The sequence below is a fragment of the Streptomyces sp. NPDC007095 genome (assembly GCF_040634475.1).
Lineage (GTDB): Bacteria > Actinomycetota > Actinomycetes > Streptomycetales > Streptomycetaceae > Streptomyces.
The window spans coordinates 51,339-109,009 of the sequence record NZ_JBEYFS010000003.1 but is presented as its reverse complement, the minus strand read 5'-3'; the positions used below and the strand labels follow the sequence as shown (position 1 = coordinate 109,009).

Below are 57,671 nucleotides of genomic sequence, written 5' to 3'. Positions count from 1 at the left end.
CGCCATGCGCCTCGGTATCGCCACCATCTACCAGGAACTGGACCTGGTGGAGGGCCTGTCGGTGGCCGAGAACGTCCACCTCGGCCATGAACCCACCGCCGCCGGTTTCGTCGTACGGGGAAAGGCGGCCAAGGCGTCAACGACGCAGCTGCTACGCCGACTCGGCCATCCGGAGATCGACCCGGCGCGCCTCGTCGGTGAGCTGTCGGCCGCCCAGCAGCAGATCGTCTCCATGGCGCGGGCACTCTCCCACGACGTACGCCTCATCGTCATGGACGAGCCGTCCGCAGCCCTCGACCCCGACGAGGTCGACAACCTCTTCCGTATCGTCGGCGACCTCACCGCGGACGGTGTCGCCGTCGTCTACATCTCGCACCGGCTGGAGGAGATCCGCCGCATCGGCGACCGGGTGACCGTACTGAAGGACGGCCGCGCGGTCGCGGGCGGACTGCCCGCGAAGTCCACCCCGACCCGCGAGGTGGTGGCGCTGATGACGGGCCGCAACGTCGAGTACGTCTTCCCGCAACGGCCCACGAGACCGCCTACGTCCGAGCCGGCACTCAGAGTCCAAGGACTCGCACGGTCAGGCGAGTTCGAGCCCCTCGACCTCGAACTGCGCCCCGGTGAGATCGTCGGCCTGGCCGGGCTCGTCGGCTCCGGGCGCTCCGAGATCCTGGAGACGATCTACGGGGCCCGCAAGTCGACGGCCGGTCAAGTCACCGTCGGCGGGCGAGTGTTGCGGCCAGGAAGCGTACGTGCCGCCGTCCGCGCCGGGCTCGGACTCGCCCCCGAGGAGCGTAAGGCGCAGGGCCTGCTGATGCTGGAATCCGTCACCCGCAATGTGTCCGTGTCCTCCATGTCCCGCTTCTCGCGCGGGGGTTGGATCGACCGGAGCGCCGAGCGAGGCGCCGCCCGCGCCGCGACACGTGAGCTGTCGCTGCGCCCCGACAACCCGTCCGTCCCGATCCGGACGCTGTCCGGCGGCAACCAGCAGAAGGCCGTCCTGGCCCGCTGGCTGCTGCGCGGCTGCCGCGTCCTGCTCCTCGACGAACCCACTCGCGGTGTCGACGTCGGTGCCCGCGCCGAGCTGTACGCGGTCATCCGCCGCCTCGCCGACGAGGGCCTCGCCGTGCTGCTCGTGTCGAGCGAGGTGCCCGAGGTGCTGGGACTCGCCGACCGCGTGCTGGTGCTCAGGGAGGGCCGCGTCGTGTACACGGCGCCCGCCCAGGAGCTCGACGAACACCGCGTACTCGACCTCGTCATGGAAGGAAGCCCGGCGTCATGACGCAGCCCGTGTCCCCGCCCCGGGGCAGCACCGACAAGGTGCCGCCGATGGGCGAACTCCCCGCGTGGCGGACCCTCGCCGCCCGCGCCGACGTCCGCACCCTCTCGCTCCTCGGAGTGCTCGTCGCCCTGGTCGTCATCGGCGGCATCACCAAGCCCGACGAGTTCCTCGACACCCGCAACCTCCAGCTCGTCCTCACCCAGGCCTCGGTGATCGGCGTCGTCACCGTCGGCATGACCTTCGTCATCACCTCCGGCGGCATCGACCTGTCGGTCGGCGCGATCGTCGCGCTGTCCTCGGTGTGGGCCACGACGGTCGCCACCCAGGAGTACGGCTTCGCGGGCATCCTCTTCACCGCGGTGCTCGTCGGCGTGGGCTGCGGCCTGGTCAACGGCCTGCTCATCGCGTACGGCGGGATGGTCCCGTTCATCGCGACGCTCGCCATGCTCGCCTCGGCCCGCGGTCTCGCCCTCCAGATCACCGACGGCAAGACCCAGATCGTCACCATCGACGGGATCCTGAAGCTCGGCGAACGCGACTCGTACATCCTCGGCATCCCGCCGCTGGTACTGGTCTTCGCCGTCGTCACGATCATCGGCTGGCTGATTCTCAACCGGACCACCTTCGGCCGCCGAACGGTCGCCGTCGGCGGCAACGCGGAGGCGGCCCGGCTCGCCGGCATCGACGTACGGCGCCAGCGGCTGTACCTCTACCTGCTCTCCGGACTGTGCTGCGGCATCGCCGCCTTCCTGCTGATCATCCTGTCCGGCTCCGGCCAGAACACCAACGGCAACCTGTACGAACTCGACGCCATCGCCGCCGCGATCATCGGCGGGACCCTGCTCAGCGGGGGCCGCGGCACCATCACCGGCTCGGTGCTCGGTGTCCTGATCTTCACCACGATCACCAACATCTTCGCGCTGAACAACCTGCAGAGCGACGTCCAGCAGATCGCCAAGGGCGCGATCATCGTCGCCGCGGTCCTGGTCCAGCGGCGTACGGCAGCAGCCAGCACCTGACACGGGAAGGGCCCACCGCCATGCCAGAATCCACGCGCTCCACCAGCTTCACGAGCCGCAGAGGACTCCTCTTCGGGACCGCCGCCGCCTCGGCCGGCGCCCTCCTGGTCGGGTGCACCAGCAACGACACCAAGGACGAGAATACGGCCGCGGACACCCGGCCGGCCGCCGACGACAAGCCCGGCAAGCACATCACCATCGGGTTCGCGGGCCCGCAGGCCGACCACGGCTGGCTCAACGCGATCAACGACAACGCCAAGAGCCGCGCCAAGAAGTACTCGGACGTGACGCTGGAGATCACCGAGGGCTCCAACGACACGGCCGCGCAGATCGGCCAGATCGAGACACTGATCAACAAGAAGGTAGACGTCCTCGTGGTACTGCCCGCCGACGGCAAGGCGCTCACCCAGGTCGGCCTGAAGGCGATGCGCGCGGGCATTCCGGTCGTCAACCTCGACCGGATCTTCAACACCCCGCAGGCGTACCGCTGTTGGATCGGCGGCGACAACTACGGGATGGGCCTCAGCGCCGGCCACTACATAGGCGAGAAGCTGAAGGACAAGCAGGACGCCAAGGTGATCGAGCTCGCCGGGCTCGACAACCTGGAACTCACCAAGCAGCGCACCCAGGGCTTCGACGCGGCCCTGAAGAACTACCCCAACATCAAGAAGGCCGCCCGTCAGGCCGCCGACTTCACCGTCGAGTCCGGTCAGGCCAAGATGGCCCAACTCCTGCAGGCCCAGCCGAAGTTCGATGCCCTGTGGAACCACGACGACGACCAGGGCGTGGGCGCCCTGCGCGCCATCGAGCAGGCCGGGCGCGAGGACTTCCTGATGGTCGGCGGCGCGGGCGCGCTCTCCGCCTTCCAGGCCATCCAGGCCGACAACAGCGTCCTGAAGGCCACCGTCCTCTACCCGCCGACCATGGCGGCCTCCGCGATCGACCTCGCTCGCGCGCTCGGCCAGGGCAAGGGGATCGGAGGGCTCGCCGAGTTCGAGATCCCGGTCTCGCTCACGCTCTACTCGGCCGTCGTCGACAAGGACAACGTCGGCCAGTACATGGCCACCGGCTTCAGGTGATCCGCCCCGCTCACACCCCCCACAGCGTCACGACGACGAGGAGGACATCCGTATGGGACAGCCGCACCAGGGCGAGGCAGCCGGGGTGGAGGCGGGGTTCGTTGCCGGGCCCGGGGCCGAAGCGGGGCTCGCTTCCGGGCCCGGGGCAGAGGCGGCCGGGGTGAACGCGGGCAAGCCGACGCTCGGCGTGGGCATGGTCGGTTACGCCTTCATGGGCGCCGCCCACTCCCAGGGCTGGCGCACCGTGGGCCGCGTCTTCGACCTGCCGCGCAGCCCGGTCCTCGCCGCCGTCTGCGGCCGGGACGCGAGCGCGGTGCGGGCCATGGCCGACCGGCACGGCTGGGCGGCGTCCGAGACCGACTGGCGGGCCCTGATCGCCCGGGACGACGTCGACCTCGTCGACATCTGCACCCCCGGCGACAGCCATGCCGAGATCGCCCTCGCCGCCCTGGCCGCCGGCAAACACGTACTGTGCGAGAAGCCCCTCGCGAACACGGTCGAGGAGGCGGAGGCGATGACGGAGGCCGCCGAGGCAGCCTTCGCCCGCGGTCAGGTGTCCATGGTCGGCTTCAACTACCGCCGGGTGCCCGCGACTTCACTCGCCCGGAGGATGGTCGCCGAGGGGCGGCTCGGAGCCCTGCGACATGTGCGGGTGACGTACCTTCAGGACTGGTTGGTGGACCCGGAGTTCCCGCTCACCTGGCGACTGCGCAAGGAGCTCGCGGGATCGGGGGCGCTCGGCGACCTCGGGGCCCACATCGTCGACCTCGCCCAGTACCTGGCGGGCGAGCCGGTCGTCGGGGTCTCCGCGCTCACCGAGACGTTCGTACGGGAGCGCCCGCTGCCCGGCGGAGTGTCGAGCGGACTGTCCGCCGTATCGGAGGCGAGCCCGCGGGCGGGGGGCGTCGGCACGGTCACCGTCGACGACGCCGCCCTGTTCACCGGCCGCTTCGCCTCCGGCGCCCTCGCCTCTTTCGAGGCATCCCGCTTCGCGACCGGGCGCAAGAACTCCCTGCGCATCGAACTCAACGGCGAGCGCGGCTCGCTCGCCTTCGACCTGGAACGGCTCAACGAACTCTCGTACCACGACCACACCGAGCCCGGCACGCACGCGGGCTTCCGCCGGATCCTCGTCACCGAGCCCGACCACCCCTACCTGGACGCCTGGTGGCCGCCGGGCCACGGCCTCGGCTATGAGCACACCTTCACCCACCAGGCCCGCGACCTGGTGCGGGCCATCGCCGCGGGCAGACGCCCCGAACCGTCCTTCGCCGACGGGCTGCGCGTACAGCGCGTACTCGCGGCGGTGGAGGAGAGCGCCGAGAAGAACTCCGTCTACACACCCATCGCGGTCTGAGGAGGCCCCGGACATGCCGCGCACCTTCACACTCTTCACCGGCCAGTGGGCCGACCTGCCCCTCGAAGAGGTCTGCCGTCTCGCCCGGGACTTCGGCTACGACGGCCTCGAACTCGCCTGCTGGGGCGACCACTTCGAGGTCGACAAGGCGCTCGCGGACCCCTCGTACATCGACTCCCGACACGCGCTTCTCGACAAGTACGGCCTCAAGTGCTGGGCCATCTCCAACCACCTGGTCGGCCAGGCCGTCTGCGACGCCATCATCGACGAGCGGCACCAGGCGATCCTGCCCGCCCGGATCTGGGGTGACGGCGAACCCGAGGGCGTACGGCAGCGGGCCGCCGCCGAGATCGCCGACACCGCGCGCGCCGCGGCGGCCTTCGGCGTCGACACCGTCGTCGGCTTCACCGGCTCGGCGATCTGGCACCTGGTCGCGATGTTCCCGCCCGCCCCCGAGTCGATGATCGCGCGCGGCTACGAGGACTTCGCGACGCGCTGGAACCCCATCCTGGACGTCTTCGACGCGCAGGGCGTGCGGTTCGCGCACGAGGTGCACCCGAGCGAGATCGCCTACGACTACTGGACAACACAGCTCGCGCTCAAGGCAGTCGACCACCGGCCGGCGTTCGGGCTGAACTTCGACCCCTCGCACTTCGTCTGGCAGGACCTGGACCCGGTCGGCTTCCTCTACGACTTCCGCGACCGCATCTACCACGTCGACTGCAAGGAAGCCCGCAAGCGGCTCGACGGCCGCAATGGCCGTCTCGGCTCGCACCTGCCCTGGGGCGATCCCCGGCGCGGCTGGGACTTCGTGTCGGCCGGGCACGGCGACGTTCCCTGGGAGGACGTCTTCCGGATGCTCCGCTCCATCGACTACACGGGCCCCATCTCGGTCGAGTGGGAGGACGCCGGCATGGACCGGCTCCAGGGCGCACCCGAGGCCCTGACCCGTCTCAAGGCGTACGACTTCGAACCGCCGTCGGCATCCTTCGACGCGGCGTTCGGCGGCAACGACTGACTTCTCCTGTGTCTCCGGGGTGACGGCGCACCCCGGCGCAAGCACCCGCTCGTACAACCAGCCCCTTTCTGGAGGCATTCGTGCACGGGAAAGACCGCGCCACCCGCACCGACAGAACCGAGACCCACAGACGACGCCCCGCACTCCGCCGAGCGCTCGCCCTGCTGAGCGGCGCGCTGCTCGCGGCCGCCTCGCTCACCCTCACCGCACCTCCGGCCGGCGCAGCCGTCGCCGACCCGGGGAACACGGCAGCGGCCGAGGACTTCCAGCAGGTCACCCTCGCCAAGGGCGAGCCCGAGGTCGGCGAGCCCATGTCGCTCGCCGTGCTCCCCGACCGCTCGGTCCTGCACACCTCGCGCGACGGCGAACTCCGCCTCACCGACGCGGCCGGAAACACCAGGCTCGCGGGCAAACTCGACGTCTACACGCACGACGAGGAAGGCCTGCAGGGCGTCGGCATAGACCCGGGCTTCGCCGACAACCGCTTCATCTACCTCTACTACGCGCCGCCCCTGAACACCCCGGCGGGCGACGCCCCCGAGACGGGCACGGCGGCCGACTTCGCACCCTTCGACGGCGTCAACCGTCTCTCCCGCTTCGTCCTCAAGACGGACGGCACCCTCGACACCGCCAGCGAGAAGAAGATCCTCGACGTCCAGGCCACCCGCGGCATCTGCTGCCACGTCGGCGGCGACATCGACTTCGACGCGGCGGGGAACCTGTACCTGTCGACCGGGGACGACTCCAACCCCTTCCAGTCCGACGGCTTCACGCCCATCGACGAGCGCCCCGACCGCAACCCGGTCTTCGACGCCCAGCGCTCGGCCGGCAACACCAACGACCTGCGCGGCAAGATCCTGCGCATCAAGGTCAACGCCGACGGCTCGTACTCCATCCCCGACGGCAACCTCTTCCCGCCCGGCACGGACAAGACGCGCCCCGAGATCTACGCGATGGGCTTCCGCAACCCGTTCCGCTTCAGCGTCGACAAGGCGACGGGCATCGTCTACGTCGGTGACTACGGCCCCGACGCGGGCGCGGCCGACCCGGCGCGCGGCCCCGGCGGCCAGGTCGAGTTCGCCCGCGTCACCGGCCCCGGCAACTTCGGCTGGCCGTACTGCACGGGCAAGAACGACGCCTACGTGGACTACGACTTCGCGACGAAGACCTCCGGCGCCGCCTTCGACTGCGACGCCCCGAAGAACACCTCCCCGCACAACACGGGACTGACGGACCTGCCCCCGGCCCAGCCCGCCTGGATCCCCTACGACGGCGCTTCCGTCCCGGAGTTCGGCAGCGGCTCGGAGTCCCCGATGGGCGGCCCGGTCTACCACTACGACGCCTCGCTCGACTCGCCCGTGAAGTTCCCGCAGGCGTACGACGGGAACTTCTTCGCCGGAGAGTTCGGCCGCCGCTGGATCAAGCGCATCGCGAGCGACTCCGCGGGCACGGTGCAGTCCATCAACTCCGTGCCATGGACCGGCACGCAGGTGATGGACATGGCGTTCGGACCGGACGGCGCCCTGTACGTCCTCGACTACGGCACCGCCTGGTTCGGCGGCGACGAGAACTCGGGCCTCTACCGCATCGAGAACGCCACCGACGGCCACTCGCCCGTCGCGCAGGCCGCGGCCGACCGCACCTCGGGGCAGGCATCGCTCAAGGTTCAGTTCTCCTCGGCCGGTTCGTCCGACGCGGACGGCGACGCCCTCACCTACAGCTGGGACTTCGGCGACGGCGGCACGTCGACGGCCGCGAACCCGTCCCACGCGTACAGGACGAACGGCACCTACACGGCGACGGTGACCGCCAAGGACGCGACCGGCCGCACCGGCAGCGCGAGCGTGCAGATCGTGGTCGGCAACACCGCACCCAAGGTCGTGATCGAACAACCGCGTGACGGCCAGCTGTTCAGCTTCGGTGACCCCGTGCCGTTCAAGGTGAAGGTCACCGACCCCGAGGACGGCCGCGCGATCGACTGCGCCAAGGTGAAGGTCACCTTCATCCTCGGCCACGACAGTCACGGACACCCGCTCACCTCGGCGAACGGCTGCTCCGGCACCCTCCAGACCAGTGCCGACGGCGGCCACGACCAGGACGCCAACATCTTCGGAGTCCTCGACGCCGAGTACACCGACGGCGGAGGCGGCGGCCAGGCCCCGCTGACCACCCACGACCAGAACGTGCTCCAGCCCAAGCACCGCCAGGCCGAGCACTACGGCAAGGCCTCCGGCATCACCGTCCAGTCGAAGACCACCGCGCACGGCGGCAAGACCGTCGGCGACATCGACAACGGCGACTGGATATCCTTCACGCCCTACTCCCTGAGCGACGCCAAGAAGATCACGGCACGCGTGTCCTCCGCCGGCGCGGGCGGCACCCTCGAGATCCGCGCGGGCTCTCCGACCGGCCGCACGCTGGGCCGGGCGACCGTACCGGTGACGGGCGGCTGGGACACCTTCCAGGACGTGAGCGCCGATCTCGCGCACGCCCCGCGCGGCACCACCACGCTCTACCTCGTCTTCAAGGGAAGCGGCACCGGAGCGCTCTACGACGTGGACGACTTCACCTTCACGACGAGCTGACGGGGGTGACGGCCATGCGCACATCGGTACGCATGCTGACGGTGGGTGCCGCTGCCGGCCTGCTCCTCGGCTGCGTGTCGGGACCGGCGGCGTCGAAGGGCGCGGACGGTGCCGACAGGAGTCGGGTCCTGGTCTTCTCGAAGACCGCGGGCTTCCGGCACGACTCGATCCCCGAGGGGATCGCGGCCGTACGGGAGCTCGGGGCCACGGGCGGCTTCGCGGTCGACGCCACGGAGGACGCAGGCGCCTTCACCGCACGCAACCTGGCGCGGTACGACGCCGTCGTGTTCCTCTCGACGACCGGTGACGTCCTCGACACCACCCAACAGTCCGCCTTCGAGCGGTACATCAAGCGGGGCGGCGGCTATGTGGGCATCCACGCGGCCGCCGACACCGAGTACGACTGGGCCTTCTACGGCGGCCTCGCGGGCGCGTACTTCCAGTCGCACCCCGCGATCCAGCCCGCGACGGTCACCGTCGAGGACCGCTCCCACCCGGCGACCTCGGGGCTCCCGAGATCCTGGGAGCGCACGGACGAGTGGTACAACTACCGCTCCGATCCGCGCGACCGGGCCCACGTCCTCGCCTCGCTCGACGAGTCCTCGTACACCGGCGGCACGATGAACGGCGACCATCCGATCGCCTGGTGCCAGGAGTACCGGGGCGGCCGCGCCTTCTACACCGGGGGCGGCCACACCAAGGAGTCGTACGCCGAACCCGCCTTCCGGCAGCACCTGCTGGGCGGCATCCGGTACGCCATCGGCGCCGCCCAGGCCGACTGCCGCCCGGAGAACGGCTACCGGCCGCTCTTCGACGGCACGACCGAGTCGCTGTCGGCGTGGAAACAGGCGGGTCCGGGTTCGTTCTCGCTGAGCGACGACGGCACGCTGACGTCGCACGGCGGCCTGGGGATGCTCTGGTACGCCGGTTCAGAGTTCGGCTCGTACTCGCTGAAGCTGGACTGGCGGGTGGCCGGGGACGACAACTCCGGAGTTTTCGTCGGGTTTCCGGAGTCCGAGGACCCCTGGTCGGCCGTCGACAACGGCTACGAGATCCAGATCGACGCGACCGACGTCCCCGATCGCACCACCGGGGCCGTGTACAGCTTCCAGTCCGCCGACCTGAAGAAGCGCGACCGTGCGCTGAACCCGCCGGGGGAGTGGAACACGTACGAGATCCGCGTGGAGGGCGAGCGCCTCCGCGTCTGGCTCAACGGCGTGAAGATCAACGATTTCACCAACACCGATCCGGTACGAAGCCTGCGCGACGGACACATCGGACTCCAGAACCACGGAGCCGACGACCAGGTGTCCTTCCGCGACGTCCGGATCAAGGAACTGCCCACGAAGGGCGACTGACCGGCGGCGGGCGGGGGACGCCGGACCCCCGCCCGCCGTCTCGCCCACCGCGCTGCTCTCTCCTCTCTCCTCATCTCCTGTGTGGCTGACATACGACAAGGAGGCTGCCCATGTCCCCCATGCCCGCGTCCCTTTCCGAACCTCGGGTGGGGGTGTGGCTGATCGGAGCCCGCGGCTCCGTCGCCACCACCGTCATCGCGGGCTGCGCGGCCCTCACCGCCGGCCTGCACCCCCCGACGGGCATGGTCACCGAGACATCCCTCTTCGCCGAGTGCGGCCTGCCCACCCTTTCCTCCCTCGTCTTCGGCGGCCACGACACCGTGGACTGCCCACTGCCGAAACGGGCCGAGGCCCTGGCCGCCGCCGGTGTACTGCCACCCGGCCTCCCCTCGGCGATCGCGGCCGAGCTGGAGGCCGCCGACGCGGAGATCCGCCCCGGCGGCCCCGCCCCCGGCGACACACGGGACGACTCCGAACTCGTCGACGCCTTCGCGGCCGACCTGCGCGACTTCGTACGACGACGGGGCCTGACCCGTGCGGTCGTGCTGAACGTGGCCTCCACCGAACCCGCACCCGTGGGCTCCGCCCTGCCTCCGAGCTCGCTGTACGCGGCGGCAGCGCTGGCGGCCGGCTGCCCCTACGTGAACTTCACCCCGTCCACCGGCCTGCACCACCCGGCGCTGGCCTCGACGGCACGCGCCGGCGGCCTCCCGTACGCCGGCCGCGACGGCAAGACGGGCCAGACCCTGCTGCGGTCGGTGCTCGGCCCGATGTTCGCGCAGCGCGCGCTGGCGGTCCGCGCCTGGTCCGGCACCAACCTGCTCGGCGGCGGCGACGGCGCCGCCCTCGCCGACCCGGCCGCCGCCGCGGCCAAGAACGCCGGCAAGGAACGGGTCCTCGCGGACACCCTGGGCGGGGCCCCGCAGGGCGAGGTGCACATCGACGACGTACCGGCCCTCGGCGACTGGAAGACCGCCTGGGACCACATCGCCTTCGACGGCTTCCTCGGCACCCGGATGATCCTCCAGACCACCTGGCAGGGCTGCGACTCCGCACTGGCGGCGCCCCTGGTCCTCGACCTCGCCCGCCTGGTGTCCCGCGCGCACGAGGCCGGACTCTCCGGCCCCCTGAGCGAACTCGGCTTCTACTTCAAGGACCCGGTGGGTGATGGGCCCGCGGCGCTGGGCGAGCAGTACGCGGCCCTGGCGGGGTTCGCGGGGCGGCTCCGCGCACTCCCCGGGGAGACCCGATGACGCCGCGCTCGCCCAGGCCGCACCGACCGACCACGACCAGCCCGCCGCAGAGCCCACGAGTGAGTAGGACGGCAGGGGCAGGGGCAGGGGCCAGTGCTTGGGCTTGGGCCGAACTCCTCCGCCTGCCCGCCCTGTTCACCGTCCCGGGCGACGCCCTCGCCGGCGCCGCCACCACCCGCACCCGCCCCAACCCCCGCACCCTGCTCGCCATCGCCTCCTCGCTCTGCCTGTACGAGGCGGGCATGGCCCTCAACGACTGGGCCGACCAGACCGAGGACGCCCTCGAACGCCCACATCGCCCGCTGCCCTCCGGACGCGTCCGACCGTCCGCGGCCCTAGCCGCCGCAGGCGCCCTCACGGCGACGGGCCTTGCCCTGGCAGCACGCGCCGGACGCCCCGCCCTCGCCGTCGCGGCCCCCCTCGCGGCCACCGTCTGGGCGTACGACCTCGCGCTCAAGCGAACCCCCGCCGGGCCGGCGGCGATGGCCACCGCGCGCGGCCTGGACCTGCTCCTCGGTGCGACGGCCACCGGCGGCAGCGCCCGCCCCGCCCTGCCCGCCGCCCTGACCCTGGCCACCCACACCCTCGCGGTGACCACGGTGTCCCGCGGTGAGACCCGGGGTGGTTCGCCGCTCGCGCCGCTGGCCGCGCTCGCCACGACGGGCACGCTCGCCTGGACATTGACGAGGACCCCGCAGGCCCCGGGCACGGTCCTCTCCCGGCATCCCGCCGCGGCCCCTTCCCGGCACCCCGCCGCGGACGCCTTGCGCACCGTCCTCGCCGCCGCCTTCGTCACCACCTCGGGCCGCCCCCTCCTCCACGCCACCCTCAACCCCTCACCCCCGCTCACCCAGCGAGCGGTCGGCGGCGGAATCCGCGCCATGATCCCCCTCCAGGCCGCCCTCGCGGCCCGCTCCGGCGCCCTCGCCTCCGCCCTTCTCACGGCCGCCCTCGCCCCGGCGGCCCGCAGATTCGCGAGGAAGGTGAGCGTCACATGACCCCGACACCGCACCGCACGAACCCCCGGCCCCACGCCGTGAACGCCCACCCCCTTCGCTTCGGCTACGGCACCAACGGTCTCGCCGACCTCCGTCTCGACGACGCCCTCGCCCTCCTCGCGGACCTCGGCTACGACGGCGTCGGCCTGACCCTCGACCACATGCACTTGGACCCCCTGGCCCCGGACGTCGCCGCTCGCACCCGGAAGGTGGCCCGCAGGCTGGACACCCTCGGACTCGGCGTCACCGTCGAAACCGGCGCCCGCTATGTCCTCGACCCGCGCCGCAAGCACGGCCCCTCGCTCCTTGACCCCGACCCGGCCGACCGGGCCCGCCGCGTCGACCTGCTCATCCGCGCCGTCCGGATCGCCGCCGACCTCGGCGCCCACGCCGTCCACTGCTTCAGCGGCGCACTCCGGGCCAACCCGGCCGGCTCGGCCAACCCAGCCGACACGGCCACCCCGGCTGCCACGGCCACCCCGGCTGCCACGGCCAACCCGGCTGCCACGGCCAACCCGGCTGCCACGGCCAACCCGGCTGCCACGGCCAACCCGGCTGCCACGGCCGGCACAGCCGAGGACACCGCCTGGAAGCGCCTCGCCGAGGCACTCACCCCCGTACTGGACGCGGCCACCCACGCCGGGATCCCGCTCGCCGTCGAACCCGAACCCGGCCATCTGCTCGCCACCCTCGCCGACTTCCACCACCTGCGCCGCATCCTCGGCGACCCGCCCGCCCTCGGCCTCACCCTCGACATCGGCCACTGCCAGTGCCTGGAACCCCTGTCTCCCGTCGACTGCGTCCGCGCCGCCGCCCCCTGGCTGCGGCACGTCCAGATCGAGGACATGCGCCGCGGCCACCACGAACACCTCCCGTTCGGGGACGGGGAGATCGACTTCCCGCCCGTACTCGAAGCCCTGGCCGCCACCGGCTACCAGGCGCTGACTGTCGTCGAACTGCCCCGCCACTCCCATGCGGGACCCCACTTCGCGGCACAGTCCCTCCCGTTCCTCCACCGCGCGGCCCGGGCGATCCCCGCAGGCGCCGAAGGGAGCACCCCGTGAACCACCACCCGCACGCACCCCACGGAAGCACGGCCAGCCACCCGGCCGAACCCGCCCTCGCCGCCCTGCACGCCCGCCTGAACGCCTCCCTCGCCCCGGCCGCCCGCGCCTGGCTGGACCAGGCCCTCGACGAGGCCGCCGACCATCCCGGCACCCACGGACCCATCTCCGTCTGGGAATTGCGCATCGCCGAGGCGGGCCGCCGCTGCGGCCCCGAGCACGCCGACGCCGCCCGCGTGCTTCTCCTGCACGCCGCCCGCGCCGACCCGGACGCACTCGCCCGCGTCTACCGGCAGGGCACGGCCGTCGAACGCCGGGCCGTCCTGCGCGCCCTGCCCCACCTCGTGCCCGGCCCCGACGCGCTGCCCCTCGTCGAGGACGCCCTGCGCACCAACGACACCCGGCTCGTCGCCGCCGCCCTCGGCCCGTACGCCGCCCGCCACCTGGACGCCCACACCTGGCGGCACGCCGTCCTCAAGTGCCTGTTCACCGGCGTGCCCGTGGACGTCGTGGCCGACCTGGCGCCGCGCGCCCACGCGGACGCCGAACTCGCCCGGATGCTCGGCGACTACGCGCGCGAACGCACCGCCGCGGACCGTCCCGTCCCCGAGGACCTGCACCGCGTGCTGGCCCTGACCGAGCCCACCGCCGCCCCAGCAGGCCCGTGCGGCGCCTCCCGCACATCCGGCAAGGAGTCCTGATGCGCATCTTCGACCCCCACATCCACATGACGTCACGGACCACCGACGACTACGAGGCCATGCACACCGCCGGAATCCGCGCCCTCGTCGAGCCCTCCTTCTGGCTCGGCCAGCCCCGCACCTCGGTCGCCTCCTTCCTCGACTACTTCGACTCCCTCCTCGGCTGGGAACCCTTCCGCGCCGCCCAGTACGGCATCGCCCACCACTGCGCGCTCGCCCTCAACCCCAAGGAGGCGAACGACCCCCGCTGCTTCCCCGTCCTCGACGAGCTGCCCCGCTATCTCGTCAAGGACCAGGTCGTGGCCGTGGGCGAGATCGGCTACGACTCGATGACCCCTACCGAGGACACCGCCCTAGCCGCCCAGCTGCAGCTCGCCGCCGACCACGGGCTCCCCGCGCTCGTCCACACTCCGCACCGCGACAAGCAGGCCGGCTTGCGCCGCACCCTCGACGTCGTCCGGGAGTCCGCGCTGACCGCGGACCGCGTCCTGGTCGACCACCTCAACGAGAACACCGTCAAGGAGGCCAAGGACAGCGGCTGCTGGCTGGGCTTCTCCGTCTATCCCGACACCAAGATGGACGAGGAACGCATGGTCGCCGTCCTGACGGAGTACGGCCCGGAGCGGGTGCTGGTCAACTCGGCCGCGGACTGGGGAAGAAGCGATCCCCTCAAGACCCGCCGCGTCGCCGACGCCCTGCTGGCCGCCGGTTTCACCGACGACGACGTCGACCGGGTGCTGTGGCGCAACCCCGTCGCCTTCTACGGCCTCAGCGGACGGTTGAACCTCGACGTCACCACCCCCGACGTCACCCACGAAGGCAACTCCATCCTGCGCGGCGGGGAGTGAGCGATGCGCTTCCGCCACCCCGACGGCTCCACCGTCCACCTCGCCTACTGCACCAACGTCCACCCGGCCGAAACCCTCGACGGCGTCCTCGCCCAACTCCGCGACCACTGCGAACCCGTCCGCCGCCGTCTCGGCCGCGACCGCCTCGGCATAGGCCTGTGGCTGGCCAGGGACGCCGCCCACACCCTCGTCACCGACCCCTCCGCGCTGCGCGGCCTGCGCACCGAACTCGAACGCCGCGGCCTCGAAGTCGTCACCCTCAACGGCTTCCCCTATGAAGGCTTCGGCGCCGAAGAGGTCAAGTACCGCGTCTACCAGCCGGACTGGGCCGACCCCGAACGCCTCGCCCACACCACCGACCTGGCCAGAGTCCTCGCCCAGCTCCTGCCCGACGACGTCACCGAAGGCAGCATCTCCACCCTGCCCCTCGCCTGGCGCACCGCATACGACCAGGAGCGGGCGACGGCGGCGCACACCGCGCTGACCACGCTGGCCGAACGCCTCGACGCTCTTCATGAACTCACCGGCCGCTCCCTGCGCATCGGCCTGGAACCGGAACCCGGCTGCACCGTCGAGACCATCAGCGACGCCCGCGCCCCACTCACCGCGATCGGTCACGACCGCATCGGCATCTGCGTCGACACCTGCCATCTCGCCACCTCCTTCGAAGACCCGCACACCGCCCTGGACGCGCTCACACAGGCCCGCGTCCCGATCGTCAAATCCCAGCTCTCAGCCGCCCTGCACGCCGAACACCCCCATCTCCCCGAAGTCCGCGCGGCCCTCGCCGCCTTCGACGAACCCCGCTTCCTGCACCAGACCCGCACCCTCACCGCCGCAGGCCTGCGCGGCACCGACGACCTCGGCGAGGCCCTCGCCGGTGACGCCCTGCCCGACGCCTCCCCGTGGCGCGCCCACTTCCACGTCCCGCTGCACGCGGCCCCCGCCGCACCCCTCACCTCCACACTCCCCGTCCTGCGGGCCGCACTGACCCACCTCGTCGGCGGCCCGCACCCCCTCACCCACCACCTGGAGGTCGAGACCTACACCTGGCAGGCCCTCCCGCCGGAGCTGCGCCCCCGTGCCCGCGCCCAGCTCGCCGACGGCATCGCCGCCGAACTCACCCTCGCCCGAGACCTGTTGACGGACCTCGGACTCAAGGAGCTGCCGTGACCCCACCACCACAGGAGCCGGCCGGCCCCACTCCTCTCCTCGTCCTTGACGTCGTCGGACTCACCCCCCGTCTCCTCGACCACATGCCCCACCTCAAGGCCCTCGGCCAGTCCGGCTTCCGCGCCCCGCTCGGCACCGTCCTGCCCGCCGTCACCTGCGCCGCCCAGTCGACCTTCCTCACCGGCACCCATCCGTCCGAGCACGGCATCGTCGGCAACGGCTGGTACTTCCGCGAGCTGGGCGACGTACTGCTGTGGCGGCAGCACAACGGCCTGGTGTCCGGCGACAAGCTGTGGGACGCCGCGCGGCGCGCGCATCCCGGCTACACGGTCGCCAATATCTGCTGGTGGTACGCCATGGGCGCCGACACCGACATCACCATCACTCCCCGTCCCGTCTACTACGCCGACGGCCGCAAGGAACCCGACTGCTACACCAGGCCCCCGGCCCTGCATGACGAACTCACCCAGAAATTCGGCACGTTCCCCCTGTTTCACTTCTGGGGTCCGGGCGCCGACCTCGTCTCCAGCCGCTGGATCATCGACGCGACCCGCCACATCAACCGCACCCGCCGGCCGGACCTGACCCTCTGCTACCTCCCTCACCTCGACTACGACCTGCAGCGCTTCGGCCCCGACGACCCTCGGTCCCTCCAGGCGGCCGCGGACCTCGACGCGGCCATGGCCCCCCTCCTCGACGACGCGAAGGCGGAAGGCCGCACCGTCGTCGCGCTCTCCGAGTACGGCATCACCCGTGCGGACCGCCCCGTCGACATCAACCGCGCCCTGCGCCGCGCCGGACTCCTCGAAGTGCACACGCAGGACGGCATGGAGTACCTCGACCCGATGGCCTCCCGGGCCTTCGCGGTCGCCGACCACCAGATCGCCCATGTCTACGTGCGTCGCCCCGAGGACCTGGAGGCCACCAGGGCAGCCCTCGCCGACCTGCCCGGCATCGAGCGGCTCCTCGACGACGAAGGCAAGAAGGCCCATCACCTCGACCATCCGCGCTCCGGCGAACTCGTCGCCGTCGCAGAGCCGGACGCCTGGTTCACGTACTACTACTGGCTCGACGACGCCCGCGCGCCCGACTTCGCGCAGCTCGTCGAGATCCACCGCAAACCCGGCTACGACCCGGTCGAACTCTTCATGGATCCCCTCGACCCCTACGTCAAGGTGAAGGCGGCCACGGCACTGGCACGCAAGAAGCTCGGCCTGCGCTACCGCATGGCGGTGGTGCCGCTGGACCCCTCACCTATTCGTGGCAGCCACGGCCGCCTTCCCACGAGCGACGACGAAGGTCCGCTCCTCATCTGCTCCACCCCCCACACCGCTCCCGGCCGCATCGCGGCCACCGAAGTGAAATCCCTGCTGCTCGATCTGGCCGGCCTCGCATGACGAGGCCGTAGGAGCCACGACCACCAGTCACGACCCGTCACGAGCAACTACGGAAAGTGAAGCACGCGCCACTGACAACGCGTCCGGCGAGCGCTTCGCACGCCTCTGACCTGCGCACGAGCAGCAGACCACCCGGCACCCGACACCGCCGCACACCGATCCGAAAGAGAGAAACCGTGACCGCGTTCAACGACGAATCCGCCGCCGGCGACGCCCTGCGCCGCACTCTCGGCATCAACCGCCGCCGCTTCCTCAGCACCTGCACCGCCGTCGCGACCGCGGCGATCGCCGCACCCGTCCTCGGTGCCTCACCAGCCCTCGCCCAGGACCGGGGCAGAGGCCGCGGCCACGACCACGGCGGTGACGTCCTCGTCCCCGCGAACAAGCGCGGCATCATCCTCTACACCGTCCGGGACGCCACGGGCCGCGACCCGCTGACCACCGACCTGCCCTCCGGTTTCCGCGAGGTCTTCAAGCAGCTCTCGCGCTTCGGCTACCGCCAGGTGGAGTTCGCCGGATACGGCCAGCACGCCAACGCTCCCGGCGGCGCGAGCCTGGAGTCCGTACAGGGCGCCAAGCTGCTGCGTTCCTGGCTCGACGCGTACGGGCTGCGGGCGCAGGGCAACCACGGCTTCATACCCCCGTCCTGGCCCCTCACCGCGGCCGACCTGGACACCTTCAAGAAGCACCTGGAGATCGCCAACATCCTCGGCACGGCGCACATGGGCACCGGTGGCGACCCCACCGGCAGTGCCTACCGCGCCGACTGGGACGTGGCCGCCGACAAGTGGAACGCACTCGGGGAGATCGCCCGCCGCGCGGGCATCAAGCTGTACACCCACAACCACGACGCGGCGTACGGCTTCCTGCTCGACGGGGGCCCGCTGGACGCCCAGGGCAACCCGACCCGCAGCTCCGGCATCCGCAAGCTGGAGTACTTCCTGAAGATCACCGACCCGAAGGTGGTCTGGCTGGAGATGGACATCTTCTGGGCACACGTGGCCCAGTACAAGTTCCACACGTACACGGCCCACGACGGCTCCACCCGGGAGAAGGTGTTCGATCCCGCCGGGCTCGTCGCCCGCAACAACAAGCGCTACCCGCTCTTCCACGCCAAGGACGGCGTCGTCAACACGACGAACGGCATGGGCTACGACATGGTGCCGTTCGGCACCGGCGTCATCGACTACACCACGTTCTTCTCGCGCGTCGGCGACCGGAACTACCACAACCCGATGGTCGAGCAGGACAACGCCCCGAGCGCCACGGACCCCGGGCAGTCACTCACGCACGCGAAGATCGGCTACGACAACCTCGCGGCCCTCCGCACGCGGCGTCACTAGCTTCGCGGCAGCGCACCGGGCGGCCCTCCCCACAACGCGCCACGTGGGGAGGGCCGCCCGGTGCGTGCTCCGTGCTCCGTGCTCTGTGCCGGGAGGAAACCTTTCGATCCGTTGACCAGGAGACCTCTCAGCTCGCGGGCTGCGGCTGAGGAGTGCGTACCTCGCTGTGGCGCCCCGGCTGCTTCAGCAGCAACGCGATCGCCGCCGCCAGCATCGAGATACCGCCGGCCAGCGCGTAGGCGCCGTTGTAGCCCCAGGCCGCGACCACCATCGAGCCGAGACCGCCGCCGAACAGACCGCTGACCAGCTTGCCGCTGTACACCAGGCCGTAGTTGGTGGCGTTGTAGTTCTCGCCGAAGTAGTCCGGGGTCAGAGCCGCGAACATCGGGTAGAACGCGCCTCCGCCGAACCCGGAGAGGAAGGCGAAGAACAAGAACAGCCACTCGCTCTTGACGTCACCGGCCCAGATCACGCCGAACTGTGCGAGCCCCAGCACGACGATGACGAACACCAGGGTCAGCTTGCGGCCCCAGGTGTCGGACAGCCAGCCCACCACCGCCCGGCCGATCCCGTTGATGACGGCCATGATGCCCATCGAGGACGCCGCCACCAGCGGGCCGAAGCCCACCTCCTTGGCGAAGTCGACCTGGAAGGAGATCCCGAAGATCGACACGCCCGCGGTCATGACCAGCGTGATCCACATCAGGGGCAGCACACCCGTCCTGATGGCCTCCTTGGGCGTGTACTGCTTCACCGCGGGAGGGTTCTTCGCGAGGGCGGCGGAGGTCTTGCTGTTGCCGCCGTACGTAAGCGGGTCGATGTCCGCGGGCCACCAGTTCTTCGGCGGGTCCTTGAAGAAGAACGCGCAGGACAGCACGACGATCATCACGTAGCAGCCGATGAGGTCCAGGACGCGGTGGTAGTTCCCGGTGTCGAACGCGTAGTTGAAGATGAAGATGAACGGCAGGGAGCCGTACGCGAATCCGCCGTTGACGAATCCGGTCCGCGCGCCCCGGCGCTCGGGGAACCACTTGCCGACCATGTTGATGCAGGTCGCGTAGACCAGGCCGGAGCCGAGGCCGCCGATGACGCCGAAGCCCAGGATGGCCAGCAGTACGTTGCTCACATGCGAGAGGGCCAGGAAGCCGATCACACACATGCCCGCGCCGACGTACATGGCCCTGCGGGCGGTGAGGATGCCCCGCTCCCGCAGCCAGCCCGCCGGGAAGGCTATGCCGGCCTGGAAGAAGACCCAGACGCTCAATATCCAGAAGGTGTTGCTCTGCGTCCAGCCATGGGCGTGGGACAGGGTGTCCTCGGCCGAGCCGTACGCGTATTCGAAGACGCTGATGGCCATCATGGCGATCCACGGCAGGTACACCATGAACTTGCGGGAGTGGCCCAGGATGTCGCGGTCCGTCTCACCGATCCGGTAGACGCGGCCCCGGGCGTCGGTGACTTCGCGGTACGAGCGGTTCGAGGCGCCGGGGGTGGCCGACGCGCCCTGGGTGGCGATGGGTTCTGTCGTCATGTCACGCCATCTCCTCGCCGAGCGGTTGCGGGTTGGGGACGATGCTCCGGGCCTTCGGCCGGCCCGGTGATTTGAGGAACAGCGCCAGCGCGGCGGAGGCGAGGCCGATGGAGCCCGCGAGCACGAAGGCCCCGTGGTAGTCCCACGCGCCGACGACGACCGCGCCCATGCCCGAGCCCACGAGGCCCGAGATCAGCTTCGAGCTGTAGACCATTCCGTAGTTGGACGCGTTGTTGTTCTCGCCGAAGTAGTCAGCCGTCATGGCCGCGAACAGCGGGAAGATCGCCCCGCCGCCGAATCCGGAGACCATGGAGCAGAACAGGAAGAACGGCATGCTGCCCATCTGGCCGGAGACCAGCACCCCGAACTGGGCGGAGCCCAGCACCAGACAGACGATGATCAGTGTGTTGCGGCGTCCGAAGCGGTCGGAGATCCAGCCGATCACGCCGCGTCCTGTGCCGTTGACGATCGCCTTCAGGGACATCGCGGTGGCCACGATCCCGCCCGCGAATCCCATGTCCTTGCCGAACGGCACCTGGAAGGCGATACCGAAGATGTTGATCCCGGCGGTGCACAGCAGACAGAACCACATCATCCAGAGAACGGGTGTACGGGCGGCCTCCTTGGGGGTGTACTGCTTCACGGCGGGCGGGTTCTTCTCCAGCGCGCGGCGGATCCTCGGGTCGTCGGACACCTTCAGCGGGTCCACGTGAGGGGGCCACCAGCCCTTGGGCGGGTCCTTGAAGAACCAGCCCCCGAAGGCGACCACGGCGCAGCAGACCAGGCCCACCGTCACCAGGACGCCCTGGTAGTTCCCGAGGTCCATGTACGAGGTGAACAGGAAGACGAAGGGCACCGAGCCGTAGGCGAAACCGCCGTTGACCAGGCCCGTCTTGCCGCCCTTGCGCTCCGGATACCACTTGCCGACCATGTTCACGCAGGTCGCGTACACCAGGCCGGCGCCGATGCCGCTGAACATGCCGAAGCCGATGTACGCGACGGTCACATGCGGCGCGAACGCCAGGGAGAGGTACCCCAGGACCGCGCCCAGCGCGCCGAGCATCATGGCGTACCGCGCGGGCAGCCGTCCGCTCTCACGCAGCTGCCCGGCCGGGAAGGCGACGGCGGCCTGGAAGAATATCCAGACGCCCATCAGCCAGAAGACGTGCCCACTGCCCCAGAGGTGGGCGTCGTGCAGGGTGTCCTCGGCGGAGGTGAACGCGTACTCCGAGGAGCTGATGCCCATCATCCCCATCCAGGGGAAGAGCACCATGGTCCAGCGTGGTCGCCCCATGATGTCCCGGTCGGTCTCACCGATGCGGTACAGGCGGCCGTTGCGATCCGTCACCTCCCTGTAGGGGACGGATGTCGATAGGTCGGTGGTTGTCATGTCGGTTCAGCACCCCTTGCGTCGAAAGCTCTGGCCAGCGCCCCCTGTCCAAATGCTTTTCGTGTGCGCACGGGTCCTGGGGGCGGCCGACGCGCACCGTCGGCCGCCCCCGCCCTGGTTCACCTCATGAACCGCCCCCCAACAGGCCCGCCGCCCGCGCCCAGCGATACTTCGCACCGAGCACGGCCACCGGCTTCTCCGTCGTGTACGGGTACGCCACGACCCCCCGCTCGTACAGGTACTGACAGGCCTCCTCGACCTCGACATCACCCGCGAGCGACGCCACCACGGGCTTCTCGATGCCGCGCTCACGGAATTCGGCCACCACGCGCGCGGTGAGCTCGGCGAAGACCATGGGCGGGGTCACGATGGTGTGCCAGTAGCCGAGGACGAGAGCGTGGATGCGTGGGTCCTCCAGGCCCAGCCGGATCGTCGCCTCGTACGTCGACGGAGGCTCGCCCCCGGTGATGTCCACCGGGTTGCCCGCGGCCCCGAAGGGCGGGATGAAGGCCCTGAAGGACGCGTCCAGGTCCGGCGGGATCTCCATCAGGGACAGGCCGTTGTCCGTCACCGCGTCGGACAGGAGCACACCACTGCCGCCCGCGCCCGTGATGATGACGACGTTGTCGCCCTTGGGGGTGGGCAGCACCGGCAACGCGCGCGCGTACTCCAGCATTTCGTTCAGCCCGGGAGCCCGGATGACGCCGGCCTGCTTCAGGATGTCCTCGTACACGGCGTCGTCGCCCGCGAGCGCGCCCGTGTGCGAGCCGGCGGCCTTCGCCCCGGCTGCCGTACGCCCCGCCTTCAGGACGACGACCGGCTTCTTCGGGACCGTCGCGCGCGCGGCCGCCACGAAGGCGCGGCCGTCCTTCAGGTCCTCCAGGTGCATCGCGATGCACTCGGTGTGAGGGTCCTCGCCGAACCAGGTGAGCAGGTCGTCCTCGTCGAGGTCCGACTTGTTGCCGAGCCCGACGATCGCGGAAACACCCGTCTTCGTAGTGCGCGCGAAGCCCAGGATGGCCATTCCTATGCCACCGGACTGCGAGGTGAGCGCGACGCCGCCCTTCACGTCGTACGGTGTGCAGAACGTGGCACACAGGTCCTGCCACGTCGAGTAGTAGCCGTAGATGTTGGGCCCGAGCAGCCGGATGCCGTGCCGCTCGGCGATGGCCACGATCTCGTCCTGGAGTTCGTGCTCTCCGGTCTCCGCGAATCCGGAGGGGATCAGTACGGCGTTGGGGATCCCCTTGCGTCCCACCTCCTCCAGGGCCGAGGCCACGAACTTGGCGGGGATCGCGAAGACCGCCACATCCACCTCACCGGGAACGTCGGTGACACTCTTGTACGCCTTGCGGCCCTGAATGTCATCGGCCTTGGGGTTCACCGGGTGGATCTCGCCGGAGAAGCCCCCGTCGACGAGGTTGCGCATGACCGAATTGCCGATCTTGCCCTGCTCGTTGGAGGCACCGATCACGGCCACGGACGAGGGCTCCATCAGCCGCCGCATCGACGTGAGGATCTCCTCGCGCGTGTACTTGCGCCGCTCCTTGGGGACCGAGTCCGCGAGGATCACACGGATGTCCGCGGCGACCGCGCCCTCCGGAGTGGCGATCACCGGGTTGAGGTCCACCTCGGCGATCTCGGGGAAGTCCGCGACGAGTTCGGAGACCCGGCGGATCTGCTCGGCGATCGCCCACCGGTCCACCGGCGGCGCGCCGCGCACCCCGCGCAGGATCTCGGCCGCCCTGATCGAGTCCAGCATCGACAGCGCCTCGTCGGCGTCCACGGGGGCGAGCCGGAAGGTGACGTCCTTCAGGACCTCCACCAGCACCCCGCCGAGCCCGAAGGCGACGACCTTCCCGAACGTCGGGTCGGTCACCGCGCCGACGATGACCTCCTGTCCCTGGGGAAGCAGTTCCTGGACCTGGATGCCTTCGATGCGGGCCCGCGGGTCGTGGGCCCGCGCGTTATCGACGATCTTGTGGAAGGCGGCGCGTACGTCCGCCGCGCCCTCCACTCCCACGATCACACCGCCGGCGTCGGTCTTGTGCAGGATGTCCGGCGAGACGATCTTCATCACGACGGGCCCGCCGAAGCGCGCCGCGTACGCCACCGCCTCGTCGACGTCCGTCGCCAGTTCCTCGCCCGGTACGGCGATCGCGTACGCGTCGGCGATCACCTTTCCCTCGGGCGCGGTGAGCGCGGTCCGCCCCTCGACCCGCACGGCGTCGAGGAGTGCGCGCACCCTCAGCACCCGGTCTTCGGCCATCACTCAGATCACTCCGTTCGACTTGAGCAGGCGCAGCTCTTCGTCGCCGAGGCCGAGCTCGCCGATGTAGACCTCTTCGTTGTGCTCGCCGAGCAGCGGCGAACTGGTCACGTCCACGGGGGAGTCGGATAGCTTCAGCGGGCTGCCCACGGTCACGAACTCGCCCCGCTCGGGATGCGGCACCGTCACGACCATCTCGTTGGCGACCAGCGACTCGTCCTCGATGATCTCCTTGGTGGACAGGATCGGGCCGCACGGGATGTTGTGCGCGTTGAGCTTCTCCAGCACCTCCCACTTGGGGAGCGTCGCCGACCATTCCTCGATGAGCTGGAACATCTTGGTGAGCTGTGGCAGCCGGGCCTCCGGGGTCGCCCACTCGGAGTCGTCCGCCAGCTCCGGCCGGCCGATGAGCTCGGTGATCGGCTTCCAGCCGACGGGCTGCACGATGACGTACACGTAGTCGTTGGGGCCGCCCGGTGCGCACTTGACCGCCCAGCCCGGCTGGCCGCCGCCGGACGCGTTGCCGGAGCGGGGAACCTCGACGCCGAAGTCGTCGTTGGGATATTCAGCGAGCGGGCCATGTGTCAGTCGCTGCTGATCGCGCAACTTCACCCGGCAGAGGTTGAGCACGGCATGCTGCATGGCCACGTTGACCCGCTGCCCGCGCCCGGTGTTCTCCCGCTGGTACAGCGCCGCGAGAATCCCCGCCACGGCGTGCACGCCCGTGCCCGAGTCGCCGATCTGGGCTCCCGTCGCCAGCGGCGGCCCGTCCTCGAAACCGGTGGTCGACATCGACCCGCCCATGGCCTGCGCGACGACCTCGTACGCCTTGAAGTTGGTGTACGGGCCGTCCCCGAACCCCTTGATGGAGGCATAGACGATCCGCGGATTGATCTCCTGGATGCGGTCCCAGGTGAAGCCCATGCGGTCGACCGCACCCGGTCCGAAGTTCTCGACCATGACGTCGGAGCGCCGGATCAGCTCGGTGAGGATCTCCTTGCCGCGCTCGGTCTTGGTGTTGAGGGTGATGCTCCGCTTGTTGCAGTTGAGCATCGTGAAGTAGAGGGAGTCGACGTCGGGGAGGTCGCGCAGTTGCTTGCGGGTGATGTCACCGGTCGGCGCCTCCAGCTTGACGACGTCAGCGCCCAGCCAGGCCAGCAGCTGCGTGGCGGACGGACCTGACTGGACATGCGTCATGTCGAGGACACGGACACCTTCGAGAGCCTTGGTCGACGTTCCTGCGATCGGGGTCATCGGGGGCACCTCACTTGTACATCGTCTGGTTCATGGTTCCGGGGGCGTACGCGTCCGGGTCGACCCAGACGTTGATCAGCGACGGCTTGCCCGACTCCCGGGCGCGCTGGAGCGCCGGGCCGATGTCGGCGGGGTCGCGAACCTCCTCGCCGTGACCGCCCAGCATCTGCGCGAACTTGTCGTAGTGGACGTCGCCGAGGGTGTTGCCGACCCGCTCGCGCTCCAGGCCGTACTTCTGGGCCTGGCCGTAACGGATCTGGTTCATGGAGGAGTTGTTGCCGACGATGCCGACGAAGGGGAGGTTGTAGCGGACGAGGGTCTCGAAGTCCCAGCCGGTGAGGGAGAAGGCGCCGTCCCCGAAGAGGGCGACGACCTCCTTGTCGGGCCGTGCCTGCTTGGCCGCGAGCACGAACGGGACGCCGACGCCGAGCGTGCCGAGCGGGCCCGGGTCCATCCAGTGCCCGGGGGACTTGGGCTGGACGACCTGCCCGGAGAAGGTGACGATGTCGCCGCCGTCCCCGATGTAGATCGAGTCCTCGGTGAGGAAGTCGTTGATCTCGCTGACCAGGCGGTACGGGTGGATCGGCGAGGCGTCCGACTTCAGGCTGGGCAGTCGCTTGTCGATGGCCGTCTGCTCGGCCGCCCGCAGTTCGTCCAGCCACTCCTTGCGCTTGGACGCGCCGCCGTTGAGACGTCCTGAGGCCGCTTCGGTGACCGACTTCAGGATCAGACCCGCGTCGCCGACGATTCCGAGGTCGATGTCCCTGTTCTTGCCGACGGTCCGGTAGTCGAGGTCGATCTGCACGACGGTCGCGTCCGGGGAGAGCCGCTTGCCGTAGCCCATGCGGAAGTCGAAGGGCGTACCCACGATGACGATGACATCGGCGTTGGAGAAGGCGTACCGGCGCGAGAGCTGGAAGTGGTGCGGGTCCCCGGGCGGCAGCGTGCCGCGCCCGGCGCCGTTCATGTACGCCGGGATGTTGAGGGTGCGGACGAGCTCGATGGCGGACGCGGTGCCGCGCGTCGTCCACACCTGGCTGCCCAGCAGGATCGCGGGCTTCTCGGCGTGGACGAGGAGGTCGGCGAGCTTCTCGATCGCCTCGGGGTCACCGGCCGAGCGGGTCGAGGCCCGGTAGTGGCCGGCGGCCGGGATCCGGGCCTTCTCCACCGGCACCTTGGCGTCCAGGACATCGCGCGGGATCTCCAGGAAGGAGGGGCCGGGCGCGCCGTGGAAGCACTCCCGGAACGCCATCGACACCATGTCGGCGGCGCGCGCCGTGTCCGGCACCGTCGCCGCGAACTTGGTGATCGGCGTCATCATGTCGACGTGCGGCAGGTCCTGCAGGGACCCCATCTTGTGCTGGGTGTGCGCCCCCTGGCCGCCGATGAGCAGCATCGGGGACTCGGCGCGGAAGGCGTTCGCGACGCCGGTCACGGCGTCGGTCGTACCGGGACCCGCCGTGACGACGGCGCATCCGGGCTTGCCGGTGATGCGTGCGTAGCCGTCGGCGGCGTGGGCGGCGACCTGTTCGTGACGGACGTCGACGACCTCTATGCCTTCGTCGACGCAGCCGTCGTAGATGTCGATGATGTGGCCGCCGCACAGGGTGTAGATGACCTCCACACCTTCTGCTTTGAGTGCCTTGGCGACCAGATGCCCACCGGAGATGGAGTCCTGGCTGATGTCGTCGGGCATGGCGAAGTCCTGTCCCTTCGTAGGGGGTTGGAAGCTCTCGCGTACATTGCATACAGTCGACGAATACTGTATGAAGCTTGTTATCCCGCATCCGGTGGGTGGTGTCCAGGGGGCGTGCGGCATTTTCCGGGGATCTGGGGGTCGCTCCCCGGATAGACACAGCAGTCAGGAGCCGGTGATGGACCTGTATGAGCACCAGGCAAGGGAACTCTTCGAGGAACACGGCATCTTGGTGCCGAGCGCCGAGGTCACGGACTCGCCCAAGGAGGCGCGCGCGATCGCCCGTCGGCTCGGCGGCCGAGTTGTCGTGAAGGCCCAGGTGAAGACCGGTGGACGCGGCAAGGCGGGTGGCGTCGAACTCGCCACCGACCCGGCAGCCGCCGAGCTCACGGCACGTCGGATTCTCGGCATGGACATCAAGGGCCACACGGTCGGCAAGGTGATGCTGGCCCAACCGGTCGACATCGAGAGCGAGTTCTACGTCAGTTACGTCCTCGACCGCGCCGCCGGACGCTTCCTCGCGATCGCGTCGGCCGAGGGCGGCATGGAGATCGAGGAGGTGGCCGCGAGCCGCCCGGAGGCGGTGGTGCGTGTCCTCATCGACCCGGCCGAGGGCGTCGCCTCGGCGAAGGCGACCGAGATCGCCGAGGCCGCGGGGCTGCCCCCGGAGTCCGTCGACGTTCTCGTACGCCTCTGGGGGGTGCTGACCCGCGAGGACGCCGTGCTCGTCGAGGTGAACCCCCTCGTACGCACCGCCCGGGGACAGATCCTCGCTCTGGACGGCAAGGTCACCCTCGACGACAACGCCCGCTTCCGCCAGGCGCGTTGGGGTGAGCAGGAGGCCGCGCACGACGACCCCCTCGAGGCGGCGGCCGCGGCCAAGGGCCTCAACTACGTCAAACTGGACGGCGAGGTCGGCATCATCGGCAACGGCGCGGGCCTCGTCATGTCGACGCTCGACGTGGTCGCGGGCTGCGGCGCACGCCCCGCCAACTTCCTCGACATCGGCGGCGGAGCCTCCGCCCAGATCATGGCCGACGGCCTCTCCGTGATCCTCTCCGACCCGGCCGTGAAATCCGTCTTCGTCAACGTCTTCGGCGGCATCACGGCCTGCGACGCGGTCGCCGACGGCATCGTGCGGGCGCTGGAGACCGTCCGGTTGACCAAACCCCTCGTGGTCCGCCTCGACGGCAACAACGCCGTCCGCGGCCGCGCCATTCTCGACGGCCGCGCGCACCCCCTGGTCCAGCAGGCCACCACCATGGACGACGCCGCACACCGCGCGGCCCGACTCGCCACCGCCGGCTGAAGGAGGAACAGGACATGGCCATCTTCCTCACCAAGGCGAGCAAGGTTCTCGTCCAGGGCATGACCGGTGGCGAGGGCATGAAGCACACCCGGCGGATGCTCGCCGCCGGCACGGACGTCGTCGGCGGGGTCAACCCGCGCAAGGCGGGCCGGACCGTCGACTTCGACGACCGGGCGGTGCCCGTATTCGGCTCGGTGCGCGAGGGGATGGCGGCGACCGGCGCCGACGTCACCGTCGTGTTCGTACCGCCCGCGTTCGCCAAGGCCGCGGTGGCCGAGGCCGCCGACGCGGGCATCGGGCTCGCCGTTGTCATCACCGAGGGCATCCCCGTCCACGACTCCGTCGCCTTCCACGCGTACGCCGCCACGAAGGGCACCCGGGTCATCGGCCCCAACTGCCCGGGCCTGATCACTCCGGGGCAGTCGAACGCGGGCATCATCCCCGCCGACATCACCAAGCCGGGGCGCATCGGGCTGGTGTCCAAGTCGGGCACACTGACGTACCAACTCATGCACGAACTGCGCGACATCGGGTTCTCGACGTGCGTGGGCATCGGCGGTGACCCCGTCGTCGGCACCAGTCACATCGACTGCCTGGCCGCCTTCCAGGACGACCCCGACACCGAACTCGTCGTCCTCATCGGCGAGATCGGCGGCGACGCGGAGGAGCGGGCCGCCGCGTACGTCCGCGACCACGTCACGAAGCCCGTCGTCGCCTACATCGCCGGTTTCACCGCGCCCGAGGGCAAGACGATGGGCCACGCGGGGGCGATCGTCGCCGGCTCGTCGGGCACCGCACAGGCCAAGAAGGAGGCCCTCGAGGCAGCTGGAGTACGGGTGGGCGGCACACCGACCGAGACGGCCCGGCTGGTGCTGACCCGGTTGGAATCGGGGCGTGTCGCCGCACAGGGGTGAGATGAGACGTCACTCATAGTTGATGTGAGGTGACTGTCACGAACGGAGCCTCCTCAGTACCTTCCTCCGTACGTACGCGACCACCCTTCGCGTACGAACCCTTCCCTCCGTGCGGACGCGACCACCGTCCTCCTCCGCACGGATGCGACCACTCCTCGTCCGGGCCCGTGCACCATGCAGCTCGGCAGGAGCCAGGCACCTCCCGCCCCCGACTGTGCACCGAGAGCGGAGACATCCGAATGGCATCCACCCTCAACACCCCCCTCGTCCTGAAGTCCGGTACGTCCTGGGACGACGCCTGGCAGCGCTGCCTCGCCGTTGCCCCCGAGGCGTTCCAGGAAGACCGCGTCCTCAATCTCTGGGACGCGTCCTGGCGGGCGGACGGCCGGGCACTGCCCGCCACCAGTCCGGTCGACGGAAGCCCCATCGCGGGCCCGCCCCGTCTGAACGCCGCAACCGCTCACCAGGCTGTACGGGCCTCACTCGACCAGCACCGAGCCTGGCGCCACGTCCCGCTCGCCGAACGACGGGCGCGCGTCGCGGCCACCCTGGACGCCCTGACCGAGCACCGCGAGCTGCTCGCCCTCCTCCTCGTCTGGGAGATCGGCAAGCCCTGGCGGCTCGCGCAGGCCGACGTGGACCGGGCGATCGACGGCGTGCGCTGGTACGTCGACGGCATCGAGCCCATGGTGGACGGCCGGACTCCGCTCGAGGGGCCCGTGTCCAACATCGCGAGCTGGAACTACCCGATGAGCGTGCTCGTTCACGCAATGCTGGTACAGGCACTGGCAGGGAACGCGGTCATCGCCAAGACCCCGACCGACGGCGGCGTCGCCTGTCTCACCCTGGCCGGCGCGCTCGCCGCACGCGAAGGGATCCCCGTCACCCTCGTCAGCGGCAGCGGAGGCGAGCTGTCGGAGGCGCTGGTCCGCGCGCCCGAGATCGGCTGCGTCTCCTTCGTCGGCGGCCGTGACACGGGCGCCGCGGTGGCCACCGCCGTCGCCGACCTCGGCAAGCGGCATGTACTCGAACAGGAGGGACTCAACACCTGGGGCATCTGGAACCACACGGACTGGGACGCACTGACGGCCGTCATCCCCAAGCTCTTCGACTACGGCAAGCAGCGCTGCACCGCCTACCCGCGCTTCGTCGTCCAGCGCTCGCTGTTCGACGAGTTCCTCGCCGCCTACCTTCCCGCTGTCGGCACTCTGCGGGTCGGCCACCCACTGGCCGTCGAGCACCCCGAAGACCCGTACCCCGCTATGGACTTCGGGCCCGTCATCAACGCGGCCAAGGCGAAGGAGCTGCACGACCAGGTGGCGGAGGCCATCGACCGCGGCGCCGTCCCGCTGCACCGCGGCAAGCTGACCGACGCGCGCTTTTTGCCCGGCCAGGACACGGCGGCGTACGTCCAACCGGTCACGCTCCTGAACCCGCCGCCGTCCTCACCGCTGCACCACGCGGAGCCCTTCGGCCCGGTCGACACCATCGTCCTGGTCGACACCGAGGCGGAGCTGCTCGCCGCGATGAACGCGTCGAACGGCGCGCTCGTCGCCACGCTGTCCACGGACGACGACGCGACGTACGCCCGACTGGCCCCGCAGATCCGCGCGTTCAAGGTCGGCCGCGGAAAGCCCCGCTCCCGCGGCGACCGCGACGAGCTCTTCGGCGGCCTCGGCGCGTCCTGGCGCGGCGCCTTCGTCGGCGGCGAGCTGCTCGTGCGTGCCGTCACGCAGGGGCCGGCGGGGGAGCGGCTGCCGGGCAACTTCCCCGAGTACCAGCTCGTTCCGTGAGATGAGGGTGGGCGGTACCCGCTTCAGGGCGCCGCCCGCTCCCTCGGAGTCCTGCGGACTCTGCGACGATCTCGTCCACCAGCCAGCGGGCGACACCCGTTGGGTAGGGCTGGGGCAGACCGAGCACGACATGGTTCACCCCGATGCCGATGAGCTCGGCGACGGTGGCGCGGGTGGCGGCGGGATCGTCGTACGAGACGACGACCTGTACGGAACGGGTGATCTCACGCGGATCCCGCCCGATGTCCGCACAGTGCGCGTCCAGCACCCGACCGCGCTCGGCGACGAACTCCACGTTGTTGTGCGGCGGTCCGGGGATGTTCCAGATGTCGGCCTGCTCGGCGACGAGTCGCAGCAGTCGAGTTCCCCACCCGCCGATCAGCAGGGGCGGCCCGGGCCGCTGCACCGGCTTGGGCTCGTTCCGCGTGCCCCGCAGCCGGTAGTAACGCCCCTCGAAGTCGAAGGGGCTGTCCTGCGTCCACATCCGGCGCAGGATCTCGACCGTCTCGCCGAGCCGGGCGACCCCTTCGCCCGGCGGGACGAGGGAGAGCCCGTACGCCTCGTACTCGGCGATCGCCGGATTCTCGTCGGCGATCCCGCCCGCGCCGGGCGGCTGATGGGTGCCGCCGACACCGATGCCCATGACCAGCCGACCGCCGGAGATCACGTCCACGGTCGAGGCGATCTTCCCGAGGACGGCGGGCGGGCGGATGCGGTTGCTGGTGACGAGGAGCCCGAGCCGCAGCCGCTCGGTCTGGGCGGCCAGGGCGCTGAGCAGCGTCCAACTCTCATGGATCTGGCCGTCCTTGGGGCCGCGGAGCGGAAGCAGATGGTCCCAGAGCCAGGCGTCCTCGATCTCGGGCAGGGCGTCGGCCTCCTGCCAGACGCGGCGGATGTCGTTGTAGGAGACGTGCATGGGGGTGGTCTTGATACCGAAGCGCACAGGTTGATCGCTCATATCGGTCAGCGTAGTAAATCATCAGCAGTGCTGACAATCAGTCTTGGGTACAGTTTCCGGCATGACCGGTGAGCGCCCTCCCGTACCTCCCGTATCTCCCGTGCGTCATGCACCTCCCGTGCCCCTTGAGTCCCGGCTCGGCTATCTGCTCAAGCATGCCCAGCAGCGGCTGGCGCGGGCATCCGCGGAGGCGCTGGTGCAATTCGGGATCGACGGCCACGAGCTCGCCGTGCTGGTGGTGCTCGCCGCCGAGTACCCGTTGTCGCAGGTCGAGGTGGCCGGACGGCTCGGCGTCGACCGCACCACGATGGTCGCGCTCATCGACGGCCTGGAGGACCAGGGGCTGGTCGAGCGGCGCCGCAGTCCGCAGGACCGGCGCAAGAACATCGTGGAGCTGACGCCGGCGGGCCGGGACTGCCTCGACCGGGCCGAGCGTGCGCGCCTCGCGATGGAGCGGCGCTTCCTCGCCCCGCTGGGCGAGGAAGCGGCGGCCGCGCTCGTGCGGGCCCTGCAGATCCTGGTGGTGGAGGAGCGTCGGATCGCGGAGTGACGGTGCGGGTCGGGGATTCTTCGGCCCCCCATCCCAGGAACCCTGGGTGGTCGCCTGGTCACCCATGGTAAGCGACTCGGTGCCCCTCGTTCGGCCTCGCGCAGCCGCTCCCGCAGCCTGGATATGCAGGTGAAAGGCACTCCGAAACCTTGGTATTGTTGTCCATGTCGCCGCGGGGAACACCCTCGGTCAGGCGGCAGACACCTGGTCCGGGTGGCGGAATGGCAGACGCGCTAGCTTGAGGTGCTAGTGCCCTTTATCGGGCGTGGGGGTTCAAGTCCCCCCTCGGACACAACGGGGACGTTCACGAGATCGTCCCGAAGCGTTCACGAATTACCGGTCGAGTCATGTGACTCACCGGTATTTCGTCGTTTCTGGGGCCTCGAGCCTCGTGATCGGCTCGATGAGGGGGTGAGGCGGTGGCGGTCCAGGTACTGCGCCTCTCACCTGCGGAAACAGGACATGCCTGTGCGACGGCTGGTAGCCGTGGCGCAGGCATGTGGGGTTTTCAGGGGGCGGAGCGCGGCGGAGGTGTGTCACTCGCGTGGCGGAGGCTCGACCTGCTCGGTCGGAAGCGGTCGCGCCTGGGGCGGGTCGGAGGGCTCACCGGGTTGGGTTGCGGCGCTCTGCGTGCTGGCTTTGCGGGGCTGGATGCCCTGGTCGCGGAGGAACCGGCGGATGGCTCTGAGGTTCGCCACGAAGATGATGACGGCATTGAGCAGGGTCTGTGCGACGCGCCCGTGCGGCAGGCGGAGCTGGGGATTGTCGATGCTGTCGAGGGCGGACTTCTTGAGGTTGCCGTTGCCGCCCTCGTTCTGACTGCGCGGTCCGGACCAGGCTTCCTGCCACAGAGGGGTGAACAGGGGGTATTTCTGCCGCCACTTGGCCAACACGGTGCCTGGGACGGTGATGCTCTTCCCCCTGCAGATGTCGGGGTAGACGGGGGTGTCCCGCTTGGGCCTGTGGATGGTGGGCAGGGCCGCCGGGGTACGGACAGTGGGGGCGTCGAGGTCGACGACGGTGGACGGGCGTGGCCGGGGCCGGCGGTAGCAGGTGACCGTGGCGTGGGACCCGAGGGCGGGGCACTGTCGACGCTGGTCCCCTGCGGGCCCGTACTCCTTGATCTTGGTCTGGTAGTCCTTCCGGGACTGGATCAGGTTGAGTGCGTGGGCGCGGTCCTCGTCCGTGCGGCTGTCGATGTATGTGGCGCCCGCAGTGATGAGCGGGGTGGGCATCAGCGGGCAGTAGAACTCGCCGCCGACCAGCTGCATGCCGCGGAACTCTCCCTGCCGGTCGAGCTTGTCGTCGTTGTAGTGCTTCACCGCGTTGAGGCCGAGTTTGAGCAGCTGCAGATGCAGGTTGTGAGGCTTGGCCTGGGTGATGCCCCGGTCGGCGCAGAACAGGTCTTTGACCAGGCCTCGTTCGAAGGCCGGCTGGATGGCGCGCAGGGCGGTCGGGCCGGGTTCGGTGCCCGGGGTGTGAAGGATCATGCCGAGGCAGACCGCCTCGTCGCCCTCGTCCGCAACGGCGCCACATTCCACAACGGCTACCTCGTCGAGCGTCCCGAGGTGAGCGCAGCGTGACCAGGCACGGGAACCGTCCACTGCTCTTCCTGGACGTCGACGGGCCACTCCTGCCGTTCGGTGACGGCCCGCAGCGCGATCTGGCGGGCACCATATCCAACTCGCACCTGGCGCGGCTTGACCCGCAGATCGGGCCGCGGCTCGCGGCGCTGCCGTGCGACCTGGTCTGGGCCACCACCTGGGAAGAGGAGGCCAATATCGAGCTGGCACCGCGACTCGGCCTGCCGCAGCTGCCGGTCGTGAACTGGCCAGAGCCCTCAGCCGCCCACGAACGCGAAGACCAGTGGTTCGGGCTCCACTGGAAGACCCGAACCCTCGTCGCGTGGGCGGACGGACGCCGGTTCGCCTGGGTCGACGACGAGATCACCGATGCCGACCGAGACTGGGTATCCACCCATCACCCCGCCCAGGCGATCCTTCATTGCGTCGCGTCGTCCCGCGGCCTCACCGACCAGGACTTCGCAGTCCTCGATCAATGGCTACAGCTGGCTTGAGGTTCTCCGCGATGATCCACAGGATTTGACAGCTACTCCTGCCCCGATGAACTTGGGACCATTCCTGCATGCACAGGGACCAGAACTCTGCGACGAACGAGAGATCGCACTTGTAGGGACCCGGCGGCTCGGGTGTGGCCACGTTTCTCACCACAGACAGACAATGCAGCGGATGAAGTGAGTGTCCTGAGCCGCCAGGGCGCCTGCAGACTCGTCCTGTTCGGGACGGGCCAGGTGCTGGCTGAGCACGTCAACGCACATTCGCCTTTCAGGGGCGCTGGCTCCTGCGGGTGTATCGCTCTCCGCTTTTGTGTCGTGACATGTATCACCTGGTGGCGGGTGCGGAGAGTTGCCGGAGGCTTCAGCCGCCATTCCTCTTCACAGGAATCACACAGGTCCCGCATGGGATGCGCACGTGAACGACGCATTCCGGAACGGGTGTCGTCTCCCCGGAGCGGCGTGTGCGTGTGACTGTAGGCCCTGAGTTTTCCCTGTTCCGATCACGTGTTCTGTGTCTATGGTGAGCGCCGCGTGCGGTGGATCTTGACCAGTCCGGACACACGCGTCTGTCATTCGGCGACCGGGGGAACACCGTCGCCCACGGGGAGGGGTTGCTTCGCCATGCCGTCATATCGGCTGCCCGCGCACGCTGGTCCAGCCCGCGCTGTGTGCACCTGACTCCGGCTCAGGACCGCTGTTCTCCCTTGTCTTCGACCGGGCCTAACCGGGCCCGCCCCCCTTTGAACGAAGAAAGAGATGCTCTGTTGCGCCCCAGACCGTGGTTCCGCATGCCCGGATCACGAAGATCCAGATTCTTCACTCCCGTCGTCACGTCCGCGGCTGCACTGGCCGTCCTCGGCGGGCTGGCGGTCCAGCCCGACCTGCTCGGCCGTGGAGCGGACACCGCCCCGGCGGCTGCCTCGTACGACTGGAATGTGGACACGGCTGCCGAGCAGTTGCGGCAGGACCAGTGCCTCATGGCCGATGTGCTGCGGCTGGGCGGCCCGTCCATGGCCACTACCGCGCAGGACGGCCTGAACCAGCCCGCGGACAAGCTTCATACGCTGGCTGACCGCAAGAGTTGGGAGAAGACTCCGCTCGCCACCGCGTACCAGACGGACCGGGACGCGGCGGCCAAGGAACTGGATACTCTCCATGCTCTCCGGGACGGATGGCAGAAACCTGTCGTCGGTCTGACGACACCGGCCGGTTTCACCGAAACCGACTTCCACTGGCCTCCCGGGTCCCCGGGGGACGGCAAGGAGGACTTCTACTCTCAGACCGGTCTGACGAAGTGGACCGCCGACCGGTTCTGGAAGAACGACGGCGACTTCTATGCCGACTCCACGCCCACGGCGGACGCGGCGACCCGCAAGGCCGTCGACGACCTGGGCAGTCCTCTCTACGGCAAGGACCCCGACCCCGCCGGGCTGCCGGCCGACGAGTGGAACCGGGCCCTCGCCGAGCGGGACGCGTTCAAGTGGCTGCACGGGGCTCCCGGGGAGAACCCGGGCGCGGACAACGCCCGTATGTTCCTGGCGTCCGGGGGATTTCCCCGTAGCGCCCCGCAGCCGGGCACGGCGGAGTACCGCATCGCGGTCGAGGACCTGAAGTCCCGGTTCGCCGCGTGCGCGTGGCGTGACCCGATCGATCCCGACCACGTTCTGGGCGACGTCTCCGGCACGGCCGCCACGGAGTGGCAGCAGGAGATCACGGCTCAGGCCACGCAGCGCAACCAGATCCTGAACGCCAGCAAGGACGCCACCAAGTCCCTGGCGGCCGGCGCCAAAGCGCTGGGTGACCTGCTGGGGTACTCGTGGGTCGCCGACCACCTCGCGCGCTGGCAGGACTACTGGTCCGCGGGCGGGGCCGGCTGGGTCGGCGACGCGCCGGCGGTGATCGAGGTGCACGCCGCGCAGGGCAAGTGCCTCGACGTCGAGGGTGCGAAGAAGGACAACGGCACCCCCGTCCAGCTGTACACGTGCAACGGTTCGGCGGCGCAGGAGTGGAAGGTCTACGGCGACGACCGGGGACTGCACCTGCAGAACGTCAACTCCCTCAAATGCCTGGACGTTTCGAACAACAACCCGGCCAACGGCACGAAGATCCAGATCTGGACGTGCAGCGGCTCCCCGGCGCAGACGTGGGAGTTCAACCTCCGCGCCACCGGCAGCCTGCGCAACGTCGGCACCGACAAGTGCCTTGACCTCCACGAGTACACCAACGGCTACAACTCGTGGCTGTACACGTGCAACGGCAGCGGGCCGCAGCAGTTCGACGTCACGCCCTCCGGGCACACCGGTACCGTGCCGCCAAAGGCCCAGTTCGACAAGGCCAAGGCCGGCATCACGGCCGTCCAGACGGCGGCGAAAAAGCAGCTCGACGTCCTCAAGACCCAGCTCGCCGCCGTGAAGAAGGCCGCCACCGCCTCGGACACCGCCGAGCAGGCCTCCTACACCATCGCCGACACCAACGGCGCGCCGCGGGGGCGTGGCCTGCTGGTCGGGCAGCAGAAGGCTCAGGTCACTCAGGGTGCGGCGGCCGCGCTTGAGGCGATGGTGAAGGCCGGCGAGACCGCCGAGGCCGCCACCCGCGCCTCCGGCGGCGACAGCCAGACCATCGCGGAGCGCGCGCTCGCGCAGGCCGCGCAGGTGAAGGCGGAGTTCCGCAAGAAGGCCGCGGAGAAGGCCGAGTTGCAGGCCAAGGCCGCGGCCGACGCCGCGAAGGTGCACCGCGACAACGCCAAGAAGGACAAGGAGACCGCGGAGACCAAGCTCACCGAAGCGGTGAAGGCGGAGGGCGATGCGAAGGCGGCCGCCGCCGACGCGCACGCCAAGCGGCTCGCCGCCGAGGCCGAGGAGAAGACGGCCAAGGCGGAGAAGGAGAACGCCGCCGCCAGCCGCGCCGAGGCCGCCGAACACCGCAAGAACGCAGAGTCCGAGGCGACGAAGGCGAAGGACGCCAAGGACAAGGCGGAAGCCTCCGAGAAGACCGCCGAGGACCGGCGCGACGACGCGGTCAAGGCGAAGGACCACGCCCAGTCCCTGCGGGACGACGCCTGGGACACCGAGCAGAAGGCCGACGCGGCCCGCGCCAAGGCCGACGCCAAGGAGGCCTACGCCGACTCCCTCGACTCCGGTGACGCGGCGACCGCTGCCCGGTCCGCCGCCAACGACGCGGACAAGGCGGCCGACGACGCCGAGACCGCGGCGGGCAGGGCCCGTTCCGAGGCGGACGCCGCCACCCAGGCGGCAGCCGACGCGGACGCCGCGGCCACCCGAGCCGAGGCCGCCGCCAAACGGGCCCGCTCCGACGCGGACGCCGCCCAGGCGGACAAGCTGAAGGCCGACGCGGAGGTCAGGACCGCCACCAGCGCGGTCGCCGACGCCATCAAGGCCTCCCAGGACGCCTCCGCCGAGGCCAAGACTGCCGTCAAGCTCGCCGACGAGGCGGAACAGCACGCCAAGGACGCCAGGACCCAGGCCAACGCGGCGAACACAGAAGCGGGCAAGGCCCTCGCGGCCGCGGCGAAGGCCGCCGGCTACGCCCACGTCACCGCCCAGGCCGCCGTCGACGCCGGCGCAGCCGCCAAACAGGTCGCCGACCCGGCCAACGACGCCATCCAGCTCGGCTCGCAGTACGTCGACACCGACTCCAACGCCGGACTGGTCGTCCTGACCGGACAGGCATCGAAGTCGATCGCCGGCCAGCAGCAGGCCGTCGCCGACGCCCACGCCAAGAACGCCGCGGCCGAAGCGGACGCGGCAAAGAACCTCGCCGACCAGGCCAAGGGCGACGCCAAGGAGGCCTACCAGCACGCGGCCAACGCCGCCCAGTACGCCGCCGACGCCCGTACCTACTCCAAGGACGCCCTCAGCTACGCGGCCGACGCCGCCACCGCCGCGTCCAAGGCCGCCGCATCACTGACCCGCACCGTCGGCTACGACAAACAGGCCACCGAGGACGCCGCAGCCGCCGACAAGGCCGCAGGCAACGCCGAGGGCTACGCCAAGGACGCCCGCGACAGCGCCGACGCCGCCGAACTCGACGCCTCCGCCGCCCGCTCCGCCGCCACCCAGGCCGAACAGGACGCCAAGGACGCCCGAGCGGCCGCCACCCGCGCCGACACGGCCGCCACCGAAGCCGAACAAGCCGCCAAGGACGCCGACAAGTACGCCAAAGAGGCGCAACAAGCCGCCGAACAGACCGAGGACAAGAAGAACGGGGAGCAGATCCAGACCGGAACCATCCTCGACGCCGAGGGCCACATCGGCAACGTGTTCTATGTCGTCGACCACTACGAGAACATCGGCGACCCGGAGACCCTGTCCAAGACGTCGGCCTGCGACGACTGGAAAAGCAGGATCGTCTACACGGGCGACTGCACCATCACCGCGAAGATCACCTACAAGGCGATCCTCAACCTGTACCTGTGCACCGCGGATGACCTCAACCCGGCGTACAACATCTGCCCCTCCGAGTCGGCGGTGTACCTCGGCCAGCAGCCGTCCGAGAAGATGACCAAAGAGGTCACACACACCATCACGATCGCGGAATTCAACGCGAACATGGACCCGATCGACATCCTCTTCGGCAGCTGGATCGACTGCGGCAAGAAGATCGGCTCGATGCTCAAGATCACCTCGGGTGGTGGGGGAAACTGGGGTGGATGCGGCTGGGCCGCCTTCGATGTCGCCAGCCTGTTCGCGGGCAAGATCGTCCGGCCGATCGCAGACGCGGTGCGCGCCGTGGACGCCTCCCTGCGCACCGGCATCGGAGTCGCCGACGCACTGAAGGCGCTGCGCACGCTGCGCATCGACGCAGACGCGTTGGCGGGTATCGAGCGGTCGGCGCGCATCTCCGAGGAGTTCCGCGCCGCCTGCGAGACCAACAGCTTCCCCGGCGCCACCGAGGTGCTCATGGCGGACGGCTCACGCCGGCCCATCAGCCAGGTGGGTGTGGGGGACCGCCTCACGGCCATGGATCCGGCCACCGGCCGGCTACAGACGCGGCAGGTGACCGACACCTTCAAGCACGACACCCAGCGGCTGGTGGACATCACCGTTGCCGACGGGGGGAAGCTGGCCAGCACCGCCGGCCACAAGTTCTATGTGGTGGACCGCGGGTGGACGCTGGTTTCCGACCTGCACGTCGGCGACCGGCTGCGCACACCGGACGGCTCCGTCCACCCGGTGACCGCCCTCCTCGACCGCTCGGGCCTGACTCCCCGTACGGTCTACGACCTCACCGTCGACGACCTGCACACGTTCTTCGTGCTCGCGGGCGCCACCCCGATCCTTGTTCACAACTGCAAGGTCGCCTTGGGGTGGCAGAGAGATGGGGCGCTCGACGCGTGGGCTCGGCTTCCCGAGAACAAGTTCACCACCTTCTCCATCGCGCGCGCGCAGGATTTCGCTCCGCTGGCGAGGAAGGCCGTCGCCGACCCGAACGTGGAGCTGCACGTCAACATGACGGGACTGGAACGATTCGGAGACTTCATGGACGCTGCCAAGCGCGGCCTGCTGGCTGGTGAAGCCGGTCGTGCCACAGACTACGAGATGTCTTTGATCGCGAGAGCCGTCGCCAATGGTCAACGCGCATGGAGTTCGGTGAGGTTCTATTATCCGACGGGCGCCGGTGACGTCGTGGAGCTCAGAAAGATAGACATGCCGGATCTGTCAAAGTTGGGGAAACTTAAGCCCGTAGATGGGGGCAAATTCAACTACTGCCATCACTGCTAAGGAATCCGATGAATATGGACGCCCACCGGAAAGACCTGTACCCGGACGTGACTGCTTCGGGTGGCCTTGGGCCAGCCATGCGAGACGCAGCACAGCTGCGCGGGTGCGACACCGGGCTGGGACCGTGGGCCGTCGACGTCGTCAGCATCCAAACGGCGAGGGGTTTCCTGTCGGTCGATCCTGCGACCGAGGAACGCCTTTTCCGGTTGAGTGTCGGCATTCCCGGGTTCGACTGGGAGATCGGCTCCACGGGGGACCTTGGACTGCTTGTGGAAGCGGTCGCCGCATGGCGGGAAGGCATACCGCTCGACGAGTTGGAGGAGAGATTCGAGTTCATGGAGCTCGACGAATTCGTCGGGGCGCTCGAACGCGGAGAGCCCACCTCTTCGCAGTGGACCGAACTCCTGTCGTCCGACTTCAACCGGCGCCAATGGAACCTCCTGCGCCGCCTCCGTGCGGATGAGGTACTGCGGGACATGTTCCCGACCATCTCGCACGGTGCCGTGCGCCTGTGCGTGGATGCGATGGACGGAAGGAGCCGTCAGGTTCTGGTGGACGAGGTGAACGAGGAACTCTATGAGGTCATGCGCGTAGGGGTGCCCGGGGCCAGCTGGGTCGAGGTGCCGGCCGGTGATCTGATCGCCTACCTGCGAGCTGCCTTGAACGAAGAGTGATCTCGACAGATCGATGAGGTCGAACCCCGCCAGGTAATTCCTGGCGGGGTTTCTTTGTGCGTGCCCACGTGGGAGCACAGGGCGGCTTCAGATGCCGGTTCATCCACGCGGAGAAGGCGAACTACACAGAGCCCTTTCCAACCTGGCTGTGGCGTCGGGGTGTTGGTGGGCATGGGTTGTACGGAACGACGAAGCTCCTGGTAGACGGGTTCTCGACCAAGATCACCCGTGTCCGCCAGGAGCTTCGCGTGCTTGTCTACCCGTCGTCGATCGATCTGTCCAGCCGCACGCTGCGGCACCTGACGAGGCAACTGGCCGCTCACCGGCGGGAGATAGGTACGCGATGGCGGCGTCTGCCCGTCGGCCGTCAGGCCCTGCTCGCCCTGGCCCACCTGCGATGCGGCGACACGTACGCCCAGCTCGCCGCAGGGTTCGAGATCGGCATCGCGACCGTCTACCGCTACATACGCGAGGCCGTCGAAGTGCTGGCCGCCCAGGCGCAGACCCTGGCCGAGGCAATGACGACCGTCCGGACGAAGGCGTACGTGATCCTGGACGGCACCCTCCTGCCCATCGACCGAATCGCCGCCGACACCCCGTACTACTCCGGAAAACACAAGCGTCACGGCATGAACGTCCAGGTCATCACGGATTCCTTCGGCCGACTGCTGTGGGCTTCCGCGGCCCTGCCCGGCTCCACCCACGACCTGACCGCCGCGCGCGAACACGGCATCATCGACGCGCTCGCAACGGCAGGGCTGAAGTGCTGGGCGGACAAGGCGTACCAAGGGGCCGGCCGTCATGTCCGCGTACCTTTCCGGGGCCGCCGGCTCAAGCGCTGGAAGCGACGGCACAACAGCACCCACGCCAAAATCCGGTGCCTCGGCGAGCAGGCCATGGCCGTCCTGAAGGGCTGGCGCCTGCTACGCAAGCTCCGCTGCAGCACCAACCGGATCACCAACATCGTGAAGGCCGTCGTCGTCCTTCACCACGCCTCAACCTGAGGTTGGAAAGGGCTCAGTACTGGTGTCGAACAGCCCACCGGTCCGCCGACATCGGTCGTCTGTTGGGCGACGTGACGCAACCGCGGTCCCACACGCGGCGAGGGCTGTTCGAGCACCCTGACGCCGCAGGCGGCGGGCGACACCGTGTCGCCCGCCGCCTGGCGGAAGGGATTCAGGTTCAGATGCTTGGGGAGTGACGTGGCGTCAGCCGGTCGCGCTGCCCGCGACCCACTCGCTCCACGGCATGTTCCAGTCGCTGAGGCCGTTGTCGGGGGCCAACATGGTCTTGTCTTCGGAGTTCTTGACGATCACGACGTCACCGATCATCGAGTTGTCGAAGAACCACGCGGCGGGCTGCTTGCCGTCGCCGCCGTCCTTGACGTCCTTGAGGCCCACGCAGCCGTGGCTGGTGTTGACCTTGCCGAAGACCGCGTCGGCACCCCAGTAGTTGCCGTGGATGAAGGTGCCCGAGGCGGTCAGGCGCATGGCGTGCGGTACGGCCTCGATGTCGTAGGAGGGCTTGCCGTCCTTCTCCGTGAGGCCGACGGTCGCACCGTTCATGTGGATCTGCCTGAACTTCTCGGAGATGACCATCTGACCGTTGTGCGTCGGGTGCTCGGTGCTGCCGGACGAGATCGGGATGGTCTTGATCGTCTTGCCGTCCCGTACGACGGTCATCTGCTTCGTCTTGGCGTCGACCGTGCTGATCTGGCTCCGGCCGATCTTGAACGTGACCGTCTTCTGGATGCCGTGGAGGTTGAGCGTGACGGTGACGGTGGAGCCGGGCTTCCAGTATTTCTTGGGGCGGAAGTCCAGGCGGTCGTCGTTGAACCAGTGGCCGACGACCTGCTGGCCGTTGCTGGAGCTGACCTGGATCTTCGACTCCATGACGGCCTTGTTGCTGATCGCCTTGTCGAAGTTGACCGTCACCGGCATGCCCACGCCGACGGTCGAGCCGTCCTCGGGGGAGAGATGCCCGATGAAGTTGTTCGCCGGGGAGACCGTGGTGATCGTGGCGTTCCCGGTGACGGAGCGGCCCTTGGCGTCCTTGGCCTCCGCGGCGACCTGATACTTGGTGGCCCGCTCCAGCCGGCCGTTCGGCTTCCAGGATGTGCCGTCGGCGGACAGGGTGCCCGGAACCTCGGCACCGGTCGCGACGGCGGTCATGGTCACCTTGGTGAGCTTGCCGTTGCTGACGGTGACCTTGACGGAGTCGTTGATCCCGACGTCGTGGACACCTTGCTTGGGCGTGATCATTATTCGGGCGTCGGAAGCCTCCTGGGTGGCCGCCTGATCCGCCCGCGCCTGCGGTTTCGGCTGATTCCCAGCGTCGTTACCACTGGTAGCAGCGTTGCTGGTACCGCCGAGGGCCGTGAGTGAGAGCACACCGCCGAGTACACCGACCGCAGCCACCAGCCCGGTGCGTCCTTTACGTGCCGTGATCAAGCGCTTCTCCCGTGTCACTGGTCGTTGAATCCCTGGAGCTGGATGCCGAGGGAGTGCAGCTAGCTATAAAACTACTTATATGGGTTCATCCGTCCTTAAATGAGCAAACTGTGGTGAAGGCCACGCGCCGTCGAGCGCGTCGCCGAGGCCCTGCTCGACTGACGGATGGCGCGTAAGAGCCTTTGTGGGTGGGGGCGTGCCCGATAGCGGGCTGGTCCTGAGCCTCGGGGGTGTACCACTCGAAAATACGATTCGATGCTGTGCGCTGCGGCGATGCCGTTCGGTCAGGCAGCGTGTCGGTACTCATTGATCAGGCCGCCGAGGACGGGCCGTCGTCGGATCCGAGGCGCTTGGAGGTCGATGAGAGTGGCCGGGGCGGGTGGTGCAGTGCTGTCCGGGGATAGTTGTTGCCTAGCCTGATGGGGACGATGCTGGTTGTAGTGCCGGATGTAGTCGGCTAGGACTGCTTGGGCGTGGGTCTCGTTGTGGATCAGGATCCGGTCGAGGACTTCGCGGCGTAGGGTGCCCACGGCTCGCTCGCAGGTCGCGTTCGCTCTCGGCGCCCGAGGTGGGCTGAGAGGACCTTTACGGCGTCGGTCTCGAAGACCGCGTCGAAGGCATCGGTGTATTTGCTGTCCCGGTCCCTGATGAGGAAGCGCAGAGAGTCCATGCGGCACCCCGACGTCATGGCGAGATTCCTGGCCTGTTGGACGGTCCACTGGGCGGTGGGGTGGGTGGTGACCCCGGCGAGGTGGAGGCGGCGGGTGCCGTGCTCGATGAAGACCAGGGCGTACAGGCGCTTGAGCGAGATGGTCTCGAGGTGGAGGAAGTCGGCTGCGATGATGCCGTGGGCCTGGGCGGTGAGGAACTGCCGTTGGACGGGCGCCCGCGCATCGTGGTGATCTTCCTTGAGTACGGCTGCCGCAACTGCAAGGTCCGCCCTGCCTGCACGACCGCCACACCCGAGCATTCGACGCAGTCTTCGCCGCCGACGGCATCCACATCCTCAAGAGCACGTCACAGACGCCTCGGATGAACGCTCACGCGGAGAGGTTCGTACGTACTACGCGAGCCGAATGCATCGATCGCCTGCTGATCTTCAACGAGCAGCACCTGCGGACGTCGCCCAGTACGCCCACCACTACAACTCCGCAAGGCCGCGCCGCGCGCTGCAACTTCGGGCTCCTGCAGACGCCCCCGACGCCATCGCGATTCCCGGCCGGCGGATCCAGCGCCACGACGTTCTCGACGGATTCATCCACGAGTACCGCAACACGGCCTGAAACAGGATCAACAGCAGCGGGCGAACACGCAGGTCAGTGGGTATGCGGGCCTTTTGGAACCCTGCAGGCTGCCGGCCGAAGGCCGGGACGCCCCGCTCATCGACGAACTCGCGCGGGCCCCCGCGGCCGGCCTGCTGGGAGTCCTCGCGGATCACTACGACCGGGACCCGCCTGCGCCGAGCTCGCCGCGTGGACGGCGGTCCACGGTGATCTGCGCGCAGCGGATGATCCGCGGGCCGCGGGTGAGCCACACGCAGTGGGTGAGCCGCAGGCAGCCGTTGAGAAGCTCACAGATGCGATACGCGCCATGCCGTTCCGTACCCGAGCCGAGGCCGTGCCGGACGTCCTCGTCACCGCGCTCGACGACGGCGAGACCCTGCTGCGAAACCTGCGATCCCGGTCCGGCTCCCACCGCACTGAGCGTCCTGGTGCGCCGGGACCTGCTCGCCCCGGAGGACCTGACCGAGGCGGAGGCGCTCCTCATGGTCGCCGAGAGCCTGCTGCAACCCCTGGAAACGGCCGGTCCCGACGGGGTGAGCGAGATGCTGTGCGACCAGGGCTCCCAGGTCGAGGAGGCATTCGAGGCCGCCCTGGGCTCCGGCCATCCGGACCGGGTGGGCATCGCGGGACTCAAGACCGGCGCCGAGTACGCGCTGCGCAAGCCGAGCGCGCGCGTCGGCCGTGCTGTCCCACAGCGGTCGCACGACAAGAACCAACAACAAGGGCCGCGGGCTCGCAAGGGAGGCAAGAGGCGTCGGTGACCGGCCGAGCGAGCCACCGTGCGTTGCTGGGAGGAGCAGGCGCTGACGCATCTCCGGCAGGCGTCAGGACACTCCGCCCATGCGACCTGAATCCCGGGCGGCGCTTTGCCTCACCTGGCTATGTGCCTCACCTGTCGGTGATCTCGGAGAGCCAGGCCGTGTCCTCCGGGCCCGGCGCTTCGGGGCCGGGCGCGGGCAGCCGACGGACCTCGCCCGTGCGCAGCGCGACCGTGGCCCGTGGCCGCATCGGCCCGTCGCCCCTGCGTGAGAGCAGGACGAGTTCCCAGACTGTCGCTGTCATTGCGTCGAGCCGGGTGGCGCAGTCGGCGGTGACTTGCCGCGGATCCCGGGTCCGGCCCAGGGACAGATGTGGGGTGAAGCTCTTGGCGGGCCCACGACAGCGCGGGAACCGCTGCCGCAGTAGGCGGTGCAGGTCCGCCCACGTCGCCTTGCCGGCCGCCGTCGGGTCGAGCCACACGGTGAAGTAGGCCCTGTGCCGGAAGGTGCGCACCCCGTCCAGCCGGGCGGTGAACACCGGCGTCTCGGCCGTCGCCGCGGCGAGCAGCGGGGCCGCCCGCTCGAAGTCCGACTCCGGCACGAAGCCGAAGAGCACATTGACGTGCGGCGGCCAGCGGTGGATCTGCGGATCGTAGTCCTGGCGGATGTCCTGGATCGGAGGCCACAGCTCCGCAGGCGGGATCCAGGCCACCGCCGTGCGGGCCGTCGGGGACCCGTCGAGGACGTCGGCGGGCTCGCCCCTGCCGGAACTCGTGTCGAAGCTCAGGTCCGCTTGCGGGTCCCGCACTCGGCCGGCGCCCGACGCGTCGAAGCGGTCCACACCCGTGGCCCGGTCCCAGACCACATCGCCGTCCGCCTCGATGAACATCACCCGGTGCCACGGGATGTCGCCCCCGGGCACGAAGGACGACAGCGGGATGCGTTTGAGGGCATCCCCGCGCTGGCTGATCCCCAGCACGAACCGAGCCGGGTCGAACCGCGGGTCCCAGCGGACCCGGTGATAGATCTCGTCGCTGGTCCGCATCACGCCTCCTCTCCCGCCTTCACACCTTCTCTTCTCCTCCAGGGTGCCGCGCACCCGGCCTTCGACGGTTGTTCCGCTCGCACCGCGACGCATCAGGTGCGGTGCGCCTGACGGGGGACGGCAGGGAGAGCCGGTGCGCCTGTGCGGTGAGCACCCGCGGCAGCACTGCCGCATCTCTTCTCGGCGTCCTGTCGGTTCTGGGACCGGCTTGTTCGTCACGGCCGGTAGCGTGGGCAACGAGACAGAGCCCTGCGAAAGACAAGAGCGGGAAACCATGCGGATGATCTTCAATCCCGCTGAGGAGAACGAGTACGAGGCGGTTTGTGGTCTTCTTGTCCACCGGTTCGAACAGTGGGCCTGGGAGAACGGGATCCACGCCGATCCGTTCGTCGTCGAAGCCGCGCTGGACTACCGCCATCTCGGTACGCCGGACGGCAGGCTGGGACTGTGGGACCAGCGGCACATCGAGGAGTTCCTGCTCGACTGGGTTCCGCGGACGGTGACCGTACTTCCCGACGAGGAGCCTGCCGATGCGCCGGGCACTCTGCGGTGCCTGCTGCGGTATCTGGACGCCGTCCATCTTGCCGATCCCCGAGGGGCGTCCCTGCCCGAGGTGCTGGAGGCCGTCGACGGGGCGGCGCCCCACTACGCGGAGGCGATGGCCGACCGCAGCCTCTGGGGCCTGGCGAAGTTCTGGATCACTACCGCCGCGGAGCAGGGCGTCGACGTCCACGACGAGCAGGCGTTGCAGGATTTCGTGGGGCGGGCACAGGGTGGCGAGGTGCCCTACGACCCGGAGGTGCTTCAGACCATCGTCGAGCGGCACATGCGGAGTTCCGGGCCCGTACGGTCCGAGCCTCAGCTCCCGGTCGCGCTCCCGGACGACGACGTCCTGCGGGAGCAGGCCGGCCGGTCACCGGTGCTGCGGCAGCTGCGCGAGCTGGCCGAGTGGGCGGGGCGCGACCGCAGAACGCTCACCGGTTCCGGCAGGCTGCGTCTGTCGGATGCCCGGGAACTCGTAGAGCGGCTGGACACCGGAGATGACACGGACTCGGCCCGCTCGTCCGCGGACCTGCCGCGCCTCAACCTCCTTGTGGAGTGGGCGAAGACAGCCAGGCTGATACGAGTCGTCAAGGGGAGGCTGTACGCGGTGGCCAAGGCCGAGCCTGTGCTGAACGACCCGCTTGCACTGTGGCGGCGCGCGTTCGACGCGTTCCGCGAGCTGCCCAGCCCAGTGAGGGGCGGGCGCGGCGGCAGGTACGGAGAATCCGTGCTGTTCGACGAGTACGACATGTACGGCGTCGTCCTGCCCGACGTACTGGCAACCCTCTACAGCCTGCCGTACCCGATGCCCTGGCCCGGGCTGCGGGACACCGTCCCCCTCGCCTACCGCTCGAGTTCCCTGCTCGAGGTCTTCGCCACGGACTCCATCGGGTTCGGACAGGCGGATGCCGATCTGCGCACCGGGCTGAGTGTTTTGGAGGACCTGGGGGCGATCGAGTGCCACCAGGGGATGGGCGACCCTGTCTTTGCGGATCTGGCGATGAGCGAGAACGACCTCGAGGGGTGGGCCGGAATACCGGCCGAGGACGATGACGACCTCGAGACGCCGTCCGGCATACTGCCAGGGATGCCGACCGGACTTGCCGGGCTGCTGGACGACGCCCTGCTGGACGAGACCCTGTCGGGTGACGCCGTGTTGGACGGCGCCCCGCCCGATGACGCCCTGTTGAGTGGCGCTCTGCTGGATGACGAGGCCACCCAGCGGGCCCGGAAACGGAAGTCCGAACTGAGCTCGGGCCTGGTCGAGTTGATCCGTCTCACTGACCTCGGAACGGACTCCGTGCGCCGTCGGCTGCTGGCCGAAGGCCGGGATGCACCTCTGATCGGCGAGCTTGCCCAGGCCTCGCCGGCCGGTTTGCTGGGCGTCCTCGCCGATCACTACGATCCGGAGTCCGCCCGGGTGGAGCTCGCCGCGTGGATCGCCGTCCACGGCGACCGGTCCGCGGCGCTGGAGCAGCTCGTCCAAGCGGTGCGGACCATGCCGTTCCGTACCCGGGCCGAGGCCATGCTGGACGTCCTCGTCTCATTGCTCGACGACGGGGAGCTCCTGCTGCGAAGCCTGCGTTCGGACTCCTCGCTGGCTCCCACCGCGCTGAGCCTCCTGGCCCGCCGGGAGATTCTCACCCCCGAGGACCTGACGGAGCCGGAAAGCCTGCTCATGGTCGCTGAGAGCCTGTTGCAGCTCTGTGAGGCGACCGGTGCCGACGGGGTGAGGGAGGTACTACGCCAACAGGGTCGCGAGGCCGAAGAGGCCCTCCGGGCGGCTCTGGCCTCCGGTCACCCGGACCGGGAGGGCCTCGCGGACCTTCAGGCCCTCGCCGAATGTGTGCCCCGGGAGCGCGAAACCCACGTCGGCCTTGTTCAGCAGCGCGGCCACCGAGAGAACGGCAGACGGGGCGGCAAACGGCGCCGCTGAGGACTTGGCGCTTCCTGGCGCTCAAGGGCGACGCCGGCGGCCGCGTGACCGCGTGACCGCGTGACCGCATGGCCGCATGACAGGTATGCCGGCGGCCTTGAGGGACTCTGCCTGTGGGGCTCGGGATCCGGCATGGCTGACTCCCCCCCGCCCGTCGGTGGGCACGACGAGCCGGGGACGTGACCCGGCAGTGTGCATGGAGAACAGCACCGCGAGCTGAGTCGAATCTTCGAGCGGCACACGGTCGGCTTATGCTTGCCGCCATGAGCCGTTGGGCGGAATTGACCGGGGGGACGTCCGGGCAGGACTACGCTGCGCGGTTCGCGGTCCTGGCCGATAGCGGGAAGGACATGCACGGTGAGGCGCGGTTCTGTACGGCGCTCGTGCCTGCCGGAGCGCGGGTGCTGGACGCCGGGTGCGGTACCGGACGGATCATGATCCGGCTTGCGGAGCAAGGGTACGACTGTGTCGGGGTGGATCTTGATCCGTCCATGCTGGCAGTGGCGCAGAAGGAGGCGCCGGGACTGCCTTGGTTCCAGGTCGATTTGGCCAGGTTCGACCCGGCCCTGCTCGGCATCGCCGCGGACTTCGATCTCGTGGTCGCCGCAGGCAACGTTTTCCCGCTGCTCGCTGCTGGCACCGAGGCCACGGTGGTCGAGCGACTGGCCGCGGCCCTGCGCCCGGGCGGTCTGATCGTCGCCGGCTTCGGCCTGGACGAGGCCCACCTGCCGGTGCCGCCCAGCATCACGCTGCCAGAGTACGACGACTGCTGTGCCGCGGCCGGCCTCACCTTCGCCGACCGCTTCGCCACCTGGGACGCTGACCCTTACGATGGCGGCGGCTATGCCGTCAGCGTCCACCGCCGGTGAGGTCGCCATCGCCACAGCCGCACCTTCGAGCCACGGCAGGCCGCTGTGGCCGTCCGTGGAGGCTGGCCGAAGGGCGCGCCGGAGCGGAGAATGGTGCTGTTGGCCTGTTGGCCTGTTGGCCTGTTGGCCTGTTGGGCGGTGGCCGGTTTGACGCACCAGTACTTCGTCGGCGAGGCAACCGCGCTTCCGGCGGAGTTGCAGGCTTCCCGCACTGAGACAGGCCGGTCAGCGGGCTCGGCCGGGTGGCTCCGCGTGCGCTGGAACCGACCGATGCAGTGTGCCTGGATTCGCTGCGGCGGGGCGACGACGTACCCTTCGCCCGCCGCGAGCCCGCGGGGCCGAACTGCGCGAGTTCTGTGTGCGCGTGCAGCCGGCCGATGTGTGAGAGACGGGCATCAACTCTTGAAGGGACCCTGGAAAACGTCTCGTGGGGGTTCGTCTCTCGGCTGAGGCTTTTCCGGCCGTGAGGACCTCGTGTGCGAGTGTCAGCACTTCCGGGGCCCGGCCTCCGGCGGTGTGCCGGTGCAGGAAGGCGGTGGCGCTCCATGTCGTACGTCGCAGTGAGTGCGCTGAGCCACCCCGGGCTGCTCCGCGAGCGGAACGAGGACAGCCTCGTCGTCGGACCGTGGACACTGTGCGCCACCGTGACCGAGAGTCCGCAGACCCTGGTCTTCCCGTTGGGGACGCCCCTCATCGTCGCCGTCGCCGACGGGCTCGGCGGACATCCCGGCGGCGACGTGGCCAGCGCCCTGGCCGCCCGCCGGATCGCCTCGATGGGTCCCGCCCTGAGCAGCGAGGACGCCGTCCGCGACGCCTTGAACTCCTGCAACCGCGCTGTGTACCTGGCCGCCGGCGGCGCCGGAAGCGAGCTGGCCATCATGGGGACGACCGTCGCCGGCGTCGTCGTACGGCCCGGCTCGTTGCTGGCGTTCAACGTGGGTGACAGCCGGGTCTTCGAGGCCTCCCGCGAGGGGCTGCGCCAGGTGAGCGTCGACGACAGCCCGCCGCTCGAACCTGGGGAGCGCACCACGTCCGTCGTCACCCAGTGCCTGGGCGGTACGCCCGGCTACCGCCCCATCCGTCCTCATGTGACGGCGGTGTCGCTGTCCCCCGGCGACCGCTACCTCATCTGCACAGACGGCCTGACCGACCCGGTGACGACGGACGTGCTCGACGCGGTGATGCGGCAGCACGACGACGGCCGGGCGGCCTTCGAGCTGTGGAAGGCCGCCATCACGGCGGGCGGGCCCGACAACATCACGCTGGCGGTCGTACGGATCGGAGACGAGTAGGGGGCGGGGACGGCGGGAGGCGGCCACGATGAGGGCCATCCGGAACGGCACGGTGATCGCGGAGGCGGAGCACACCGTCGTGGTCGAAGGCAACCACTACTTCCCGCCCGAGACGCTGCATCGCCGATACTTCTGCGAGAGCGGGTCGAGATCGCTGTGCCCGTGGAAGGGCGTGGCGCGGTACTACACGGTCACCGTGAACGGCGTGATGAATCGGAAGGCGGCCTGGTACTACCCGCGTCCGATCCCGTTCGCCCGGAAGATCAAGAACCACGTGGCGTTCTGGCACGGGATCACGGTCGAGGGGGACCAGCGGGAACACCGGTAGCGACATCGCCCACCCGTACGCCCGTACCTGGGCGCCCTCACATACCTGTACGCGGGCCCGGTCACGACACGGCGCAGCCACATCGAAACCCGTGGCGCATGAGGAGGCCGTGCTCCAGTCGGACCTTGTGGGCGTACTGGCGGCAGTGATCGCCGGCGGGGCTGTGGCGGGCGTCGCCCGCGCCGTTCAGGCGCAGTGGGCTGCGGAATGGGCATGGGGCGATACGCGGCGGGGCGGACAGAGCGGGTGACGGTGGCTAGGCCGTGTTGTTCCAGTCGTACGGTCCGCCGCCACGCCACTCGATCAGCTCAGCGTCGTCGATGGCCCGGTCCTCGGCGGGCAGACCCGCGCGGTGCAGGAAGTCCAGCACGTCGAACAGGCTGTACGCGGTGCCCACGGGCTCGCCGTCGATCGTCACCCGCCGGCCCCCGTCCGACTCCGGCGGAAGCACGACCACTGGAGGGCGCACGTCCATAACACCAGCATGCGCCGGGACCGGTCGGACCGCGGCTTCCGGTTTTCCGGGCACCGAGTCCGGAACCCGTAGGACGCCGCCGGGCATGGCCGACGCCGGTGGTGCGGGACCGCGGCAGCCGGATGGCCTCCGCCCCGTCCAGGCCCCGTGGTCCCGTCGGGTCGACGGGACCACGGGGCCTGGGATGTGTGCCTGGGCGTGGCGTCGATCAGCTTGCCGACCGGCCGATGTCGACCGTCCCACCCGGCACCGCCCTCCACCGGGGACTGCGCTCCCGCACCGGCCCCAATGCATCAATCTCGCTGGCCTGTCACATGGTGGTCAGTCCGTCTCGCGTGTCGGCCGATGGGCCGGTGTCGGGCGCACACTGGACGCAGAGGGCCATGCGTCATGAGTCGAACTTGGAGGTGGGCCATGAGCACCCTCGAAGAACGCGTCGACGTCGGAGTTCCGATCGACAAGGCCTGGGACGACCTCCACCGGGTGGAGAACTATCCGCGCTTCGTGGAAGGAGTGCGCGAGGTCCGTACGGAGGCGGGGGGCCGAGCGCGTGTGGACGTCGAGGTCGGCGGCCGGGCCCGGGAGTTCGAGGCCGAGATCTCCGACCGCAAGGGGGAACGCGTGATGGAGTGGCACACCACGGGCGACCCCGAACTGGCGGGTTCCTTCTCGCTGCAGCCGATCGACCAGAACAGCACCCGGGTCCAGGCACGGCTCGAGTACGACCCCGACACGATCAGGGAGACCTTCGGCGGGCTGAAGGGATTTGCCCAGGCGAACGCGATCGAACGGCTCGTCCGCGGTGATCTGGAGCATTTCAAGGAGTGCGTGGAACAAGGGCGGTGAGCGGTAGAAGGCGGGCGCTGCAGGCAATCGAGGACGGCAGCCTCCGATCGGATCCCCCGCCGCGCGGTGGGGGATCCGACGGAAACGGAGTGGACCCGTCCGCAGCCGCATGCTCCGAAGTCGGCGAGCGAAAGAGCGTTTCCCCCTGAGGCCGTTGAAACGAGCGTGTGGATACGGGACAGCGGCGGAGTCTTCCGGCAGCGCAGCGACGTCAGGCAGCCGCTACGCCGGTCAGGTCTCGATTACGGCATCGCAGTCGGAACAGACCACGGACGCGTACTCCGCGGGGTGCCAGGGCGCCCCAGGGTGCTCGGAGGGCTTCCAGCGGGCCGTCTCCATAGCGAAGGTGTCCTTGCCGCAGAGGGTCCGCGGTCCCGTCGAGGAGGGCGCCCCCGGGGCGGAGGGCGCGGCGTGCACCTTGCGGACGGACCGTTCCTCACCAGCCGGTATCCCCGGGGAGGAACGTCTGGCCATCGGCTTGTCGAGCTCATACACGACGACGATTTCGCCCATGCCTCCACAGTAGGCGGACGCGCGGCCGACCCTAGGGCTCCGCGGCGTCTTGTCGCGGGGGTGAAGGGGGGCGCCGACCTGCTGTTCGTCGGCTCCCTGGTCGTAGGGGTCGGCCCCGCCATCGTCACCGCGGCACAGGACGACAACGCGATCGTCGTCGACTGCACCGGCATGACCATCGCCCCCGCGGTCATGGACACCGTCGCGCTGGCCGACGGCCGGGGTCACCGCTCGGAGTACGTCGCGACGCTGACACCGGGCAACACCCCCGACTTCCTGGTGGTGCCCGACGAACTCGCCGCCGACGTGCCGAGCGCGGTGGCCGCACTCATGACCCGGCCGGAGCAGGTCCGCGCACTCGTCGCGTCCGGCCGGCCCGTCCTGTGGGCCGGCACCGACGTCCCCGGCCGGGCCACCGCCCCCGAGGCGGGCATCCCGGCCTGCGGTGACCTGACCGGCAGCTCGCGCGTCGGCGTCTGGATCGACAAGTACGACTTTCTGCACCAGGAGCTCACCGCCGACGGTCGCTACGACGAGACCCGGGGCGGCCGTCCGCACGCCTACCAGGGCCGGTACTGGATCGACGGCGACCGCATCGACTACCTGGACGACCTCGGCTTCTGGGCCTACGGAGAGTTCCAGGGCGATGAACTCCACCACGCGGGTTACGTCATGAAGCTGGGCTGACCCTCCCTCCGGTCGTCCTCCGCGCCCCCTACGCCTTTCCCCTTCCCCGGCGTACGGCCCACTCTTCCGGCCGCTCACTCTCCTCGCCCCCTTACCTTCCCCGCCCTCTCGCCCTTTCGGAGACAAGACCCCTCATGAACGTCAACGTCAACGTCACCACCAGCGCCGCCGTGCTCGAAGAGCTCCGGCGCCGGCCCGCCGACCGGCGGCGCATCCTGTTCACCGGCGCGACCATCGTCACCATGGACCCCGACCTCGGTGTCATCGACCGTGGCGACCTCCTTGTCGAGGGCGACACGATCACCGCGGTCGGCCCCGGCCTGAGCGCGGGCGACGCCGTGGTCGTCGACGCCACGGGCACGATCATCGCCCCCGGCTTCGTCGACACCCACCGCCACGCCTGGGAGGCCCAGCTGCGCCGGATCATGCCGGACGTCGACGACCTCGGCGGCTACGTCATGGCCACCCTGGCCGGCTATGCCACGGTCTACCGGCCCCAGGACATGTACATCGGCACCCGGCTGGCCGCGCTGACCGCGATCGACAGCGGCGTCACGACCATGCTCGACTTCTCCCACAACTCCCGCACCCGAGAGCACTCCGACGCCGCGATCGGGGCCCTCCGCGACACCGGCATCCGCGGCGTGCACGCCCCCATGGGCCCGCACTTCGGCGCGTGGGACCGGCAGTGGCCCGGTGACCTGACCCGCCTCAAGGACCAGTACTTCAGCAGCGACGACCAGTTGCTCACGCTGCGCCTGGCGACCCTGGCCACCGACGAGATCGCCGGACCGGCCCTCGCCTACGGTCCCGAACTCGCCCGCGTCGCAAAAGACCTGGGCATCGGAGTGAGCGTGGACGCCGTCTTCGGCACGTCCTCCTCCGATGCGGTCCTGCGCTGGGCCAGGGACGGCATTCTCAGCCCCGACGTCACCCTCATCCACTCCACCGGACTGACCCCCGAGGCATGGAAGGCGATGGGGGAGACCGGCACCACCGTGGCGCTCGCCCCCACGTCCGACGCACAGATCGGCCTGGAGACCGCGATCCCCGCCGTCGACGAGGCCTTGTCCGTCGGCATCCGCCCCGGCCTGAGCATCGACGTCGAAGTCGCCCTGGCCAGCGACATGTTCACGCAGATGCGCGCCCTGCACGCCATCCAGCGGATGCGCGTGGTCAACGCAGCCTATGGAACGAGCGGCGATCTCTCCCGCATCACCACCCACGACGTCCTGGACTTCGCCACCCTCCAGGGCGCCCGCACCAACGGCCTGGCCGGCGTCACCGGCTCACTCACCCCGGGCAAGAAGGCCGACCTGCTGGTCGTCCAGGCCGAGGACCTGAACAACATGCCGCTCAACGACCCCATCGGCACCCTCGTGCTGGGCTCCGACGCCCGCAACATCACCGCCGTCCTCATCAACGGCGAGCCCCGTAAGTGGGACGGACAGGTCCTCGACGTCAACCTGCCCGCCCTGCGCAGCGAGGTGCACGCCTCGCGCGAGTACGTGCTGAACACCCCGGCCGCCTGAGCATCTCCCCGCCACCCGACCGTTCCCCTCCGTCGTATCCCGGCCGTTCCTCCCGCGGCCGGGGGCACCCATCGAGTCCCGGTGGTGCCATCGGCCGACCGTGCCGCGCGCAAGAACGCGGGGCGGTGATCAGACGCCCCCTTCTGGAGTTCCCATGTCCCACCCCACTTCCACCACGTCCGCCCGGCACACAACAGCCGCGCCCAGCACCCCGGACCAGCCGCCCTCCTGGGCGCCCGCCGCCCCGACCGTCGCGCTGCTGACCGCACTCGGCGTCCTGATGGTCGGCCAGATGTACACCGTCCTGGCCCTGCTGCATCCCATGGCCACCGCGCTCGGCACAACACCATCAACGCCACGGCCCCGCACGCCCGCGGCGCGGCCGTCGCCCTCTACGGATGCAGCATGTTCATCGGCGCCAGCCTGGGCCCACAGCTCACCGGAGCTCTGACCGGCCTCGGCTTCGGCGGCATCCTGCGCGTCGTCGCCGCCGCGCTCGTCCTCGGCGTCCTCCTGGCCCTGCCGTCCCTCCGCCACCACCGCACCCAATGACCCGGAGCCGGACCGCCGGCCCACTCCCGATCCCGCACAGCAAGGCCGCCGCCCGGGCATTGCCGCACCCCCCCCGCGACCCGTCCGCATGGAACGGGGCTTCTACCAACTCCTGTCAGGCCTCGATGAGATGGCCCCGCGCGACGAGCTAGTGTCCTCGCTTGTGACTGAACCCTCCTCTGTGACTGATCCCTCCTCTGTGGGTGAACCCTCCTCGCATCTCGGTGCGACAGCGGACGCCTACGACGCCGTCGCAGTCCGCTACGCCGAACTCTTCCGTAATGATCTCGACGCTCTTCCGCTGGATCGTGCGATGCTCGCCGCGTTCGCCGACCTCGTACGAACCACCGGCGCCGGGTCCGTCGCGGAGCTGGGATGCGGCCCGGGACGCATCACCGCGCACCTGCGGAACCTGGGGCTGGACGTCTTCGGCGTCGACCTGTCGCCGGTGATGATCGATCTAGCCCGCCAGGCATACCCGGACCTGCGGTTCGAGGTCGGCTCCATGGACGCCCTGGACCTGGCCGACGGCAAGCTGAACGGCATCGTGTCCTACTACTCGGTCATCCACACCCCACCGCAGGAGGTGCCCTCGTACTTCGCCGAGTTCCGGCGGATACTCGCGCCTAACGGTCACCTCTCGCTCGCGTTCTTCGAGTCGGAGGGTGAGCCGGTCACAGCGTTCGACCACAAAGTGGTGACGGCGTACCGATGGCCGATCGACGACCTCGCGGGGCTGGCCGGTGAAGCCGGGTTCGTCGAGGTCGGCCGGATGCTGCGTGCGCCGCGCGAGGAGGAACGCCAGTTCCGCCATGGCCATCTGCTGATGCGCGCAGCCAAGTAGCTCAGGTGTGGACATGGGTGGCCACGGTCTTGGGGCCAGGGGAGATGAGACGGAATGATCGGGACCGTGTTCCGAAGCGAGGACGTGCCTGCGGAGGACAGGTTCGAGTACTGGCGGGAACTGGTCGGCCGGACGCGGTCGAGCGACCTGATCAGTGCCCACACCGCCGACTACTGGGCGGAGTACCGGCTGATGGAGCTGGGGCCGGTGACCGTATGGCCGTCGTCGTTCCTGCCGACCCGCTACCGGCGGAGCGGAAAAATGGTGCGGCGTTCCGACCCCGAGTTGTACCACCTGACGCTGCTGCTCGATGGAGGACTGGCTCTCGAGCACGCCGGGCGGACCGACACGTTCGGCCCGCGTGACCTGCACATGGTCGACGGCTCGCGGCCGTACGACCTCCGGCCGACGGACGACAGGGATCGCCGTGCCGTCAAGGGGGTGGGCGTGGACTTCCCCAAGGCGTTGCTGCCCGTGCCGCCGCGCATGGTCCGGGAGTTGCTGGGCCGGGGGCTGTCGGGGCGGGAGGGCACCGGGGCTCTGCTGACAGAATTCCTCGTCGGCTTGGACCGGCAGGCCGAAACCCTTCAGCCGTCCGACGCGCCACGCCTGGGTACGGTCGTACTCGACCTGGTGTCGGCCTGGTTCGCCCAAGTACTGGACGCGGAGGCCGCCCTTCCGCAGGAGACCCGCCAGCGGGCCACAGCACAACGCGTCCAGGCGTTCATCCGGCAGAACATCCACGACCCGGAGCTGACGCCGCCCGCGATCGCCGCCGCGCACCACATCTCCCGCAGCTACCTGTACCGGATCTTTCAGCAGCAGTCGCAGGGCGAGACGGTCGCGGCCTGGATCCGCCGCCAGCGGCTGGAGAGCGCCCGCCGCGACCTGGCCGACTCCTCGCTGCGCACCACACCGATCCACGCCGTCGCCGGCCGCTGGGGCTTCCCCCGTGCCTCCGAATTCATCCTGACCCGACGGTCTGCGCCCGACGGTCTGCGCCCGACGGTCTGCGCCCGACGGTCTGCGCCCGACGGTCTGCGCCCGACGGTCTGCGCCCGACGGTCTGCGCCCGACGGTCTGC

The 57,671-nt window shown here is 69.7% G+C and carries 48 protein-coding genes, 1 tRNA gene and 1 pseudogene (1 of these 50 only partly in view); 36 read left to right on the top strand and 14 right to left on the bottom strand.

What is annotated here, in order from left to right:
* From ABZ656_RS02345 to ABZ656_RS02275, 15 genes are all read left to right on the top strand, one after another.
* On the top strand, positions 1–1,285 hold the 3' portion of the coding sequence (locus ABZ656_RS02345; protein WP_360263696.1) for a sugar ABC transporter ATP-binding protein. Its footprint begins 233 nt before the window's first position; 1,285 of the gene's 1,518 nt are visible here — the last part of the coding sequence; its start codon lies beyond the left edge, outside the window; its stop codon occupies positions 1,283–1,285.
* Positions 1,282–2,304, top strand: a complete 1,023-nt coding sequence (locus ABZ656_RS02340) for an ABC transporter permease (protein WP_101401900.1) — start codon at positions 1,282–1,284, stop codon at positions 2,302–2,304. Before ABZ656_RS02345 ends, ABZ656_RS02340 begins: the two co-directional genes overlap by 4 nt.
* 20 nt (positions 2,305–2,324) lie before the next feature.
* Complete coding sequence (locus ABZ656_RS02335) at positions 2,325–3,383, top strand: substrate-binding domain-containing protein (protein ID WP_101401901.1); 1,059 nt, start codon at positions 2,325–2,327, stop codon at positions 3,381–3,383.
* A gap of 52 nt (positions 3,384–3,435) precedes the next feature.
* Positions 3,436–4,740: a Gfo/Idh/MocA family oxidoreductase gene (locus ABZ656_RS02330; protein WP_360263693.1), complete on the top strand. Its 1,305-nt coding sequence runs from the start codon at positions 3,436–3,438 to the stop codon at positions 4,738–4,740.
* Between the two features lie 13 nt (positions 4,741–4,753).
* The gene (locus ABZ656_RS02325; protein WP_360263690.1) at positions 4,754–5,758 is read left to right on the top strand and encodes a sugar phosphate isomerase/epimerase family protein; all 1,005 of its coding nucleotides are present in this window, start codon (positions 4,754–4,756) and stop codon (positions 5,756–5,758) included.
* An 80-nt stretch (positions 5,759–5,838) separates the two neighbouring features.
* Complete coding sequence (locus ABZ656_RS02320; protein ID WP_360263687.1) at positions 5,839–8,343, top strand: PQQ-dependent sugar dehydrogenase; 2,505 nt, start codon at positions 5,839–5,841, stop codon at positions 8,341–8,343.
* A 14-nt stretch (positions 8,344–8,357) separates the two neighbouring features.
* Positions 8,358–9,701 (top strand): ThuA domain-containing protein, encoded by a 1,344-nt coding sequence (locus ABZ656_RS02315; protein WP_360263684.1) that lies wholly within the window; start codon positions 8,358–8,360, stop codon positions 9,699–9,701.
* Positions 9,702–9,820: 119 nt separating this feature from the next.
* Entirely contained in the window at positions 9,821–10,954 is a 1,134-nt protein-coding gene (locus ABZ656_RS02310) for an inositol-3-phosphate synthase (RefSeq protein WP_180362378.1), read from the top strand.
* A gap of 59 nt (positions 10,955–11,013) precedes the next feature.
* The gene (locus tag ABZ656_RS02305; RefSeq protein WP_360263681.1) at positions 11,014–11,952 is read left to right on the top strand and encodes an SCO3242 family prenyltransferase; all 939 of its coding nucleotides are present in this window, start codon (positions 11,014–11,016) and stop codon (positions 11,950–11,952) included.
* Positions 11,949–13,016, top strand: coding sequence for a sugar phosphate isomerase/epimerase family protein (locus ABZ656_RS02300; protein WP_360263678.1), 1,068 nt, complete (start codon positions 11,949–11,951; stop codon positions 13,014–13,016). The genes ABZ656_RS02305 and ABZ656_RS02300 overlap by 4 nt, the downstream gene beginning before the upstream one ends.
* Positions 13,013–13,717 carry an EboA domain-containing protein gene (locus ABZ656_RS02295; protein WP_180362175.1) on the top strand — a complete coding sequence of 235 codons (705 nt, stop codon included), beginning with the start codon at positions 13,013–13,015 and terminating at the stop codon, positions 13,715–13,717. The genes ABZ656_RS02300 and ABZ656_RS02295 overlap by 4 nt, the downstream gene beginning before the upstream one ends.
* Complete coding sequence (locus ABZ656_RS02290) at positions 13,717–14,565, top strand: TatD family hydrolase (protein ID WP_101401908.1); 849 nt, start codon at positions 13,717–13,719, stop codon at positions 14,563–14,565. The genes ABZ656_RS02295 and ABZ656_RS02290 overlap by 1 nt, the downstream gene beginning before the upstream one ends.
* A gap of 3 nt (positions 14,566–14,568) precedes the next feature.
* Positions 14,569–15,738: a metabolite traffic protein EboE gene (gene eboE, locus ABZ656_RS02285; RefSeq protein ID WP_101401909.1), complete on the top strand. Its 1,170-nt coding sequence runs from the start codon at positions 14,569–14,571 to the stop codon at positions 15,736–15,738.
* Positions 15,735–17,135, top strand: a complete 1,401-nt coding sequence (locus tag ABZ656_RS02280) for a nucleotide pyrophosphatase/phosphodiesterase family protein (protein WP_101401910.1) — start codon at positions 15,735–15,737, stop codon at positions 17,133–17,135. Before eboE ends, ABZ656_RS02280 begins: the two co-directional genes overlap by 4 nt.
* Before the next feature lie 176 nt (positions 17,136–17,311).
* A complete protein-coding gene (locus ABZ656_RS02275; RefSeq protein ID WP_360263672.1) occupies positions 17,312–18,478 on the top strand; it encodes a sugar phosphate isomerase/epimerase family protein in 1,167 nt (388 codons plus the stop codon).
* 127 nt (positions 18,479–18,605) lie between these two features.
* Here the strand turns inward: ABZ656_RS02275 and ABZ656_RS02270 are convergent, their stop codons facing one another.
* The 5 genes from ABZ656_RS02270 to ABZ656_RS02250 form a co-directional block, all read right to left on the bottom strand.
* A complete protein-coding gene (locus ABZ656_RS02270; RefSeq protein ID WP_360263669.1) occupies positions 18,606–20,009 on the bottom strand; it encodes an OFA family MFS transporter in 1,404 nt (467 codons plus the stop codon).
* A 1-nt stretch (position 20,010) separates the two neighbouring features.
* Positions 20,011–21,399, bottom strand: coding sequence for an OFA family MFS transporter (locus ABZ656_RS02265; protein ID WP_360263666.1), 1,389 nt, complete (start codon positions 21,397–21,399; stop codon positions 20,011–20,013).
* Between the two features lie 124 nt (positions 21,400–21,523).
* Entirely contained in the window at positions 21,524–23,668 is a 2,145-nt protein-coding gene (locus ABZ656_RS02260; protein WP_360263663.1) for an acetate--CoA ligase family protein, read from the bottom strand.
* A 3-nt stretch (positions 23,669–23,671) separates the two neighbouring features.
* Entirely contained in the window at positions 23,672–24,922 is a 1,251-nt protein-coding gene (frc, locus tag ABZ656_RS02255) for a formyl-CoA transferase (RefSeq protein WP_101401914.1), read from the bottom strand.
* Between the two features lie 10 nt (positions 24,923–24,932).
* A complete protein-coding gene (locus ABZ656_RS02250; protein ID WP_101403905.1) occupies positions 24,933–26,618 on the bottom strand; it encodes a thiamine pyrophosphate-binding protein in 1,686 nt (561 codons plus the stop codon).
* A gap of 178 nt (positions 26,619–26,796) precedes the next feature.
* Here ABZ656_RS02250 and sucC point away from each other — a divergent pair, with 178 nt between their 5' ends.
* From sucC to ABZ656_RS02235, 3 genes are all read left to right on the top strand, one after another.
* Positions 26,797–27,927 carry an ADP-forming succinate--CoA ligase subunit beta gene (gene sucC / locus ABZ656_RS02245; protein WP_101401915.1) on the top strand — a complete coding sequence of 377 codons (1,131 nt, stop codon included), beginning with the start codon at positions 26,797–26,799 and terminating at the stop codon, positions 27,925–27,927.
* Positions 27,928–27,941: 14 nt separating this feature from the next.
* The gene (gene sucD / locus ABZ656_RS02240; protein WP_101401916.1) at positions 27,942–28,841 is read left to right on the top strand and encodes a succinate--CoA ligase subunit alpha; all 900 of its coding nucleotides are present in this window, start codon (positions 27,942–27,944) and stop codon (positions 28,839–28,841) included.
* Positions 28,842–29,080: 239 nt separating this feature from the next.
* On the top strand, positions 29,081–30,634 hold the full coding sequence (locus ABZ656_RS02235; protein WP_360263657.1) for an aldehyde dehydrogenase family protein: 1,554 nt from the start codon (positions 29,081–29,083) through the stop codon (positions 30,632–30,634).
* On the opposite strand, the gene ABZ656_RS02230 is transcribed toward ABZ656_RS02235, so the two are convergent.
* On the bottom strand, positions 30,570–31,592 hold the full coding sequence (locus ABZ656_RS02230) for an LLM class flavin-dependent oxidoreductase (RefSeq protein WP_101401918.1): 1,023 nt from the start codon (positions 31,590–31,592) through the stop codon (positions 30,570–30,572). The genes ABZ656_RS02235 and ABZ656_RS02230 overlap by 65 nt on opposite strands.
* Positions 31,593–31,710: 118 nt before the next feature.
* On the opposite strand from ABZ656_RS02230, the gene ABZ656_RS02225 reads away from it, so the two are divergent.
* Positions 31,711–32,142 (top strand): MarR family transcriptional regulator, encoded by a 432-nt coding sequence (locus ABZ656_RS02225; RefSeq protein ID WP_360263652.1) that lies wholly within the window; start codon positions 31,711–31,713, stop codon positions 32,140–32,142.
* A gap of 207 nt (positions 32,143–32,349) precedes the next feature.
* Positions 32,350–32,434, top strand: a tRNA-Leu gene (locus ABZ656_RS02220).
* A 244-nt stretch (positions 32,435–32,678) separates the two neighbouring features.
* Here the strand turns inward: ABZ656_RS02220 and ABZ656_RS02215 are convergent.
* Positions 32,679–33,632 carry a hypothetical protein gene (locus tag ABZ656_RS02215; RefSeq protein ID WP_360263649.1) on the bottom strand — a complete coding sequence of 318 codons (954 nt, stop codon included), beginning with the start codon at positions 33,630–33,632 and terminating at the stop codon, positions 32,679–32,681.
* An 89-nt stretch (positions 33,633–33,721) separates the two neighbouring features.
* Here ABZ656_RS02215 and ABZ656_RS02210 point away from each other — a divergent pair, with 89 nt between their 5' ends.
* The 4 genes from ABZ656_RS02210 to ABZ656_RS02195 all read left to right on the top strand — a co-directional run bounded on the left by ABZ656_RS02210 (position 33,722) and on the right by ABZ656_RS02195 (position 41,638).
* Positions 33,722–34,219, top strand: coding sequence for an HAD domain-containing protein (locus tag ABZ656_RS02210; protein ID WP_360263646.1), 498 nt, complete (start codon positions 33,722–33,724; stop codon positions 34,217–34,219).
* A 788-nt stretch (positions 34,220–35,007) separates the two neighbouring features.
* Positions 35,008–39,960 carry an RICIN domain-containing protein gene (locus ABZ656_RS02205; RefSeq protein ID WP_360263643.1) on the top strand — a complete coding sequence of 1,651 codons (4,953 nt, stop codon included), beginning with the start codon at positions 35,008–35,010 and terminating at the stop codon, positions 39,958–39,960.
* An 8-nt stretch (positions 39,961–39,968) separates the two neighbouring features.
* On the top strand, positions 39,969–40,634 hold the full coding sequence (locus ABZ656_RS02200) for a hypothetical protein (RefSeq protein WP_101401923.1): 666 nt from the start codon (positions 39,969–39,971) through the stop codon (positions 40,632–40,634).
* 248 nt (positions 40,635–40,882) lie between these two features.
* Positions 40,883–41,638, top strand: coding sequence for a transposase family protein (locus ABZ656_RS02195; RefSeq protein WP_101401924.1), 756 nt, complete (start codon positions 40,883–40,885; stop codon positions 41,636–41,638).
* A 204-nt stretch (positions 41,639–41,842) separates the two neighbouring features.
* Here the strand turns inward: ABZ656_RS02195 and ABZ656_RS02190 are convergent, their stop codons facing one another.
* Complete coding sequence (locus ABZ656_RS02190; RefSeq protein WP_360263721.1) at positions 41,843–43,081, bottom strand: Ig-like domain-containing protein; 1,239 nt, start codon at positions 43,079–43,081, stop codon at positions 41,843–41,845.
* 287 nt (positions 43,082–43,368) lie between these two features.
* Positions 43,369–43,961 (bottom strand): annotated as a pseudogene (locus ABZ656_RS02185) (integrase core domain-containing protein); the annotation flags it as partial.
* A gap of 199 nt (positions 43,962–44,160) precedes the next feature.
* Between ABZ656_RS02185 and ABZ656_RS02180 the strand changes: the two are divergent.
* Positions 44,161–44,367, top strand: coding sequence for a hypothetical protein (locus ABZ656_RS02180; RefSeq protein WP_360263639.1), 207 nt, complete (start codon positions 44,161–44,163; stop codon positions 44,365–44,367).
* A 154-nt stretch (positions 44,368–44,521) separates the two neighbouring features.
* Here ABZ656_RS02180 and ABZ656_RS02175 read toward each other — a convergent pair whose 3' ends face one another.
* A complete protein-coding gene (locus tag ABZ656_RS02175) occupies positions 44,522–44,779 on the bottom strand; it encodes a hypothetical protein (RefSeq protein WP_360263636.1) in 258 nt (85 codons plus the stop codon).
* Between the two features lie 16 nt (positions 44,780–44,795).
* Here ABZ656_RS02175 and ABZ656_RS02170 point away from each other — a divergent pair, with 16 nt between their 5' ends.
* The gene (locus ABZ656_RS02170) at positions 44,796–45,128 is read left to right on the top strand and encodes a hypothetical protein (RefSeq protein ID WP_360263633.1); all 333 of its coding nucleotides are present in this window, start codon (positions 44,796–44,798) and stop codon (positions 45,126–45,128) included.
* 127 nt (positions 45,129–45,255) lie between these two features.
* On the opposite strand, the gene ABZ656_RS02165 is transcribed toward ABZ656_RS02170, so the two are convergent.
* Complete coding sequence (locus ABZ656_RS02165; protein WP_101401927.1) at positions 45,256–46,170, bottom strand: RNA repair domain-containing protein; 915 nt, start codon at positions 46,168–46,170, stop codon at positions 45,256–45,258.
* Between the two features lie 280 nt (positions 46,171–46,450).
* On the opposite strand from ABZ656_RS02165, the gene ABZ656_RS02160 reads away from it, so the two are divergent.
* The 4 genes from ABZ656_RS02160 to ABZ656_RS02145 all read left to right on the top strand — a co-directional run bounded on the left by ABZ656_RS02160 (position 46,451) and on the right by ABZ656_RS02145 (position 51,138).
* Positions 46,451–48,649, top strand: coding sequence for a hypothetical protein (locus tag ABZ656_RS02160; RefSeq protein WP_360263629.1), 2,199 nt, complete (start codon positions 46,451–46,453; stop codon positions 48,647–48,649).
* 263 nt (positions 48,650–48,912) lie between these two features.
* Positions 48,913–49,518, top strand: coding sequence for a class I SAM-dependent methyltransferase (locus ABZ656_RS02155; RefSeq protein WP_075029896.1), 606 nt, complete (start codon positions 48,913–48,915; stop codon positions 49,516–49,518).
* Between the two features lie 545 nt (positions 49,519–50,063).
* On the top strand, positions 50,064–50,810 hold the full coding sequence (locus ABZ656_RS02150) for a PP2C family serine/threonine-protein phosphatase (protein ID WP_360263624.1): 747 nt from the start codon (positions 50,064–50,066) through the stop codon (positions 50,808–50,810).
* A gap of 28 nt (positions 50,811–50,838) precedes the next feature.
* Positions 50,839–51,138 (top strand): DUF427 domain-containing protein, encoded by a 300-nt coding sequence (locus ABZ656_RS02145; protein ID WP_360263621.1) that lies wholly within the window; start codon positions 50,839–50,841, stop codon positions 51,136–51,138.
* Between the two features lie 256 nt (positions 51,139–51,394).
* On the opposite strand, the gene ABZ656_RS02140 is transcribed toward ABZ656_RS02145, so the two are convergent.
* Entirely contained in the window at positions 51,395–51,613 is a 219-nt protein-coding gene (locus tag ABZ656_RS02140; protein ID WP_075029849.1) for a hypothetical protein, read from the bottom strand.
* Positions 51,614–52,027: 414 nt separating this feature from the next.
* On the opposite strand from ABZ656_RS02140, the gene ABZ656_RS02135 reads away from it, so the two are divergent.
* Positions 52,028–52,459, top strand: a complete 432-nt coding sequence (locus ABZ656_RS02135) for an SRPBCC family protein (protein ID WP_075029850.1) — start codon at positions 52,028–52,030, stop codon at positions 52,457–52,459.
* A 231-nt stretch (positions 52,460–52,690) separates the two neighbouring features.
* Here the strand turns inward: ABZ656_RS02135 and ABZ656_RS02130 are convergent, their stop codons facing one another.
* Complete coding sequence (locus ABZ656_RS02130; RefSeq protein ID WP_075029851.1) at positions 52,691–52,972, bottom strand: hypothetical protein; 282 nt, start codon at positions 52,970–52,972, stop codon at positions 52,691–52,693.
* 60 nt (positions 52,973–53,032) lie between these two features.
* Between ABZ656_RS02130 and ABZ656_RS02125 the strand changes: the two genes are divergently transcribed.
* The gene (locus ABZ656_RS02125) at positions 53,033–53,659 is read left to right on the top strand and encodes an Atu4866 domain-containing protein (protein WP_360263616.1); all 627 of its coding nucleotides are present in this window, start codon (positions 53,033–53,035) and stop codon (positions 53,657–53,659) included.
* Positions 53,660–53,793: 134 nt separating this feature from the next.
* Positions 53,794–55,191: an amidohydrolase family protein gene (locus ABZ656_RS02120; RefSeq protein ID WP_360263613.1), complete on the top strand. Its 1,398-nt coding sequence runs from the start codon at positions 53,794–53,796 to the stop codon at positions 55,189–55,191.
* 129 nt (positions 55,192–55,320) lie between these two features.
* Here the strand turns inward: ABZ656_RS02120 and ABZ656_RS02115 are convergent, their stop codons facing one another.
* Positions 55,321–55,515: a hypothetical protein gene (locus tag ABZ656_RS02115; protein WP_129592157.1), complete on the bottom strand. Its 195-nt coding sequence runs from the start codon at positions 55,513–55,515 to the stop codon at positions 55,321–55,323.
* An 81-nt stretch (positions 55,516–55,596) separates the two neighbouring features.
* Here ABZ656_RS02115 and ABZ656_RS02110 point away from each other — a divergent pair, with 81 nt between their 5' ends.
* From ABZ656_RS02110 to ABZ656_RS02100, 3 genes are all read left to right on the top strand, one after another.
* Positions 55,597–55,743 (top strand): hypothetical protein, encoded by a 147-nt coding sequence (locus ABZ656_RS02110; protein WP_180362176.1) that lies wholly within the window; start codon positions 55,597–55,599, stop codon positions 55,741–55,743.
* A 199-nt stretch (positions 55,744–55,942) separates the two neighbouring features.
* Complete coding sequence (locus tag ABZ656_RS02105; protein ID WP_360263608.1) at positions 55,943–56,587, top strand: class I SAM-dependent methyltransferase; 645 nt, start codon at positions 55,943–55,945, stop codon at positions 56,585–56,587.
* A gap of 54 nt (positions 56,588–56,641) precedes the next feature.
* Positions 56,642–57,671, top strand: a 1,030-nt coding sequence (locus ABZ656_RS02100) for a helix-turn-helix domain-containing protein (protein WP_360263605.1), incomplete at its 3' end; no start/stop codon positions are given.

What these genes read in the sequence shown, in the direction of transcription:
- ABZ656_RS02340 (WP_101401900.1), top strand. Translation starts at nt 1,282, where the DNA reads ATGACGCAGCCCGTGTCCCCGCCCCGGGGCAGCACCGACAAGGTGCCG.
- ABZ656_RS02335 (WP_101401901.1), top strand. Translation starts at nt 2,325, where the DNA reads ATGCCAGAATCCACGCGCTCCACCAGCTTCACGAGCCGCAGAGGACTC.
- ABZ656_RS02330 (WP_360263693.1), top strand. Translation starts at nt 3,436, where the DNA reads ATGGGACAGCCGCACCAGGGCGAGGCAGCCGGGGTGGAGGCGGGGTTC.
- ABZ656_RS02325 (WP_360263690.1), top strand. Translation starts at nt 4,754, where the DNA reads ATGCCGCGCACCTTCACACTCTTCACCGGCCAGTGGGCCGACCTGCCC.
- ABZ656_RS02315 (WP_360263684.1), top strand. Translation starts at nt 8,358, where the DNA reads ATGCGCACATCGGTACGCATGCTGACGGTGGGTGCCGCTGCCGGCCTG.
- ABZ656_RS02310 (WP_180362378.1), top strand. Translation starts at nt 9,821, where the DNA reads ATGCCCGCGTCCCTTTCCGAACCTCGGGTGGGGGTGTGGCTGATCGGA.
- ABZ656_RS02300 (WP_360263678.1), top strand. Translation starts at nt 11,949, where the DNA reads ATGACCCCGACACCGCACCGCACGAACCCCCGGCCCCACGCCGTGAAC.
- ABZ656_RS02290 (WP_101401908.1), top strand. Translation starts at nt 13,717, where the DNA reads ATGCGCATCTTCGACCCCCACATCCACATGACGTCACGGACCACCGAC.
- eboE (WP_101401909.1), top strand. Translation starts at nt 14,569, where the DNA reads ATGCGCTTCCGCCACCCCGACGGCTCCACCGTCCACCTCGCCTACTGC.
- ABZ656_RS02270 (WP_360263669.1), bottom strand. Translation starts at nt 20,009, where the DNA reads ATGACGACAGAACCCATCGCCACCCAGGGCGCGTCGGCCACCCCCGGC.
- ABZ656_RS02265 (WP_360263666.1), bottom strand. Translation starts at nt 21,399, where the DNA reads ATGACAACCACCGACCTATCGACATCCGTCCCCTACAGGGAGGTGACG.
- ABZ656_RS02260 (WP_360263663.1), bottom strand. Translation starts at nt 23,668, where the DNA reads ATGGCCGAAGACCGGGTGCTGAGGGTGCGCGCACTCCTCGACGCCGTG.
- frc (WP_101401914.1), bottom strand. Translation starts at nt 24,922, where the DNA reads ATGACCCCGATCGCAGGAACGTCGACCAAGGCTCTCGAAGGTGTCCGT.
- ABZ656_RS02250 (WP_101403905.1), bottom strand. Translation starts at nt 26,618, where the DNA reads ATGCCCGACGACATCAGCCAGGACTCCATCTCCGGTGGGCATCTGGTC.
- sucC (WP_101401915.1), top strand. Translation starts at nt 26,797, where the DNA reads ATGGACCTGTATGAGCACCAGGCAAGGGAACTCTTCGAGGAACACGGC.
- sucD (WP_101401916.1), top strand. Translation starts at nt 27,942, where the DNA reads ATGGCCATCTTCCTCACCAAGGCGAGCAAGGTTCTCGTCCAGGGCATG.
- ABZ656_RS02235 (WP_360263657.1), top strand. Translation starts at nt 29,081, where the DNA reads ATGGCATCCACCCTCAACACCCCCCTCGTCCTGAAGTCCGGTACGTCC.
- ABZ656_RS02230 (WP_101401918.1), bottom strand. Translation starts at nt 31,592, where the DNA reads ATGAGCGATCAACCTGTGCGCTTCGGTATCAAGACCACCCCCATGCAC.
- ABZ656_RS02215 (WP_360263649.1), bottom strand. Translation starts at nt 33,632, where the DNA reads ATGATCCTTCACACCCCGGGCACCGAACCCGGCCCGACCGCCCTGCGC.
- ABZ656_RS02205 (WP_360263643.1), top strand. Translation starts at nt 35,008, where the DNA reads ATGCCCGGATCACGAAGATCCAGATTCTTCACTCCCGTCGTCACGTCC.
- ABZ656_RS02200 (WP_101401923.1), top strand. Translation starts at nt 39,969, where the DNA reads ATGAATATGGACGCCCACCGGAAAGACCTGTACCCGGACGTGACTGCT.
- ABZ656_RS02180 (WP_360263639.1), top strand. Translation starts at nt 44,161, where the DNA reads ATGCATCGATCGCCTGCTGATCTTCAACGAGCAGCACCTGCGGACGTC.
- ABZ656_RS02165 (WP_101401927.1), bottom strand. Translation starts at nt 46,170, where the DNA reads ATGCGGACCAGCGACGAGATCTATCACCGGGTCCGCTGGGACCCGCGG.
- ABZ656_RS02160 (WP_360263629.1), top strand. Translation starts at nt 46,451, where the DNA reads ATGATCTTCAATCCCGCTGAGGAGAACGAGTACGAGGCGGTTTGTGGT.
- ABZ656_RS02155 (WP_075029896.1), top strand. Translation starts at nt 48,913, where the DNA reads ATGAGCCGTTGGGCGGAATTGACCGGGGGGACGTCCGGGCAGGACTAC.
- ABZ656_RS02150 (WP_360263624.1), top strand. Translation starts at nt 50,064, where the DNA reads ATGTCGTACGTCGCAGTGAGTGCGCTGAGCCACCCCGGGCTGCTCCGC.
- ABZ656_RS02145 (WP_360263621.1), top strand. Translation starts at nt 50,839, where the DNA reads ATGAGGGCCATCCGGAACGGCACGGTGATCGCGGAGGCGGAGCACACC.
- ABZ656_RS02140 (WP_075029849.1), bottom strand. Translation starts at nt 51,613, where the DNA reads ATGGACGTGCGCCCTCCAGTGGTCGTGCTTCCGCCGGAGTCGGACGGG.
- ABZ656_RS02135 (WP_075029850.1), top strand. Translation starts at nt 52,028, where the DNA reads ATGAGCACCCTCGAAGAACGCGTCGACGTCGGAGTTCCGATCGACAAG.
- ABZ656_RS02130 (WP_075029851.1), bottom strand. Translation starts at nt 52,972, where the DNA reads ATGGGCGAAATCGTCGTCGTGTATGAGCTCGACAAGCCGATGGCCAGA.
- ABZ656_RS02120 (WP_360263613.1), top strand. Translation starts at nt 53,794, where the DNA reads ATGAACGTCAACGTCAACGTCACCACCAGCGCCGCCGTGCTCGAAGAG.
- ABZ656_RS02115 (WP_129592157.1), bottom strand. Translation starts at nt 55,515, where the DNA reads ATGGGATGCAGCAGGGCCAGGACGGTGTACATCTGGCCGACCATCAGG.
- ABZ656_RS02110 (WP_180362176.1), top strand. Translation starts at nt 55,597, where the DNA reads ATGTTCATCGGCGCCAGCCTGGGCCCACAGCTCACCGGAGCTCTGACC.